This window comes from Flavobacterium gyeonganense, assembly GCF_029625295.1.
Classification (GTDB): domain Bacteria; phylum Bacteroidota; class Bacteroidia; order Flavobacteriales; family Flavobacteriaceae; genus Flavobacterium; species Flavobacterium gyeonganense.
The window spans coordinates 4,498,370-4,556,040 of the sequence record NZ_CP121112.1 but is presented as its reverse complement, the minus strand read 5'-3'; the positions used below and the strand labels follow the sequence as shown (position 1 = coordinate 4,556,040).

The 57,671-nt window shown below is 34.7% G+C and carries 40 protein-coding genes (2 of these 40 running past the window's edge); 9 read left to right on the top strand and 31 right to left on the bottom strand.

The genetic code is table 11. The annotated features are described in order from the left end of the window. From P5P89_RS19545 to P5P89_RS19470, 16 genes are all read right to left on the bottom strand, one after another. Positions 1-1,531, bottom strand: the start of a protein-coding gene (locus tag P5P89_RS19545) for a SusC/RagA family TonB-linked outer membrane protein (RefSeq protein WP_278009824.1). 2,060 nt of this gene lie to the left of the window's left edge; only the first 1,531 of its 3,591 coding nucleotides appear in the window; it begins with the start codon at positions 1,529-1,531; the stop codon falls past the left edge of the window. 93 nt (positions 1,532-1,624) lie between these two features. Continuing rightward, entirely contained in the window at positions 1,625-2,827 is a 1,203-nt protein-coding gene (locus P5P89_RS19540; RefSeq protein ID WP_278009823.1) for a FecR family protein, read from the bottom strand. Positions 2,828-2,926: 99 nt separating this feature from the next. Beyond that, entirely contained in the window at positions 2,927-3,406 is a 480-nt protein-coding gene (locus P5P89_RS19535) for an RNA polymerase sigma-70 factor (protein ID WP_278009822.1), read from the bottom strand. 254 nt (positions 3,407-3,660) lie between these two features. After that, a complete protein-coding gene (locus tag P5P89_RS19530; RefSeq protein ID WP_278009821.1) occupies positions 3,661-4,500 on the bottom strand; it encodes an HvfC/BufC N-terminal domain-containing protein in 840 nt (279 codons plus the stop codon). Between the two features lie 9 nt (positions 4,501-4,509). Continuing rightward, a complete protein-coding gene (bufB, locus tag P5P89_RS19525) occupies positions 4,510-5,424 on the bottom strand; it encodes an MNIO family bufferin maturase (protein ID WP_278009820.1) in 915 nt (304 codons plus the stop codon). Continuing rightward, positions 5,414-6,001 (bottom strand): hypothetical protein, encoded by a 588-nt coding sequence (locus tag P5P89_RS19520; RefSeq protein WP_278009819.1) that lies wholly within the window; start codon positions 5,999-6,001, stop codon positions 5,414-5,416. The genes bufB and P5P89_RS19520 overlap by 11 nt, the downstream gene beginning before the upstream one ends. Positions 6,002-6,017: 16 nt before the next feature. Beyond that, entirely contained in the window at positions 6,018-7,532 is a 1,515-nt protein-coding gene (locus P5P89_RS19515; protein WP_278009818.1) for a ferritin-like domain-containing protein, read from the bottom strand. 20 nt (positions 7,533-7,552) lie between these two features. After that, the gene (locus tag P5P89_RS19510) at positions 7,553-9,295 is read right to left on the bottom strand and encodes a flavin monoamine oxidase family protein (protein ID WP_278009817.1); all 1,743 of its coding nucleotides are present in this window, start codon (positions 9,293-9,295) and stop codon (positions 7,553-7,555) included. Between the two features lie 5 nt (positions 9,296-9,300). Continuing rightward, positions 9,301-9,546, bottom strand: a complete 246-nt coding sequence (locus tag P5P89_RS19505) for a hypothetical protein (RefSeq protein WP_278009816.1) — start codon at positions 9,544-9,546, stop codon at positions 9,301-9,303. Between the two features lie 43 nt (positions 9,547-9,589). Beyond that, entirely contained in the window at positions 9,590-11,308 is a 1,719-nt protein-coding gene (locus tag P5P89_RS19500) for an alpha-keto acid decarboxylase family protein (protein ID WP_278009815.1), read from the bottom strand. Between the two features lie 85 nt (positions 11,309-11,393). Next, entirely contained in the window at positions 11,394-12,773 is a 1,380-nt protein-coding gene (locus P5P89_RS19495) for a heme-binding protein (RefSeq protein WP_278009814.1), read from the bottom strand. Between the two features lie 1,018 nt (positions 12,774-13,791). Then, a complete protein-coding gene (locus tag P5P89_RS19490) occupies positions 13,792-15,528 on the bottom strand; it encodes a thiamine pyrophosphate-dependent enzyme (protein WP_278009813.1) in 1,737 nt (578 codons plus the stop codon). Between the two features lie 487 nt (positions 15,529-16,015). Continuing rightward, positions 16,016-16,396: a hypothetical protein gene (locus P5P89_RS19485; RefSeq protein WP_278009812.1), complete on the bottom strand. Its 381-nt coding sequence runs from the start codon at positions 16,394-16,396 to the stop codon at positions 16,016-16,018. A 4-nt stretch (positions 16,397-16,400) separates the two neighbouring features. Further along, a complete protein-coding gene (locus tag P5P89_RS19480) occupies positions 16,401-17,306 on the bottom strand; it encodes a hypothetical protein (protein WP_278009811.1) in 906 nt (301 codons plus the stop codon). 62 nt (positions 17,307-17,368) lie between these two features. Next, positions 17,369-25,930, bottom strand: coding sequence for a T9SS type A sorting domain-containing protein (locus P5P89_RS19475; protein WP_278009810.1), 8,562 nt, complete (start codon positions 25,928-25,930; stop codon positions 17,369-17,371). 10 nt (positions 25,931-25,940) lie between these two features. Continuing rightward, entirely contained in the window at positions 25,941-26,807 is an 867-nt protein-coding gene (locus P5P89_RS19470; RefSeq protein WP_278009809.1) for a phage tail protein, read from the bottom strand. A 471-nt stretch (positions 26,808-27,278) separates the two neighbouring features. Here P5P89_RS19470 and P5P89_RS19465 point away from each other — a divergent pair, with 471 nt between their 5' ends. Next, positions 27,279-28,031, top strand: a complete 753-nt coding sequence (locus P5P89_RS19465) for a hypothetical protein (RefSeq protein WP_278009808.1) — start codon at positions 27,279-27,281, stop codon at positions 28,029-28,031. A gap of 68 nt (positions 28,032-28,099) precedes the next feature. Beyond that, the gene (locus tag P5P89_RS19460; protein WP_278009807.1) at positions 28,100-28,993 is read left to right on the top strand and encodes a hypothetical protein; all 894 of its coding nucleotides are present in this window, start codon (positions 28,100-28,102) and stop codon (positions 28,991-28,993) included. Between the two features lie 165 nt (positions 28,994-29,158). On the opposite strand, the gene P5P89_RS19455 is transcribed toward P5P89_RS19460, so the two are convergent. From P5P89_RS19455 to mprF, 3 genes are read right to left on the bottom strand one after another with little or no spacing between them, the layout of a single operon-like run. Next, entirely contained in the window at positions 29,159-30,586 is a 1,428-nt protein-coding gene (locus P5P89_RS19455) for an AcvB/VirJ family lysyl-phosphatidylglycerol hydrolase (RefSeq protein WP_278009806.1), read from the bottom strand. 33 nt (positions 30,587-30,619) lie between these two features. Then, positions 30,620-31,267, bottom strand: a complete 648-nt coding sequence (locus tag P5P89_RS19450) for a DUF998 domain-containing protein (RefSeq protein WP_278009805.1) — start codon at positions 31,265-31,267, stop codon at positions 30,620-30,622. 12 nt (positions 31,268-31,279) lie between these two features. Further along, positions 31,280-33,907, bottom strand: coding sequence for a bifunctional lysylphosphatidylglycerol flippase/synthetase MprF (gene mprF / locus P5P89_RS19445; RefSeq protein ID WP_278009804.1), 2,628 nt, complete (start codon positions 33,905-33,907; stop codon positions 31,280-31,282). A gap of 184 nt (positions 33,908-34,091) precedes the next feature. Between mprF and P5P89_RS19440 the strand changes: the two genes are divergently transcribed. Further along, the gene (locus tag P5P89_RS19440; protein WP_278009803.1) at positions 34,092-34,874 is read left to right on the top strand and encodes a polysaccharide deacetylase family protein; all 783 of its coding nucleotides are present in this window, start codon (positions 34,092-34,094) and stop codon (positions 34,872-34,874) included. A 273-nt stretch (positions 34,875-35,147) separates the two neighbouring features. Here P5P89_RS19440 and P5P89_RS19435 read toward each other — a convergent pair whose 3' ends face one another. From P5P89_RS19435 to P5P89_RS19415, 5 genes are all read right to left on the bottom strand, one after another. Beyond that, entirely contained in the window at positions 35,148-35,414 is a 267-nt protein-coding gene (locus tag P5P89_RS19435; RefSeq protein ID WP_278009802.1) for a hypothetical protein, read from the bottom strand. A 20-nt stretch (positions 35,415-35,434) separates the two neighbouring features. After that, positions 35,435-36,169: an LLM class flavin-dependent oxidoreductase gene (locus tag P5P89_RS19430; RefSeq protein WP_278009801.1), complete on the bottom strand. Its 735-nt coding sequence runs from the start codon at positions 36,167-36,169 to the stop codon at positions 35,435-35,437. A 112-nt stretch (positions 36,170-36,281) separates the two neighbouring features. Then, positions 36,282-37,676, bottom strand: coding sequence for an aldehyde dehydrogenase family protein (locus P5P89_RS19425; protein ID WP_278009800.1), 1,395 nt, complete (start codon positions 37,674-37,676; stop codon positions 36,282-36,284). Between the two features lie 261 nt (positions 37,677-37,937). Beyond that, positions 37,938-38,921 carry an alpha/beta hydrolase family protein gene (locus P5P89_RS19420; RefSeq protein ID WP_278009799.1) on the bottom strand — a complete coding sequence of 328 codons (984 nt, stop codon included), beginning with the start codon at positions 38,919-38,921 and terminating at the stop codon, positions 37,938-37,940. Positions 38,922-39,231: 310 nt separating this feature from the next. Beyond that, positions 39,232-40,152: a helix-turn-helix domain-containing protein gene (locus tag P5P89_RS19415; protein ID WP_278009798.1), complete on the bottom strand. Its 921-nt coding sequence runs from the start codon at positions 40,150-40,152 to the stop codon at positions 39,232-39,234. 593 nt (positions 40,153-40,745) lie between these two features. Here P5P89_RS19415 and P5P89_RS19410 point away from each other — a divergent pair. Next, positions 40,746-42,593, top strand: coding sequence for a glycoside hydrolase family 97 protein (locus P5P89_RS19410; protein WP_278009797.1), 1,848 nt, complete (start codon positions 40,746-40,748; stop codon positions 42,591-42,593). Positions 42,594-42,675: 82 nt separating this feature from the next. Here the strand turns inward: P5P89_RS19410 and P5P89_RS19405 are convergent, their stop codons facing one another. Further along, positions 42,676-42,855, bottom strand: a complete 180-nt coding sequence (locus P5P89_RS19405; RefSeq protein WP_278009796.1) for a hypothetical protein — start codon at positions 42,853-42,855, stop codon at positions 42,676-42,678. 489 nt (positions 42,856-43,344) lie between these two features. On the opposite strand from P5P89_RS19405, the gene P5P89_RS19400 reads away from it, so the two are divergent. The 5 genes from P5P89_RS19400 to P5P89_RS19380 all read left to right on the top strand — a co-directional run bounded on the left by P5P89_RS19400 (position 43,345) and on the right by P5P89_RS19380 (position 48,156). Then, on the top strand, positions 43,345-44,100 hold the full coding sequence (locus tag P5P89_RS19400) for an MASE1 domain-containing protein (RefSeq protein WP_278009795.1): 756 nt from the start codon (positions 43,345-43,347) through the stop codon (positions 44,098-44,100). 260 nt (positions 44,101-44,360) lie between these two features. Beyond that, positions 44,361-46,211, top strand: coding sequence for a PAS domain-containing protein (locus P5P89_RS19395; RefSeq protein WP_278009794.1), 1,851 nt, complete (start codon positions 44,361-44,363; stop codon positions 46,209-46,211). A 52-nt stretch (positions 46,212-46,263) separates the two neighbouring features. Then, complete coding sequence (locus tag P5P89_RS19390; protein ID WP_278012042.1) at positions 46,264-47,238, top strand: PAS domain S-box protein; 975 nt, start codon at positions 46,264-46,266, stop codon at positions 47,236-47,238. 35 nt (positions 47,239-47,273) lie between these two features. After that, positions 47,274-47,675 (top strand): sensor histidine kinase, encoded by a 402-nt coding sequence (locus P5P89_RS19385; RefSeq protein ID WP_278009793.1) that lies wholly within the window; start codon positions 47,274-47,276, stop codon positions 47,673-47,675. A gap of 43 nt (positions 47,676-47,718) precedes the next feature. Beyond that, a complete protein-coding gene (locus tag P5P89_RS19380) occupies positions 47,719-48,156 on the top strand; it encodes a response regulator (protein WP_278009792.1) in 438 nt (145 codons plus the stop codon). A 65-nt stretch (positions 48,157-48,221) separates the two neighbouring features. Here P5P89_RS19380 and P5P89_RS19375 read toward each other — a convergent pair whose 3' ends face one another. The 6 genes from P5P89_RS19375 to P5P89_RS19350 form a co-directional block, all read right to left on the bottom strand. After that, the gene (locus P5P89_RS19375) at positions 48,222-48,920 is read right to left on the bottom strand and encodes a DUF1826 domain-containing protein (RefSeq protein WP_278009791.1); all 699 of its coding nucleotides are present in this window, start codon (positions 48,918-48,920) and stop codon (positions 48,222-48,224) included. 231 nt (positions 48,921-49,151) lie between these two features. Beyond that, positions 49,152-50,219 carry a DUF5627 domain-containing protein gene (locus tag P5P89_RS19370; RefSeq protein WP_278009790.1) on the bottom strand — a complete coding sequence of 356 codons (1,068 nt, stop codon included), beginning with the start codon at positions 50,217-50,219 and terminating at the stop codon, positions 49,152-49,154. A gap of 22 nt (positions 50,220-50,241) precedes the next feature. After that, on the bottom strand, positions 50,242-52,050 hold the full coding sequence (locus P5P89_RS19365) for a RagB/SusD family nutrient uptake outer membrane protein (protein ID WP_278009789.1): 1,809 nt from the start codon (positions 52,048-52,050) through the stop codon (positions 50,242-50,244). Positions 52,051-52,068: 18 nt separating this feature from the next. Continuing rightward, the gene (locus P5P89_RS19360) at positions 52,069-55,077 is read right to left on the bottom strand and encodes a SusC/RagA family TonB-linked outer membrane protein (protein WP_278009788.1); all 3,009 of its coding nucleotides are present in this window, start codon (positions 55,075-55,077) and stop codon (positions 52,069-52,071) included. Between the two features lie 90 nt (positions 55,078-55,167). Beyond that, positions 55,168-57,183, bottom strand: coding sequence for a RagB/SusD family nutrient uptake outer membrane protein (locus tag P5P89_RS19355; protein WP_278009787.1), 2,016 nt, complete (start codon positions 57,181-57,183; stop codon positions 55,168-55,170). An 11-nt stretch (positions 57,184-57,194) separates the two neighbouring features. Further along, positions 57,195-57,671, bottom strand: the 3' end of a protein-coding gene (locus tag P5P89_RS19350; protein WP_278009786.1) for a SusC/RagA family TonB-linked outer membrane protein. 2,718 nt of this gene lie beyond the right edge of the window; only the last 477 of its 3,195 coding nucleotides appear in the window; its start codon lies off the right edge, out of view; the stop codon is at positions 57,195-57,197.

The window sequence follows — 57,671 nt, the reverse complement described above, 5'->3', positions numbered from 1 at the left end:
TAAAAAGCTTAAAATCCTGATTAGACAATAAAGTCAAACGCTGTCCGTCTTTTCCTTTTGTCTGGGTTTCTTCTTTAGAATAAGAACCAGACATGAAATAAGAATAATCATTCTCTGCTCCACTAAAGGACAAATCATAATTTTGACTTGTTGAAGCTTGTAGTAAATATTTCTCTGTCTGACCATAGGTATTACGTTGACGCAAAATATCTAATCCAGCATCTCTTTGTGCTAAAGTAATATCACCTCTCCTGTATTGAAACATTAAGTCCATACCCTGACTAACAGGCGAAGTAAGCATATAAGTAATATTTTTTGGATCTGTAACCAGATTTTTATCTACAAATTCCTGCTCTAAATTTAAAACCTGAGATGAATTCATCAATGGCAATTTTGATAAAGAAGGTCTATTGGAGAAAGTGTAATTCTGAGAAAAATTGATTCTCGTTTGTCCTTGTTTCCCTTTTTTGGTATTAATAACTATAACTCCGTTTGCTGCTCTTGCCCCATAGATAGAAGCCGCAGCGGCATCTTTCAGAAAAGTAATTTTTTCAATATCATTTGGGTTTATCGTTCTAATATCTAATTCTGTAGGTGTTCCGTCAAGAACAAGTAAAGGCATTGCATTAGTTCCGCCAGCTTCAAAAGTAGATTTACCTCTAATAGCAACATTATAACTCCCTTTTCCTTGATTATTTCCAAATTTATTTTGATACACAAAAGTATTATCAGGATCCTGAACATCCAGCTGAAGACCAGCAACCTGACCTTCTAATCTGTGGAGTACGTTGTTAACAGGGATTTTTTCTAAATCTTTTGCCGTAATTACTGCATAAGATCCTGTTGAACGTTCTTTATCAATGTTTTGATAACCTGTAGAAACGATCTTTACTTCATCCAGTTTGTTGACATCTTCCAGCATAATTGGATTAATAATTAAACTATCCCCAACAGTTACTTCCAGCTTTTTGTAACCCATGTATTCAAAAACGAGCACGTCTCCCTTTTTAGCCATAATTTCATATGAACCGTCAAAATTGGTCGTGGCCATATCTCTGGTTCCTTTTAGCCAGATCGTGGCTCCAATTAAAAATTCTTTTTTAAAATTGGTTACAACTCCTTTTATTTTTACCTTCTCTGCTATTACTGAAGCAGTCACGGTTTTAACTTTGTCATTTATAGAAATGACAATCAATTTGTCATTAATAAATTCTGCTTTGTAGCCATCACCAATAAGTTCTTTGACAACAGCTATTACATCAGCATTATTCGCTTCTAAATTTACTTTTCCCTGAGCATTAAAGACATCATCACTATAAAAAAACTCTACGTTAGTTTTCCTTGTAATGTTTTTTAAAACAGTAGCTATAGATTGATTTTTTGCCTTTATTGTTACTTTTTGCGAGTAGGCAAAAACAACAATATGGCCTAAAAAAATGGATAATAGTAGGGATTTCTTCATAATGCTAAGAAATTTATCCCAAAGAGCGGATTTTACCCCACAATCTTTTGCGGATAGGTTTTTTTTCATACTTTTAAATGTTTTGGTTGGTTAATTGATTTCGAACTCTTTTTTCGACTGAACAATACTAGCCGGGAAATACTGCAATATTTTCCGGTTTTTTTACTTACTTACGGTTACTTCATAGGTTTGGTTTACTTTGGTTATTTTATATTTCACATTCGATACTTTACTGATAATATCAAGCAGACGGTCAATTGGTTCTTCCTTTAAAGCAATTCCGGTAAATCTAATCTGCTCCAGCGATTTGTTTTCAAATTTTGCAGTGAAGTTGTACCATCTTGACATTTTTGCTAGTATGCTTTTCAGGTTTTCATTTTCGAAATAAAATTTTCCGTCTTTCCAGGCTGTATATACTGTGGGATCAACTGCTGCAACAGTTACAGAACCATCATTTTTAATATTTACGCGTGATTGCTGCCCCGGATTTAAAACAATGGATTCTTTTTCTTCAGAAGCAAAATCAGAAACTTTTACTTTTCCTTCGGCAAGGGTAGTTGTGAATACATCGTCTTCCTTATAAGAACTTACATTAAAATGTGTTCCTAAAACCGTAATGTTTCCTGATTTCGTTTTAACAGTAAAAGGACTGTGCAAATTTTTGCTTACTTCAAAATAGGCTTCTCCTTCAAGGGTCACGGCTCGTTTATTACCAGAAAATTCAACAGGATATTTTAATGACGATTTTGAGTTCAGCCAGACCTTTGTCCCATCAGAAAGATTAACGGCGTAGATACCGCCAACAGGCACAATTAAGGTATTTTCTCCTGATGCAGCTCCTTTTAAATCTTTTGCATCATAAACCAAAACCTTATTTACATTGGAGATTACGCCATTTTTTGAAATTATCTTTTCCTTTTTGGCCTCTAACGCTATTACGGTTCCGTCTGCCAGGACCAAAGTTGGACTATTGTATTTGGGAGTAATACTGGTGACTATCGTTTTTGGTTTCTGATTTTCTCCATTATTTTTAAAAACAAAAACAGCAGTAACACTAAGTAAAACCAAAAAAACAGCAGCATATTTGAAAAGTTTTTTATAGTTGTAAAGAGGAACAGCATGCGTATTACTCTGACTGATCTTTTCTCTGATCCTTTCAAAAGCCATATCGGTATCAATGGCACTATAAAATGATTCTTTTGATTTTAAAGTTTCAAAATCAATAACCTTTTGATAATACACTTCATTTTCGGGTAACGAAAGCCATTCCTGCAAAAAAGCATTCTCTTCTGTGAACAATTTCCCTAAAAGCAACTCTTTTCTTATCAGGTCAGCGACTATAAATTCTTTCTTTCCTAAAGACATATTTTTAATATTAAGTATCGGTTATTAACAGTTTAAGTAAATGTTATATAACTAAGAGTACGAAACACCAAAAATGGGTGGAAAGATTTTTAAAAAATTTTAAAGAAATAATAAAATAAATAAAAGTTCTGAATGGTTTTTCAGTTTTACTTTTAATAATTCGATGGCCCGGGCACGTTGTGATTTAACTGTATTGACAGAAATATCAAGCTGTTCGGCGATATCTTTGTATTTCATTCCTTCTAAACAGGATAACTCAAAAACTTCTTTGCATTTTTCAGGCAATGAATTCAAAGCTTCTATTAAAACCGAATATACTTCTTCCTGCAGGATATTAAAATCAAATTCTGATGGTTCATCTGAAAATGTTTCATCGAGCTGGATACTTTTTTGCTGTTTTTTAAGAGCGGCAACAGAACCGTTTTTGACTATGGTATACAGATACGATTTGACATCGTTGACTTTTTCAAACCTTAAACGATTTTCCCAAAGCTGCAACATCACATTTTCGACCACTTCTTCAGCAATAAAAATATCTTTTACTAAACCAAAACTATAACTTACAAGCCTTGGATACAAAGAATAAAACAACTCTTTGTAGTACGTTTCGTCAATTTTGATATTTACTTTTAATGATTTAATCCCCTTTGAGTTTAAGTCAACAAATATATAAGATATATCAACAAAACTAATATTTTGCCAACTATTTAGAATTAAAAACTCTAAATAGCAACAAAAAAGTAAGAATTATTGATTGTTGAATTCGAATAACGAACGTAATGAAAATTAAAATCTTGTTTGATAAATTAGATTTGTTGAGATAAAAAATCTCGTTACACTCTAAAAAAATGAGCATCCAGCCAGCGTTCTTTCCAACTGGCCCATACCTGTTCGAACTGGACTGTATTCTCTTTATAATGGCTATTAAACCATTCTTTTGTTTCAATCATATTCTTATTACCTTTTAAAAAACACAAAAAATCATACTGCTCTTTGTGCAGATCGTAAATGGACAGTTTAAATTTATGCCTTAGCACTACACAATAACTTTCTTTTCCAAAAGGCAGATTGGGATTTTTGTCATTTTTGAATTCAGAATAGTACTTTCGAACAGGAAACTTAAACTTAAATAAGGCAAATACAGGTAACAATTTTAATTCATCTTCTGGGGTATCGATTGTTGCTAATTGGTAGTTTTCTTCCGCTTTTTCATCAAAAAGAACACCAATAGCATATTCAAATCGCGCGAGTTCAATCATAAAATCAATCCAGTCTTCTTTCACATCTTCATTGGCATCGGGTCTGTTATTTTCCAGATATTGTGCAAAATGAGCTCCCAAAAAAGATAAATTGTAATTATAAGAAGGTTTTGAAGCCAAATAATCATCTGCGAAAGCACAAAAAATAGGTTCGCCTAAAGCATATTCTAAAGCACTGAATTGCTGCGACATGCAATTTCGCAGTCGTGCAATATAACTCCTTTGGTAAATAGCTAAGTGTTCCTGAGCAGTAAGTTTTTCTGAATGACAAATTACATCTTCTATTGAAGTGGCATTTTCTGCATTCGAAAGCAAATCATTAGGGTTCACTCCTGTTTGCTGATAAGGATCGAGCAAAAGCTGCTGCATCCATTGCTGAAAGTCCTTTAAAGGTATTTTTACCGTTTTCTGCATCTTTGGAGTCTATAAAAATTTGTCAACAGCGAATAAATTCAATGGATTTGAAACTTGTTCTTCATCAGTAGAAAAAACTTCTTTTTCAACTCCAACAAATGCTGCATCCATATATTGTTTTGATTTCAGTAATTCAGAATGGTACACATCAAAAGCCGGAATGTTCCCATCCCACTCTAATAAAATTGATGCCTGATTGGCCAATTGATAAGCTTGTTGAAATAATTTCCAAACCTGATTATTTACTTCTCTATCGTGTGTATCAATAATATAATTACCGCAATTTTGATGACCTGCCAAATGCATTTGAACTATTTTATCATGTGGAATTCCGTTGATGTATTCTACAGGATCAAAATCATTATTAAAAGAAGATACATAAACGTTGTTTACATCCAAAAGTAATCCACAGCCTGTTTCTTCGGTCATGATTCGTAAAAACTCCCATTCCGGAAGTGTCGAATTATTGAAGGCTGCGTAGGTACTTGGGTTTTCTACAATTAGCGGTCGTTCTAAATAATCCTGAACTTGTCTGATTCGTTTACAAACATGTTTTAATGAATCTTCATTTAACGGAAGCGGCAATAAATCGTGCGAATTGGTGGTTAAAACTCCTGTCCAGCATAAGTGATCGCTGATCCAGCCTGGCTGAACCTCAGTTGCAAGTTGTTTTAAACTCTTTAGATAATCAAAATTTAACGGATCAGTGCTTCCTATAGAAAGCGATACCCCGTGCATTACCACGGGATATTTTTCTGCTATTTGTTGTAAAATATATCTTGGACGTCCATGTGAATCCATGAAATTCTCAGAAATTACCTCAAACCAGTCTACGGCAGGGTTTTTCTCCAGAATATGTTCAAAATGCTGGCTTCTGAGTCCTAATCCCAATCCTAAATTGGGTAATCCAAGTCTAGTGTCCATTATTTTTGGGTTGACAATTTGAAAGACTCTCCGGTAGTTTTTTAGCGCTTTCTTCTTCCATTTTCAAAACTCTTTCCGCTGCCGCAGCTTTTCTTTCAGCAGGGTTATTGATGTAGGAACAAAATCTTGAACCGCTTTGTCCGCAAGAAGAATAATCTACGCCTGAAGTCCCGCGAATGGAATTTACGTATTCATCGCTTGGTCCGTATTGCTGCGGAGCTTCACCAAAGGATTCTCCGTTTTTTATTCTTTTTTCTTCAAAGCGTATTCTTGCCAATTGCCAAACGCTAAGTCCTTTATTAGGGCCTTGTGCCATAAAACGGGAAGACAAAATAGGCACACCGCAACTGCCCTGATAACGACAATCATTTTCGCCGGGATGGCAAAGTTCTTCAGTCGTTCCAAAAATCCCGCAGCCTCCCTGCCCTTTACAGGCATTTAAGGTGTGGCAGGGATGGCCAACTGCTGTTGAGCAATCGCCTTGACCTGCACAATCATTATTTCCTGAATATCCCGCATTTTTGCATGAATTGAGCCCCATGCATACATGAAGTTCTTTAGTTACTAATTCTGACATGTTGTCTATTTTTATATTAATGATTATGTCTATAAGGTGTATCTGGTACTTTAGGAATATCGGCTTCAATGCTGTAATCCAATCCTACATCTGGTAAAGACGGGAAATAGTTTTCGCTTTTTATAGCCCAGCCCCAATTAACAGGATCGGCTTTCGCCAATTGATCCACCACACTCATGATTTGTGCTTTTGGTCTTAAGAAACTTTGCTCAAACGAAAAAGGTTCAAATGTTAAAGCGCCTTTATAAGCCTGATTGCCTTTAGTATAAGTGTATTGATTAATTTGGTTACCAACTCCACTCAAAAGCCAGATCATTGATTTATGAATACCAAAAATGAACAAATCATATTGTGTACTTTCGTCTTTATAGTAGCAGGCTTCAATCATTAAAAGGATATAAGCAAAAACTGCATTCCCTAATTGTGAACATAATGCCAGTGCCTGATTGCCCGAAGCTATGTAATCGGCTGTTTTAGGATTAGCATCAGTATCATATACAAAATAGCTGAAGAAATCATCTAATCCCTGAATGTTGCGAAACTTTTGCTGATAATGCCCGCCAAGTGTGTAGGCTTCAAGAAATTTGGCAAAATGAGCAGGTTCTTTCCCAGAATCATCATAATCACCTTCCCAAAAAACTACTTTCCCATCAACAATATCCATAGCAACCGGCATTTTATTTTCGCCCCAAATTAAGGTATGCTGCTTGTATTTACTTTTTCCTTCTCCCTGTTCAATGATGCGATGTATCGCTTCAATTGCCGATTGAGCGTCGTGTACCCCAACAAGTCCTTCACTATCATCTGTATTGGCAAATTGCGGATTGTGCTCTCTGTCATAATGAACCGTATTCATTGAATTTTGAGAATAATACGGTCTCGGACGATCCGGATTATCCGGAGGAAGCAATTGCGGTCTATAATTATAAGGTCCCGGGAAATCCTCATTTATACATTTGATAATCATTTCATACAAACGTCCTATCGTCTGATATTCAACCGTATTCAGCAATTGTTCATTTGCATACGGATCTTTAAACGGTTCAGGGCTTTCAATTTGTAAAAATGTAGTCAATTGCTTCAATGACAATTTTGCAGCATTAATTTGAAATTCAGGAATATGTCCATCTAGTTGTGTTGGAAATGTTAATGCTTTTCCAATTCCCATTAAATCAGGCGCTGCCTGACAAACTGCTTGTTTCACATTGCATGAAAGTGCCAGATGCAGCATTTCTTCGATCACAACGCTCATAATTAAGGCAGCCGATTTATTCGAATAAACTAATATATCGAGTTTCAGTTCTTGCGCCAATTCGTCGATTTCGGCAGCAGTACGCACGCCGGATTGTGAAAGCTGAGCATGAAGTTTAGCATACAGTTTATCCTGATCCTGTGCTCTGTTTATCGAATAATAGGTCGATAAATACGTTGGGATTGTAGCAAGCTCCAGCGCAATTGCCTGCTGCATTACCTCTTTGATATTCTCTTTTGTTACCGAAGTAGAAAAGTTAAATAGTTTTTTGGTTTTCATTTGTTTTTGGTTAAAATAGATTATTCCGGACTGATAAATGGATAGTATTTTTCGTCAATAATAGGTTCGATTCCAAAGAAATCATTCAGAACAGATTCGGCAGTACAAAATGCACCTTCTACCCAAGCCTGATCGTTTGAATAGGTTTCTCCAACAATAAAAATTTCGGAGTCTGTATTTGGAACGAGCTGAGATGGTTTTCTAATTTTTCTTTGCACATCACCTAAATTATAATGCGATTTATAGGCATGATATCCTGCATTAAAAGGAGGAAGTGACCAGTCCATATATCTCGTCTCTAAAGGTTCAGGCACATACGAATAATCAGCCTGCGGCCCAAAATGCAATGATGCCAGCTGTGAACGAAGCATTTTTACCATTACAGGAGTAGCTTCTCTTGGCCCTTCAAGCGGCTGACAGTCTCTGGATTCAGGAATTTCGCGCGTAGCATTTGGTCCAAGTTCTAAAGGTTTCCAGAATGTTGCATATTGAATATCATCGTAACTGGCCAAAATACCGTATACTTTTTTTCCTTTTCCGTCTCTGGCATTATCCCCAAAATAAACTACTTGTCGAATCGGCATATCGGTAATACTTGGGCCAATAGTATCTAGTTCTGCAATCTGCGCAATTTGTTTTTCTTCTTTAAAAGTTAAACGTTCCTGAATTGCGTTTTCTACAGCAGCTATAAAACTGGCTTTGTCATTAAAGGTATTTGCTATAATAACCGGATTTTTAGCCTTTTCTATTTCTTTAAGATATTTAGATGGAAAATTCTCTTTTTTTAATTTCTCTATTCCTTCCTGAGTTAAAAAATAACTTGTAATCTTAGCAGGATAAGTTGGGCTTCCGGCCTCGGTTACTCTCCACCAGGGTGTATCGAAAAACATTCCTATTTTGTATGAAGGTTCCATCAATACAGACTCTAAATACAGCTGTACTTTTTCATGATTTAATACATCTACACCTTCTGCATCGCTATATCTAGATGCCTGTGCTACTAATTCAATAGCTGCTCTTGGCATAGCAAGAAATGCTGCATCGCATTTTTTTCTTTCTGCAAGCGCATCAGGATCTTTACGCGTTGCAGTTGTAAAATGCACTCCAGATTTGGTATGCACAATAGAACGCAATCTAATGTTTGGATAATAATTGAATATGATTCCTTTTTGTTTTGCCAGTTTTTCAACTTCTTCAAATAAGGAATCAAATAAGCTCGAATATCCTTTTATTAAAGTTTTGTATTCCGTTCCCGGAAGAAACTCATCATTAACATTAAATGACTGAGCGCTATTACTGTTTACTACGTTTGAACTATAACCATTTCCATCAGATAGATAGCTAAATCCTTCCTGGTCAAGCATGTCATAACCCAGGTTCCAATATCCAATTTCTTTTAGCAAATCTCCTTTTTGGTAGATTGAACTATCAGGCATATCAATATTGATCCTTCCTTCTTCATAAAATTTGCACCATTCTCTTCGGGTAGTCGGCCCTGATGTTTGTGTAATTGCTACAGATTGTATCGTTGTAAACCCATCATCTGGCGGAGCATCCTGAGCGTAATTGTTTGCAAAATACGGAGCTGGCTGGTTAGAATTGATATCTGAGATATACATGTTTTTTGAACGCAAAGACATCAATGGGTCTGCTGACTCATTAAACGGAACTGAATCTTTCTTTAAATCCAGTTCTTCAATGGTTTTAGTTACTAAACGGTGTCCGGGTCCTTCAGGAGTTCCATCCCAATATAAATATCTCATACCTCCTAATTCAAGGTACGAATTGTCTTTGTCGTCTTTATAATGCCATGTACAAACACGTGCGCCCGGTTCTCTGGTTCCCGGATTTTTTTAGAAAAATCATATTTTCCCCAGTCGTAAAGTTCTAATACATCGCCCTTAACGAGCATTTTTTCGTTTTTGGCGAGTTTAGATTTTCCATCGAGTAACCTCCACGCCGTATAGAGTCCGGCTGCACCTGCTCCAAAAATAGAGTATGTTTTTTTGCTCATGATAGTATATTTTTAAATTTTTTAGTAGTTATAGATAGTGGTTTTATTCATTTCCCAGTCTTGCCATTTGCTGTGCCAGATCTTTTTGAGGAATTACAATTTCTACCAGAGTTGGAAGATTTGATTTTTTCTTAAGTTTTAGAAGCACTTCGTCTAGTTCTGAGACAGTTTCAGCACGATAACTGTTTGCACCAAAAGCTTTGGCAAGTGCCTGATAATCCCATTTTGGAAGAATATCAAATGCGTCAAACTTATGATCCGGGCCAGCTTTAAACGAGTCCATGTCAACATATACCTGCTCAATTGCATATACTCCATTGCTCATTACAAAAATTACAGAGTTGATGTTGTATTTTACAAGAGTTGAAAGTGATTGTGCAATCATAATAAAACCACCGTCACCGGCTACAGTCCAGGCTTGTTTACCGCTTCCCAACTGAGCTCCTGAAGCTGCACCGGTTTCAAAACCAATACACTGCCACGCAGCCGAAGAAATATAAGCGTTTTGAGACAATCCGTAAATATTGGTAGCCACGTACATTGATGAACTTACTCCAAAAGTCATTACAATATCGTCCAGCATTTTTTCTTTTTTTAGAAAAGATGTTGCATGTTCAAAAAAGCGGTTAAACGTTATTACTTCCGGAGTTAAATCGTATTTAGGATCTGAGTTAGATCGCCAAGGTTCAGGAAATTTTGGCTGAGCCGGAGCTATAGCTTTTAAAGGATATCCAGAAGCTTTTTTAAAGCGCTCTGTTAAGGCTTCGATAAAGTCTTTTAAAGTTACTCCCGAATAAGTAAAATAACCAACTCTAGTTTCCTGAGTAGTTACTTGAATCATATCCGAAAATTTATTTTCTACCAGCCATAAATAATCATCGGTAATAATAGTTCCTAAAGATAAAATACAGTCAGAAGCTTCGACTAATTTTATAACTTCCGGTATTGAAGCCTGATCAGAATAGGTACCGATAAATTTATCGCCTTTTTCATCGAGAACCGTTTTTCCAAGTGAAGTTGTAGTGTACAACATTCCGCTGGCTTTAATAAGTTCTTCTAATTGCTTTGTTAGTTTATGTCGCAAAAGCTCTACTCCTGCAAAAATCAAAGGATTTTTTGACTGACTAATTTGTGACCATGCCTGAGAAACAGCATTTTCAAGTGCTGCTGGTTCACTTTTTATTATTTCAGGTTCTAGTTTTTTACTGGAAGGTTTTGGGCAAGGTTCGCCCCACACCTCTTTATAACATGCTATATAAACAGGTCTTTGGTGTGTAAGTGCTGCGATAAGTAATTTGTCAATTTTTTCTGGAGCGCCTGCAGAAGTACTCAATGTCTCGGCAGCAACAGTTACTCTTTCATAAACTTCCTGATCTGCGTTAACATTGCCTGTAGAGTGATGGTAAAGTACATTATACATACTTCCAATTTGTCGTGCATCGGCTCCGGGTGTGGCACTAATTACAACAACTGGACTGCGTTCTACATAAGCTCCTGCAATAGCATTTAATGCGCTAAAAGTACTTACTCCGTATTGTAAAGATACAGCGGCTAAACCTCTGGTGCGCGCGTAAGCATCTGCCGCGTAAGAAGCATCTAATTCGTTTGAAGTCCCAATGGTTTCAATTCCGTCAAAGTATTCCAGAGCCTGTGTAAAATGCTTTACATAATCTCCCGGAATTTGAAAAACCTCGGTGACATTTAATTGTTTGAGTCGGGTTAGCAGATAATCTGCGACCGTAAATTCTTTGGTAGGTTTCATTTTTTGGTTATTAGAATTAGGAGTATTTTTGTTTTCAGTAATAAATCTCTTCAGCAATAAAACTGAAGAGATTTATATTAGTCTTTTAAATTTTGATACGCACTTGCAGACTGCCAATATTATCAGCTAATCCTGCTCCGTATTCAGCATTTAAATCATCGTTGATGCATAACTTCAATGGTCCGCTTTGAACTGCAGGAGTTGTAACGGGTCCATTTCCAATATAAAATGGAGCGTTATTTCCAACTTGTCCTATAAGTGATCCCATATTTACATTTTGAACAGGATATCCTGATTGCGTTATAATAATTCCCGGACATCCATTTGCGTCATACAGGTTACCGTAATTTGTTTGCGGATCTGCTGTCCATAGACCAGATTCGTAACTTATTGTTATTGTATTACCTGGCTGTACGGCGATTCCGGTATTTTGCCATGCTTGATTTGCATTAACCGGAACAAAGGTTTCTACCAGCTGTAAAGTATTGGCATCGATATGCAAAAACTGAGTTGGCATACCATTAATCAAAAATTGTAAAACAATATTTTGAATGTATTGTAACTGAGTCGTTCCGTTACTTAAATTTTCAACATACCAAGTGGTGGTCATGGAAAGCACTTTTCCAAAAGAAGTTTCAAAATTTATATTGCTTACTGCACCACCTTCATTATTTGTACTTACCGTAATACTTGAGTAGCTGTCAACCGTAATCCCCTGACTGTTCAATGCCTTTAATTGAGTTGTCAAATAGGTTGACGGATCAATTATCGTAGGATCTGTAAACGGTAATTTCGTTCTGTCTGCAGTTGGAAAAACCGGATTTCCTGTTCCCGAAGCAACTGGTCCTCCCGTCATTAAAACTGAAACACCATGAGGTACAGAAATTTGTTTGTTGTACTGAGTTGCCGGATTTTGTACAGGAATTGGATTTGAATCCGGAACAAAACCAGGACCATAAGGACCTTCAACCTGATTTTGTATTACGTGATAAAGCCACGTTCCGTTCTCAGCATGAATTAAAGTATTCTGAATTGGCTGTGCTCCGTTTGGATCGGCATTGTTGGCAATGTAAACTCTTTGTTCATAAAACAACACGCTGCTTGCCTGTGTATATTGCCCTTCCCTATTTGGTGCACCGCCAGCTATAGCCGAAAATGAGATTTCTTCGAAATAAGGAAAGTTTTTAGTGATATAACCACTTGGAGCATCTGTTTGCGGCAAAGGCATAACATTGTAACCTGTGGCATTTGCTCCCGTGGGACTATTCCAGGTGCCAATAAAACTATTTATAAGCCCAAGATTATTAGTACCAATAACCGGCGGCTGATTTGTTGTTGATACAAGCGGAGTTGTAATGTCTGGAATTACCGCTGGTGCTGCAGCTGGTGTTGTTATTGCTGTTCCAGATGTTTGTTGAGCCTGATAAGGGCATTTTTGCTGTTGTAAACCGTTTAAATTTTCCATTTTGTTATGTATTTTGTTCCTTTTCAGGTTAGTTACGTATCGTTTAGGAAAGTGATTCTAAGGCACATTAGCGCATGCATCTTATCTCATTTCTGTAATAAAATTAGTGTGAGGCCATAGTTCAAATTAAAAAAAAGGCATGAGTGCGGGATTTTTATCCATGAGAGGTCGAAATAAAAGCACAAGACTCTTTCGTTATATATTAATAATCGCTTCCCGATATCTAAATATGAAAAGAATAGATGTGCAAAAAAGACGGAGTGACAATTTAAATACACATGTTAAAACATTGTAATAATCGTCAACAAATTGAATGTTCAAAACCTCACAATTTTCATGTGGGAATCGTGGCACAGCGTCCAAAAAAAATTAGGAGTGTATTATGAACAGGTTGAGGCGATTTTGTTATGATCCCTCTTTGTCTAACTAACAGCTAAGTCAAATTAAGTAGAAAAATGTTGCGTAATAAGTTTCTTAGAAAATTAAAAAAGTCAATAAAATTTAAGTGTACCGAATTTTTAGATTCGAAAACAGTAAAACTTTTTAGAATGTAAAAGATTTAAATAGATATACTTAATTCTAGATGCAGAATCGATGCATCTATTTTAAGGAACATTTTAACTCTCTAATAAAATCATTTAAAGAGTGAAGTTCTAAATCATTACTACATCAAAAATGTTATAAAAATGATTAATCTGAGATTTGTTGCAAAATTGTGGCACATTGATTTTCGCGAAAGCAAAAACTAGCAAAAACAAGGTCTGTCGAGTTTAGGTTCGAATCGGATGTACCACAACAATATAAAATTTAACCCATATAAATAATATGTGTTTGTATTTTTGCCTCTGCTAGTAAAGATTTCAAGAAGTGTTGAACTTTTTGTTATATTATTCTTCGATGACTTTGCAAAAACAGATTACAGATTTACAGTAAGGCCTAATAGCTTATTAAATGCTGTAATAATGTGTTTAAACATTGTCAGAGAAATTTATAGTGATTCGTTTATTTTTAAATCAAATTATAAACCTTCTTTCAAATGTTTATAATTTGATTTAATGGTGTCAAGGACTTCCTCCATTTTGCCTCCAAGCATTAATCTTGTCATTGATTTTGCCATTCCCAGAACTTGTTTCCATTCGACTTTTGGCGGCATAGCAAGTGAATTTGGATTAGTAAAAATATTTAGTAAAACTGGCCCATCATGAAGAAATGCATCTTTGATAGCACCTTCAACCTCTTCCGGTCTATGAACGTTTACTCCTTGAAATCCCATTGCCTGAGCAATCATTCCAAAATCCGGATTTATCATATCCGTTTCGTTATCAGGCAATCCAATAACTTCCATTTCAAGCTTTACCATACCTAAAGCCCGATTATTAAACACAATGATTTTGATAGGTATTTTATATTGATTAACCGTTGCTAAATCTCCCATCAGCATAGATAAACCTCCGTCTCCGCACATTGCAATAACTTGTTTTTCAGGATGCGCCAAGGCCGCTCCAATAGCCATAGGCATTGCATTTGCCATAGAGCCATGGTTAAAAGAACCGAGCATTTTGCGCGCTCCCGTACCTTTAATAAAACGTGCTCCCCAAACACATGTCATTCCTGTGTCTACTGTAAAAATAGCATTTTGATCTGCCAATTTATCAATAATATGTGCTACATATTCGGGCTGAATATTATCTTCTCCCCCATTATCAGCAATGTAAGTATTCATATTTTCTTTTACTGTGCTGTACAGTTTTAGCTGAGCTTGTAAAAAACTATCGTCTGTCTTTGTTTCGACCAACGGCAACAGGGCTTCAATAGTATCTGAAACATCACCACACAAGCCCATATACAGATTGGCGCGTCTTCCCAAACGTTCAGAACTTGTATCTATCTGTATAATTTTATTGTCAACAGGCATAAATTTATCGTAAGGAAAATCAGTTCCCAACAACAATACAAGATCGGATTCGTGCATGCTGTGATAAGCTGAAGGCTGCCCTAACAGACCTGTCATTCCAATTTCATTTGGATTATCAGGCTGAATGCTCATTTTTCCACGGAATGAATATCCGACAGGAGCTTTAATATGTTTTGATAATTCGACAACCTGATCATGTGCTTTTTCGGCTCCAATCCCGCAGAACAAAGTTATTTTGAAGCTTTCATTAATTGTTTTTGCTAATAATTGTAATTCAGAATCTGAAGGCCTGATAACGGGATTGCAATAAAAATACTGGGTAGATATATTGCTTTGTACTGCTTCCAACTCTGAAACGTCACCTGGCAAACCAATAACAGCAACGCCTTTTTTACCTAATGCATGTTGTATAGCAGTTTGTATAATTCGGGGAGCCTGTTCGGCGGTCATGATCATTTGATTATAACAACTGCAATCATCAAAAAGTTTAATTGTATTTGTTTCCTGAAAATAATCCATTCCCATTTCGCTGGTGTTGATGGTCGAAGCAATAGCAAGTAAAGGAATATGAGAGCGGTGGGCATCATACAAACCATTTATTAAATGGACATGGCCAGGACCGCAGCTTCCTGCACAGACCGCGAAACCATCAAGCTCTGCTTCAGCCGCAGCGGCATAAGCTCCGACTTCTTCATGACGGACATGAATCCATTTTATCCTGCCGTCCCTTCTTATGGCATCATTAAAATAATTTAAACTATCGCCAGTTACTGCATATACACGTTTTACTCCGGCTTCTACCAACATTTCTACTAATTGTTCTGCAACTATTTTACTCATGGATTATGTTTTAGAATTGATAATTTTTGTATTATAAAATTGATTTAAAAAGTATTTTTAAATGAGGCATGCATGTTAAACATTAACACTGTGGCTGCCTTACTTAAATTTAGTGAATTAATTTTATAGAGAAAACCAATTCGTGTTAAATAAAAACTATCTTAATCCAATCTCCTTGTCATCAGAAAAAAAGATCAATTTAAAAAATCATTATTAGAGCTTTACAAGATAAACCGTCAAATAAGACTGGTAATTTTTAAATTTAAAACCTCCTCTTAAAAATTTCATTTATTATGTAAAAAGAGGCTATCCAAAAGTTCAGAATTTTTACTTTTTGGATAACCTCTTTGTTGTGGACTGTTGCGGAATGCAACAAAATACGTGATAGTAACCTTAACTTTTCCTGAGAACGTAAAGCAGGTTTTCGGAAATTTCGGAACCAATCATGCCTCTTTCACTTTCTACAGTTAATAAAAACTTTACCATTTTATTCTACCAGTTCAAAATCTCCCTGTTCAACATATTTAAGAACTGCTTTATGGTCAGTTCCTACTATTTGTGCAGCATTATTACCATTGATAAGGGTAATCGGATTGACCAGAGAAGTATTTTCTGTAAAAGTCATTGCATATACCACTCCGTTTACAGAATAATCTACTCTAAAAGGCCTGTTTATATCACTAAAATTAGTTTCAATTTTTATTCCGTATTTTACATTCGGACTGATACATTCATTTTCTGATAATTTTGAACCGTCAGCGTGAACAAAAGAAATGCTTTTCGCATAAATATTCCTTTCTTCATAATCTGAACAAGCTAAAAACAAAAACATGACGAATGCTAAAATATAGTATTGCTTAATTTTCATTTTATTAATATTTTTGATTTATTACTATTTCTTTTGTTGTACCGCCTATACTAACAGTATATTTTCCAGCTTCCAGGTTATTAAAAACGGCCTGTCCATTTTGAACATTCTGAGTCGCAATTTTCACACCGCCTTTTGTCAAATCAGCTATGGCTTCATTCTCATCGTATAAGACTTTTATAATTCCGCCGGCGTAACATACTGCATCTTTTTTATAAAATACAGCACTGCCCAATTTGACCGTAACAGTCCATTCTTTTAAAACTGACTGATCTTCTGAAAGTACCTGAAACTTTACAGGATTAGTAAAATCGATACTATTTGATCCTGAAATTTTATTGCTTGTCCCGATAAATAATCTGGCTCCTGCACTTAATTCAAATAAGGCATTCAATGCTGTAACATTAGTTCCTTTAGCAGCATAAAGTGTTATTAGCGAACCATTAATGATTTTAGTGGTCTTTAAATCTTTAATGCTAAAATTGGTAATTTCAGTAGTACTTTGCAATGCAGGACTTGCAAAACTATACGCCTGAAACAAATCTCCGTAATGCTTGTTGTTTTCAAATACTTTTGTTTTTTCTACATTTTTAACAACATTGTTTGCTGAATCATAAATCCTGAAACTAACAACTTCATTATCGGTATTCGAAAAAACGGTTAAATATACCATGTATTTTTTTTCATTTGGCACATAAATCGGGCTGGCGATTCCGCGGCATTCTCCATTAACAAAAGCAGCCACTTTATCGTTGCTGTTTGTTAAGTCTTTTCCATCAGCGTTTATGAAACCTTCAAAAGACATGGTGTACTGAAATTTATTTTCATTGACTGACCAGTCCGGCGATTGGCCAAATACAGTACTGCTTATTATAAAAACCAATAGCGTTATATGGATATAATTTCTCATTTTTAATTGATTAGAAACTCCTAAAACAGTCTCAAGAGATGTTTTAGGAGCTCAATTATTGTTTATTTATTTTTCACAACTTTGCTTCTTACCAGCTTTCCATCAACTTCAACTTCTGTGATGTAAACTCCTTCCGCTATGTTTGGGGAAATTGAAATTACATTGTTACCGCTTTCAATAAACGCCTTTTGGCTGAATACCAATTGACCGCTTACTGAATAAAGCTGAACGCTTACTTCCTGCTTTTTAGCTGCATTAAGTTCGATGTTCAGAACTGTTGCAAATGGGTTAGGATAAATATTGTTCCAGGTCTTTGAAACTTCTTCTAAAATAACCGGATTTGTAATTGTCCCCAGTACTTCATTTCCTTTAAATATAAATGATTTTGAAGTTTCTTTTTTCGAGAATCCGTCTCCAAGTGTAAAGGAAAGTTCTTCTGCATCTTCACCAAAAACAGTAATGAAACTCAGCTCTTTTCCGTTTATAATCTGATTTCTTGCAGATCCTTTTAAAACACCTTTTGAATCATAAACAAACAATTCGTCAAATCCTTTTGGAAGTAATACAACAGCATTCATGTTTTGTGAATACTTCGTAAACTCTGATTCAATAGATTCCTGTTCTTCAGCTTTAACCGTTTTTCCGGTTCTGCTTTTCTCTAAATTATCAGGATACTTAAAAGTCTGGTCTTTACTTGATTTAATCATGTAGCCTTTTCCGGCTTCTAAGTATTTCAAAGTTCCGTTCCATCCAATAATAGGATCATAGATCGCAAACAAATTTTGAGATTTAATAACATCTCCGTCAGCAGCATCAAAATATGCCAAAGCCTCGTTAGTGGTTTGGTTTGATGCTATCGGATAAGAAAGCCAGTTCCAGTTTTCTTTAATTGGGAAACTCCAGGTTGAAACATCTACATTTTTACCTTTAATTTTTAAAGTCTGTTCTTGCGTTACATTTACTTTATACATTTTAGAAGACGAAAGTCCTCCGTTTGCACTTATTGTACCGGACCATCCGCTGTTTGCAGGGTTTGAATTGTCTTTAAAATAAGTATCCAGTAATGCTGGAGAATGACTTAAAATACGGTTAGAAGTTTCTAACGTTAGATTTTTTGTTAATGCATTCAAGTCTGAAAAATTTGGATCATTTGTGTTTAAAGAAACCCAAGTCCATCCTTTGTTCAGTTTTATTTCTTGTTCTATAACACCCGAATTTACAAAAATGTACGGTTTGCTCATCGTTCCTAATACTTCATTGTTAATGAAAGTAACAGATGAATTAGACTCGATAGAAGCTTCTAAAATTTTACCCTGAGAAGCATCCCAGATTTTAAATTTCAGGTTCTCACCAGAATTTGCATTGCTGTAAATTGTTAAAAATGCGAAATATTCTTTGTAAGCTTCATTGTAAATCAGTTTTGCAGTTCCTCTTACCTCTTCATTATAGAAAGCAGCAATTTTATCATAAGAATCGGCAGATAATACTCCGTCAACTTTTACTTTTCCGATGATATTCATACTGTAATCAAAACGCGTTGGATCAACATTCCAGTTTGGTTCCGGAGCTAGTACTCTTAATTTTGTCTGCAATTTTTGGTCGTAGCCAAAATCAGTTTGTAAATATAAATTCTCCAGATATTCTCCAACTGCAACATTTTCATCAACAATTGCCTTAATGATTGTTTTAGTATTAGGATCAATACTTCCCGATGTTTTACTTAAACTTAACCAGCTTGGAACATTGTTAATGGTATAAGGCTGTTGTTTTCCTCCTTTGTTAACTAGTGTAATTTCGAAAGTTTTAGTTTCGCTGCTGTTTTTTGTAAGGTCAACAATTTCGTTGTAACCTTCGGCAAACCAGCTTACTTCATTACGACTTACATACGCTGTCCAGGTAACCGGGGATTCCTGCATATTATTGGCACTGTCAAACATTCTGTGAACCGTAATGTCTAAGATCTGTCCTTCTAATGATGCCCAATCCGTAATAACTGGTGCAATAATCATTTCACCATCTTTAATAACATTTGTGGTTACAAATTTAACCAACTGTCTTTCTGGTTTTATTGCCGGAGTATCATTAGAATAATTTACAGCTCCGCCACTTAAAACTGCGTTATTTACGACAACCGTTTGATTGGCGTCTGCATGATAATATCTTGGTCCGTTTGCTGTAACCGGATCAGGAACATTCATTCGGGAGTATAATAATAAGCCAATGCTCTCTACATCAACTTCATTATAACTGTCTCTGTTTATTTGCTCGACATTACGAAGTGTATTCCACAAACGGAATTCGTCTATCTTACCCGTAAAAACACGATCAACAGTTTCTTTTCCTGAAAGATCTTTTGCTCCCCTCGCTCCAAGCCAGATTTTATTTCCTGAGAAACCTCCAATGGCTGTCATCTGGTTTGAAGACACTAATTGTGTATCTACATACGTTCTTAACGATCCTTTTCTGTTGAACAATAAAGTGACATGATGCCATGCATTATCAGCTATGGTTCCTGTTGTTAAAACGTAGGTCTTACCTTCACTTTTCAGTAAAAGATTACCAGAATTATTCATGTCAACAGACCATTTGTTAGATAAACCATTGCTTTGAACAATATCTGAACCATCGCCTTTTCCGTTTGAGAAAACAGTAGCTTCCTGAGAAGTTCCTGTTTTAATCCAAAACTCCATAGTGGCGTCCATTTCTTTAGTGATCTGAACAAAGTTCACATTGTCCATTGCTAAATATTGTCCGTTAGCAAAGTCATACGAATTCCCTTTTGGCTTGATATCCCATGAAGTGTTTACAGTTGCATGCTTAAATCTTGCTAAATCTTTAGCTAAAGCATCCCTGCCTTCATTCATTGGCCAAAACCCAACCAGATTAGCTTCGTTACCTATTAATTTAGAATACATTTTTGAATAAGAATCTTCTCTGCTTAATGCTTTATTCCATAAACGAAGATCATGTACGTTACCTGTAAAGGTATTCCCTCCTACTAACAAAGTATTATTGTTGGCAAATTGCATGTTAGCTTTACCACTTTTCGAACCAATTTCAGTATCATCTTCAAAAATTCTATAATCACCATTGCTGCTGTTGTATGTAAAAGCATAATGATGGAATAGATTGTCGTTTTTCAATCCACCTTGAACAGTAATATCCCCTAATGTGAAGGAAATATTTCCGTTGCTTAAGCCGATATTTAAACCACCATCCTGAGAAACGATAGAAGCATTTGAAGTTTTGGTTTCATTATTCAACCAAAATTCAAGACTTAAATTCCCCGAACTAATTTTAGGACTATTGATTACTGCCGTATTGTTACTTCCCTCGAAACGTAAACTTACATTATGATCAATTTTTAATTGATTTGTCTGCCCTTTTATTTCAATGGTACTTACTGCGGAATTATAGAAAATATTTTCATTAAAACTTACTTTCAAATCATCACCGGCACTTAAGATACCGTTTGTAGGCAAAGGTGTACCAAATAATTGAGGCGCACTCAGGTCTACTGTTCCTGAGATAATCTCAGCAATAAATTCGGTGTCATTTGTACAGGTACTTCTAGCTCTAATTTGATATTTACCATTTGCTAATTTTAAGCCTGCAATATCAAAATTATAACTTAAGGTCGTAGCCGCGCCAATCGATGAAATCTCAGTTTCTTTATTATTTACCGCTTCATTATAAAATTCAGGAGTTCCATAATACGTGTGAAGACGAATCCAGTTTGGACTTGTCTCTAATTTATATTCCAGGTCAATTTTCCTGAAACTTTTAAATTTGGTATTATAACCTGTTAAATTTATAGCTAACGGCTTAGTTGATCCATCTGTATTAAATGCTTTTTCTCTATTGTGCACCCAGTTGTTCAGCGGCGCGCTTACCGCTACGCTTGAGCATGATGGAACGAAACTTGCCGAAACAAGCACTTCTGAACTTACATCTGCACCGTCACATAATGACTGCAGTCTGATTTTTATGTCCTTATAATCATAAATATCTGAAATAGATTTACCTAAAGTCAGTTTATAAATAACTTCTTTTCCATAAGGAACATTTACAATTGTACCGTTTGGCTCAATATTAATTACAGCATTATTTGGATTAGTGGTATTGTCTACAACTAATAAGAAATCAGCATCAGAACCGGATGCACTGTTATTTTGAAGTTTTAATTCAAATTCAGCTTTTCTGGTTTCTACAACGTTACTAACATCGTTGTTGGTTACCATAAGTACAGGTACTTCTACTTTTTGTGTAGCAAAGTTTAACTTTTCACGTTTATCACCAACCAGCTCATTAATTACAGTGGCCGTCTCGCTGTAGTCCGTTTTATTATAAAAATGAGTTAATTCTTCACCTTCATACGGACATGAGGTTCTTCCTCCTTGTGTAATAAATACTGGACCGTTACCATCAAAAGAGTTTACTACATCTACACTTAAAAAGTTCGCTTTATCATTGTCTTTAAAAGTATAATTTATATTGGTAGTCGTTGTTTTTTCTGTAGATAATGATGAATTAAAATCTTGTTGAAAAAATGCTTTTGTATTAAATTCCAGACCAACTTTATTTACTGAAGTACCAAGTATCGCTGCTACTGACTGATCAAGAACGACATTATAAGAAGTAGTTGAAGCAGATACTACACTTGTTTCTACACTACGGGAATATGTACCCAAACCTGAATCAAAAGAAATATTTTTCTCAAATTCAGACTCAAGCATATTTTTAATTTCATTAGACTGATTAAGCTGATTCGATAATTTTTCTTTAGATGCCGGAAAGCTGATGTCATCATAGGCTTCTTTAACTCCTTTAGCAAAGTTTGCTATAATGCCTGTCAAACCTGTTTTATAGGCAGCACGATCACTTTTAGCGGCAAATTTAACTTTTTCGTTGTCCTGAATCACTTTTCGCCACAATCTGATTTTCTCTTCATATTCTGCTCTTTTTTGTACGTTCGCAGCAGAGTTAGGATCCGGTCCGTTCAAATTATTTGTTATAAACAACTCATACTCCGGAATCAAAGTGCTTAAAATATGCTTTTGCGAGTAAACAAAAAATGTTTCAGTAGGTTTATCAACAAAAGTTAATGCCTTTTGCTTACTGATGTAAATTGGGTCGCTTGTAGTACCTAAGTTTACATATTCTGCCGGAGTCAAAGGTATAGCGGCGCCATTTACAAATTTTTGTGGTATTGTTTTAGACGTTTTAATTTCATCGTACGAACCGTAAAATATATTTTTTGAGTTTCCAATGTATAAATCCCCGTCAGAACCTACATAATCCGGGGAATCACTGGTTGAAATTGCTTTACTAAAGGTATAGGTGCTTGTTACACTTTTACCATCCTGAGAAGTTTTGGAAATACCAACACCAGTAACTGCTGAATTTTGCTGCTCAATTGATACTTTTGGTGTAGGCACTAAACCTCCCTGAAGTTCAAAGTACATTCCGCCTGCAATGGTAAGCTCTTCTGAAACTCCTTCCTGATGAGCAAAAGAAGCTTCGGATGTAAATGAAACACTTTCGCCTGCTTCAAGTGTAGCAAAACTATTCGAACCGGGCGGATCTCTTAAAATAATAGCAGGAACGTCTGGTGCTGCTGTAACAAAAGTCTGGCTTCCATCTGATTTTCCTCCCAAAACAATTCCGGTATCTTTAAAATTTTCAACTTGATAATCTACTTCGTTTAAACGGTATTTTAAAGTACTTTTTATTTCAAATGGAGGCGTAATTGAAGGAATTCCTCCTTTAAATGAGTACGTTAAAGTACTTCCATCTGCTGTAATGGTCTCTGAATCTGGTAAAGCAAGATTGTTTGTTTTTATCAATTCTCCATCAGTTACAGGAACTTTTACTTCGATAGCTGTACCTGAATCATTATTGGTATAACGTTCAAAACGATTCATTACAATTTTATACAGACTAAATTGGGAGTAAATTGGTGTTGCAAAGTTTTCTGTAGATAAATAGTTTTCTCCAACTTTGATGGTCTTATCAGAAGTTTGTTCCGTTACCTGCAATACAGGGGTTGACCTGTACGTAAAACTTTTCTCGTAATGGTAAGGTGTTCCTGTTAAGCTTTTATCTACATTGCTCTCTTTATACTTAAACTCAGGTGTTTTGACAACTGGAATTCCCGAAAAATCAAATGTTTCTGTAGTCCCTGCTTTTAATAATGAAATACCCGAATTGCTTTTAATAACCAAATCATTTGCTTCCAAATTATATTTTAAAGGCAATACCACAACCCTGTATTCTCCTGAAGCTGTATTAGTTGTAAAATTAAACTTCGTATAATTGGTAACCGTGGCCCCAACTGGTGCATAGCCTAATGTAAAATCAGCTTTACCAATATTATTTTTTGCACTGACTTCAAGATTTTTTGTTATTCCTGAATCGATAATCGTTTTTGTTACCAGACCTGTGCCACCAAAACCAATAGCTTTTTCAGCCTCTACAGCACCTCCAACTACTTTACCTACTATGGTAACTTTGGTGTTGTCTACAAAATAAACCGGCTCGTTCGAGTCTTCGAAAAACTCTTTAAATTCAGTTGTCGCAGCAGGGAAACGTCCGTTATACACAAACTGATGGCCGTCTTTTTTGATGGTGATATAGTGTTTTCCAATAGGAACGCTGATGTCAAAATAACCGTTATCATCTGTAACTACTGGAATGTTATTAGCATCCAGTACAATATTCCCGTCAATATATACATTTGCTCCAGCTGTATAGATTGAAGCATAACGCTCTAAGTAATCGTCTGACTTATCTGTTGGTGTTCCTCCATCATTTTTCCAATATTTTGCTTTAGGAAACTTTTCACCATTTATTTCATAATAGTTATATCCTTCATCAAGAATATTGGCTCCTCCATCAATCCATGCATCATTTTTATTTTCAGTTTTTTTTCCGTCTACTTTCACATAAGAAGGAAAAACTCCACGAGTATCATAAGCAACTACACCTTTAAAGCTAAATGATGACTGATCAACAAAATCAATTTTATTTACTACTTCAGAACCTAATCCTAAATAAACCAACTGTTGATTTGGTTCGAATTTATGCTGACCATACATTGGGGTAATGTTGTAAGATTCTCCCGTACCCGAATATTGAATGGCACTGATTTGATAATTTCCTTTACTGTCTGTAACCCCTAAAATACCTAATTGAGATGTTGTTGGATAATTATCTGCATCTGCTGCCCATAAAACCTTACTGCTTTCTGCTGTATTAGCATCCCAGAGTTTACCGTGATTTTGGTTAAAATTAAATCCGCTGCGGGACAAATCATAAGCATATCTTCCTGCTTTTTCATTAGCTCTCAGGTAAGTTATCATTCTGGAATCGTTTCCGCTTATAAATCTGGAATAATCAGTTCTGATTACCGAGGATTCTAATGCTGCCTTCCAAATTCTTATTTCATCAACGTAGCTTGATCTTCCTCCACCCACTTTAGCATTATCCCAGGTAACACCCGAAAGTTTCATGGTCCCGACAGGGATTGTTGCTTTAAAATAAGGAGCTGTATAAGAGGGATCAACCCCTTTCAGTTTACTGTCTGCTTCCGTTACATAAGCTTGTGTAATCTGCCTTCCGTTAATATATAATAAAGGCGTCTGATTATCATTTAGTACAACAGAAAAATGCACAAAAGATTTATTAAAATCTGAGACAGGTACAAGCAGATCATTCCCTCTCGAGTTTAAATTACCAGAAGGAAAATAATTCATTATTGTATATTTATTTCCGCCAATAGTAACGTCTATTGATTTACTAACTGCATTCAGTTTTACTGCAACATCAATTTTATCACTGCTTGTCGAGCTGGAAATACTAAACAGTCGAATCTCAGCTTCTGAATCGCTTGCATAAGCTCCATTTGGTTTTACCCAGGCCTGAAAAGTTGCTGAATTTGAAATTACTGTTTTTAAATCTTTAAGATCTACAAAACCAGAAGCAGGAATATTCAAAGCACTGCCTTTGGCAACAGCACTGCCGCTTGGAGTTGCTGTAACCACAACATCACTAACAGGATTTCCGCCTTTATAACTAATATTACCCGTTACTACAGCTGTAGGATTTCTGTATCCTATACCGGTAATATAAGTACTATACAACCCCGGTGTTCCACTAATTCCCTGGGCTTCTACCTTATATTCATACAAAACTCCTCCCTCTACATATTTATCTTCATAAGTAGTTTCTGAAGAAGAAAGGCCTACTACTAAATTATAAGGAAGATTTCCTGCCTCTGTGTAGACTCTTCTGTAGATCTTGATACTTTTTACCAAATTTTCATTGGCTCTTAAATTCCATGAAATCAAAACCTTATCTCCATAAAAACCTTTCGAAACATCAAAAGATTCTTCTGCAAATGTGTTGTATAAATACAGCGTATTCCATGGAAAACGAATATCCGCAGGATTCGTACGCCTTGGCCCTGTTTTATTTTGTCCTAAAAATGGAAGTCCAACCTGTATGCTGAAACCATTTTTTTGAATTGCCTGCGAAACGGGTACTATTTTAGCTCCATTCGTATTTTGAGCATAAAGTCCCGCCCCCAGAACAAACATTCCGAGAACTGCAATTATTTTCTTCATAATTACAGCTTTACAATTTGATGATATAGTTTACACCATAGTTAACAGGCCTTGTTTCAGAATCTCCTGAATTTGCTGTGGTTACAGATATATTTGCATATCCAGTATCACTAGTTCTCCTAATTTCATATCCCGCATTATCATAATCAGTATTACCATTAAGTCCTCTCCTTTCTGATACGGCGATATTACCACCACCCTCAGAATAGTAAATATCCCCATATCCATGAGTATGCCCGGAATCACTTGCCGATGCACTGTGGTTATGGCTTTTAAAACTATCGTTTTGTGTTCCTTTTAAAGCCGGTCCTGGCTGATTGTTTACAGGACTGTTACCCGTACCTCTTAAAAACATACCCTGCAGATTAGGTGCATTATTTCCAACCAGAGCAATTAAGGCCTTCGCTGTTGTTGGCAAAGCAGCTCCGTTGCAAAGTACCCAGCCTTCCGGGGCAACAGTACCGATAAAAGGCATAATGGATCCTGTTGGAACACCATTGTTAGCAGAAATAGCATACGGTACATGGCGTAATTTTTCATCAGAGATAATCTCTGTTCCTTTCTCAATTCTAAGATAAGCAGGATTATTAGCAAATAAGCTGTTATTAACCGCTGTTGGATCTATTACATCAGAGAATACCCCAAATGCATCAGTTGTTACATTTTTAGTGATTTTATAAATAGTCTGTTCAATACTGGAAGCATCCAGGTAATATAGCGTAAATGTAAGATTAATAGTCTGATTTAATAAAGCAGTATTATTAGCATCTCTGGCAATACCCTGCACTGCTATTCCTGACTGAGAAGCTGAACTTTGCGCATAACTTGACATTGTTGCACAAAAAAGACACAACATTAATAGTAATTTTGTTTTCATAGATATTATTTAAAAATTAAAAATTCGACATAAATAAGATGTTTCACATCTCATAAATAAAGCCCAAAATTATTTCAAAAAAAATGACTATTTAAATAATAAGCAGAGACAAAAGGGGGACAAATCACGTTACTAAAAAACATAAACCATTAAATTATAAACACTTAAAAAAAACACTTTTTGTGAGGATTTAGAAATTGCAGTAAAAGTGAATTTTTTCATTGCAGGTCACATATTTCAAAGCAATTGCTTTCAACTTCATTGCATTGGGAATATCTTTAAAAAGAATTTACCTGATATTAAACATCTTTTTCTGTTTATACTGAAATGAAATTTAAAGAGTATAAGAAAAATTTTATAATTAAGATTTTCAAGCCATTAGTTTAAAAAAAAATACTATTGTGCTACTTTTTTATTTAAAAAAGACATTTATTTTTATAGTTTAGCCACTTCTAATAAGCCCTATTCAAAATGATTTTCTGTACAAAAAAAAACAGACTCTTTTTTGTGTTATTCGCCATTTTTCTATCTCAAAATTTACATGCTCGAGAACTATCCCAATATTCTTCTACAGATTTAATCAGTACTATCGAATCGATAATTATAAAAGAAAATAAGCCTAAAAAAGATACTGTCGAACTCAAAAAACGGTTGGCTTATTTAGAAAAATCTTCCAGCAAAGCATCATCTATTTTATATCACGCATTGCTGGCAAATGGCTTTTCGGTATACTTTGACAAAATAAATAAGAGAAGTGAGTTTTATTATTTAAAATCAATTGAAGAATCCAAAAAACTAAATGACCCCAGTCTTATTATCTGGACCCAATTGAATTATTCAAAATATTTATATTTCTATTGCCAGATTGATAAACTAATTCCAATTGTACTCAAAACAATGGAAGAAAGTAATAAAATAGAAGCCTCAGAAATGATTTTACCCGAAGAAACCTTTAAATTCTTTGGCTGGATCATGTCTACCGTAGAAGATAATTCTGCCATTGTCTATTATAAAAAATCCATGCAGTATATGGAAAAACCATCTTCCGAATATGCCGGGGTTTTAAATGCAATTGGCAACTGTTATTTCAGAAATAAGGATTTAACAAATGCAATGCGTTATTTTAACCAATCTGAAGCCATCGCATTAAAAATAGGTGACAGCGTCAGATATGCAAAAATATTGGGAGACAAAGCACTTGTTTATGAAAAAAAAGAAATCTGAAAGATGCTGTAAGTTTCTTAAAACAAGATATCTCCTATTCTCAAAAATTTAAGATTGACAAGAATGAGATGTATGCTTCGATACTATTAGCCAAAATTCTTTTAAAGCTGAAAAACACATTTGAAACTGAAAAAATTTTGGAAAGAGCCGGAAAAATCGCTAGTTCAAAATCCTACTACAGAAGCTCATTGAAAGAAATCATTGAATTAAAACTTAGTATTCTGAACGGTGAAAATCCCGGAAAAGAGCTGCTGCTAAGACGTCAGCTGAAACAAATTGAGGAATATCTGCTTAAGACAAACGGTAATACCGTACTGCAAAGATCGTACTGGCTTATTCAGAAAAAGAAGTATGAAAATGATACTAACAAAATTCGATTAGAATTAGAACAGGGTGAAAAAATCAAAATCATCTTAATTCTAATTTCAGTCTTAACGATAGTATTAAGTCTGATTACCTATAGTTATTTGAATAAAAAATTACACACAAAAAAAATAAAACTTGAAAATGACAGGCTGCTTTTTGAAAAGAAGCTCAACGATGCCAGTTCTGACATAAACACCTATGCCGAGTATCTTAAAAATAAAAATAAGCAGATCTCAATTTTAGAAAATGAACTTGAAGAAATTAAAAACTCTTCTTCAATATATCAGGAAGAAGAAAAAATCAAACTTCTTGAAATATTAAACTCTCATCTGATGACAGATGAAAACTGGAATGCCTTTAAAAGAGAGTTCATAAAACAGCATGGCGATTTTTATAATACGGTAATGGAAAATTTTCCGGAATTAAAAGAGTCTAACCTTAAAATAATAATGCTCCAAAAATTAGATTATAATAATTACGAAATATCCAGTTTATTAGGTGTTACAGTTGATGCAATCAAAAAAAGCAAACAACGATTAAAGAAAAAATTAGGAGACAGGTATGAGCTTTTATTTGAAATTATAGATTATAAATAGTTGAAATCAATTGTAGTTTCCCTCAAGTTCAGCAATATCTTACTATGTTAAAAAAATCTTAGCTTCCAATCCGAATTAAGATTATCTGGTTTACAAAAGTTTTGGTAAATTCTCCATTGAGGTTAATCAATATCTTAGTTCAAAGCCTATTTATATTTTAAACAATCACCTAATTTCTTTTAAAATACTTTCAGCAATTTTATTATAATCATTGTTGTAATGATGCGAACCCGGTAACTCAATAACTTTAATTTCAGATTCTGAAAATCGTTTACGGGTTTCAGAATCTTCTTCATTTCCAAAATAACAAATTGGGTTGTACGGTTTTATTTTCTTCATTTCAGCAATCACATTATAATTGTCATTCGAACTTCCCATACTCAGCATATCGGCAATATGAATTTCAAAATCTGCTTTTATATCTGGCGATAAAGAGTAAACCCTTTTTAACTTTTCTTTTAAAGGCTCTGTAAAATTTGCTGCTACAAATGGCACTATGGAGGCTCCAAATGAATAACCGACAAGAATAAATGTTTTTTTATTCCATTGCTGTAAATAATGCTCAACAGCTTTCGATATAGAATTTGAAGTTTCAAGCGGAGTTTTAGCATTCCAAAAATATTTTTGGGCATCTAATCCTACTACAGCAATTCCTTTCTCTGCCAAAGCTTCACCAACTGACTGATCAAAACTTGTCCATCCGCCATCGCCTGAAATCAAAAAAGCAATAGGTAAATCTTCGTTCTTACCTTTTGCAGGAATTATAGTTAAAGGCATTTCAAAAGGCAAAGGAGTGAGATGTTGTTCTTTTTCTAAAAGATTCTGTTCTGATTTTTGTTTGGTATAAGACAGGTTTAAAATCTCTTTATAAGCCCCAATAAACTGTGGTAACCAATTTTTGGTAACCGAAAAACCATGACCAACTTTAGAAAGCGAAATTAATTTTCCCTGCTTCAGCCCATCCATATATTTCTTAGTATCAGCATAATTACAAACCTGATCAGTAGTTCCCTGAAGCACAATAAAGGGAGCTGTTAACTTTTCTGTTTTATCCAGATAATAGGCTTTTCCTTCCTTTAAAACATGAGAAGTTAGTCCGGAACCGTCACATAATGATCTGTCTGTTTCTATATCGGGACAAAATCCCAGTGCAAGGGCACCGCTAAATGTATTGGCTGGAGCTTGTGCCAGCATACCATAAACCAAAGTTGCTCCTGAGGAATATCCAACTAATATAGGTTTTAAGTACTGTTTCATTTGTACCTTTTTTTGCAAAATCATACTCAGCTCTTCAAAATCACCTGCAGGATAATAACATTTTGATTTTTCTTTTTTAATCTCTTTAAAATAATGCTGAATATCGATCCCGGCAACTAAAGCGCCCTGATTTACTATATTTTTAGCCATTTCAACGACACCGCTGTTCCATCCTCCGTCTCCTGAAACAAACAGAACAACTGCATTAGGCGTTATCTTGGGTCTATAAATCGTAATTTTTCCAAATGCTCCAACCTTTATAGTATCTGATTCAGAAGCAAAAGTACTGGTACTAAAAACAGCAATTAACAGAATGAGTGCTATAATTTTATTCATCTTACTTATTATTTAGCATTATAAAATTGAAAACTATATTTTCTTATGATACATAATAGCTGAAATTACAATAAAATACACATAAAGATTCAACATGAAAATCCTCTGCCACAATCCTTTATAAAAAACAATAAAATTATTTTCATCAGAAGAAAACCGAATTGTAAAAAGCAGCATCGTAATAAATCCTACCGTAAAAATAATCTGTGACAATAAAGTCAAACCGGGTTTATTTTCCTTTGTCATCACCTCCTTCATTACTAAAGGTAAAATCAATGCTGCAATAACACCAATACCTCCTGCTATATCATGCATTACAAACGAATCGGTCATTTTTCCGGCTATTCTGTCTGCTTTAAATACACCGGAACCTATTCCTTCTCCTAATCCGTAAAGGATAAGCAGCAGGGAAGCCAGTCTTACATTTTTATGATTGCTTCCGAATGCTTTTCTAAAAACGATTCCGAAGAAAATAAATGCAACTCCAATAAATATCCACCATGCCGAAATGAATTCTGACACTGGACTTTCTGAAGCCCCTAAAGAACTCATAGTCATTTTTAACTGACTGTATCCCGGATAATAAAGCCCTGCCAGAAACAATACAATAATATCCAAAATACAAATAGTAATGCAGATTATAGCTGTAATTTTTACCAAATATAAACGTGCTACTTCCATAATCCGTATCTCCTATGGTTTTACCACTTTATTTAAAACTATCGGAGCCTGGAGTAAATCATAATCATGAGAATAAACTAAGTATTTATTGTACCAAACCGGAGAAAATTTCTCCTTAAAATCGCGTAATCCTTTATAATGCGAAAAGAATTTTATTCGTTCATAAGCAAACTTCATTGATTTTTCAGGAAAAGTATTTGCCTCTTCTAATCCGCTCATTGCTGCTAACCCGAGATTTACAGATGTGCAGCCCTGAGATTTTAAATATGCAAAAAGTTCTAAAAGGATGAAATCTATGATTCCGTTTGGAGCATCATTCGTTTTACGGATTAAATCATATGTTCCTTCCCCTTTTGCATAATCTGGAATTACATTTAAAAAGGCCACAATTTTTTCTTCGGAATTTTCAACTGTAATAATTGTCTGCTGCTTAAGTTCCTCCCAGTCAAATCTCCCCTGCGAAAAAATAATTTCGGCTCTTCCGGTGCTTGCGAGCCATTCATCACTTACTGCTTTTATTTTTTGCAATAATCCATCTTTTACTGGTGCCGTATGAATTGTAGTTTTAAAACCTTTCTCTTTTACTTTACTTATCGCATTACGAAGGGATTTTTTAGCACTGCCTTCCAAAGTAAATGACGATAAATCTACTACTCCTTCCTGACCGATAAATAAACTCTTTTTGCGGAGCGAATAATATAAATCCAAATTTTCTTCGGGTACACGATAATAAAGGCTTCTTAACCCATTGTCATAACAATAAGCATCAAATTCGAGGATGCATTGTTTCATTGCTGTTACTGATACTGCAACGGGATTTTCAAGTACTACGGCAAAATTATCGGTCACACGATAAGCTAAAAAGGCTTTATTAGAACGGGCAATAAAAATAACTTTATCATCATAGGTTTTAAAATAATCCAAAGAAGAATTTCCATACTGATTCAGGATTTCAATAGCTTTTGCAAAATCATTTTCTAACGCTTCCTTTTTTATGGTATACGGACGAACTAAAGTATAAATCAAAAATCCGAGTGATAAAAATCCACAGCTATTAATCGACAGTAAAAAACGTCTCGCAAAACGATCCAAAGGCACCAAATCTGAGCTCCCTATTAAAAAGTAATTCTGAAGGCCGTATTTGACAGACTCGGCCCAGTTAAAATCAATATTGAAATGTTTCTTATCCAGAAAATAAAACCCCAGAATGCTGTATACCAAAACAGCCGCAATACTCATTAAAACGGTCTTTAAGCCTATACTCTGCAAATGCGAACTGCTTTTTACATAATATTCTTTTCTGGTAACAATTAAACTAATCAAAACGATCAGCGCAACAATCGCTTCTTCATAATCAATCGCTTTTGTAAGGTGTCCAATAACTGAAATACCGGTAAGAAAAACAGCAAACCACCAGGCATTTCTTAGCCCTTTGAGCATAAAAGCCGCGTTAACAAGCATAAATAATCCGGCTGTTATAACAAAATAATTTGAGGCTTTAATAGCCGAAACCGGAATGATATTTTCCAGAGTATGAAGACGTTCAGAAATAGCCGGAGTTAAGACCGATATTATATTGATTAATCCTAATACAAAAAGTAGAAAAGATGGCACGATGCGCATCAACAACTTATTGATATTAAACAGAAATAGTGATGCTCCGGCAAGCAACGGAATCCAGAATTCAAAAAAACGATACAAAAAAGTAATGGCTATAGCATTGACATTTGAAAAGCCAAATTGTATCAGTATAAAACTCATTGAAATTTCGATAGCGCCAAGCCCGCGCAGAAAGGGAGAAACAATCAGGAATATCACCGAAATAATGTACCCCATTATGGCTGCAGATAATGATGGTGTAAAGCCTAAAGCAATCATAGCGATATACAAATGCGCAATTCCGACAAACTCAATTAACACCGAAAAAAAGACAACCAGCCAGAATTTTTGTTTATTGATCCGATTGTTCTGCAAATCATCCATAAATACTTCAGCAGACGGAAAAAACTTTACAATAAGGCGGTATACATTGCTTTTCTTTAAAATTGATTTATAACTATAAAAAATTAAGATTCCCAATACCGCAACAGCTCCAAATGCATACCATTCTCCTGCCCCTAAAGTGCCCTGAAATAAAGAATACAATAAAGCAGGGATTGCTACAATAATTACAGAAAGGATTCCGACAAAACCATATAGTATTGAGGCAAAATGAATTTGAGTCTGCTTTACCCCTTTTTTTTCAATGGATTTTGTAAAAAATGCCAAAGAAGAAATTCCGCCTGCCGGTAAAAAAACACTCACAAAATTTCGTTTAAGAAATAAAACAACGGATTGCCTGAATGAAATCTTACTTTGTATCGCTTTAAAAGAAGCAAAATACATCAGTGCCTGAAGGAGGATATAGATTCCGGATAAGGTAATGCCGAATAAAACCCAAAAAATGCCCGCATCTGCAATTACATTTTTTACTTCTTTAAGCTCTGAATTTTCATGTTTGATAAACCAGATTCCAACTCCAATAAAGAAAAGAGTGAATACAAACTGCCTTATAATTTTATCATTTTCCCGTAAAAAAGAAATACCTTTTGTTTCTTTAAAATAATCTGAAAACATATTGAAAATGGTTGGTACTTTCATATTTATCTTATTGATAATTTAGTTATGAAAATCAAATTTAGGCGTACATAAATGTACAATAAATATCTATTTGTAAAAGAGTTGTCTCTTTATTTTTCAATACAGGGACGATATAATATTCAGACTATTTTTTATATTTGAATAAATTCCGTTTACAATTTTAATTTAATAAGAGCAAAAATCTATGAAGCTATTTTTTACTAAAACACTCTTACTTTTAATGTTGTTAAGTTTATTTTCCTGTGAAACTAAGAATTCAAAACCAAAACCAAAGCCTTATAAAGCGGGCGTAATTTTATCTTTTGATGATGCTTATGTTGATGAATGGTACGAAGCTGATCAGGCTTTAAAAAAATATTCATGGAAAGCCACTTTTAATGTCTGCCGAATAGATTCTATAGGAGCTCCACAAATCAAAAAACTGCTGGAAATGCAAAAATACGGACACGAGATTGCCGGACACGGTTATCACCATTATAATGCTGTTAAATTTACACAGGAATACGGAATTTCCCAGTATATGAATCAGGAAATAAACCCTATGATCACCTCTCTGAAAAATAAATCCTTTAAGACTACTTCATTTGCTTATCCATATGGAGAAAGATCGGAGTCTCTTGACAGGGCATTATCACCTAAATTTAAGATCATAAGAGGCCGTGCATTTGGAGGAGAGATTCCTGAAAAGCAGGACAGCTATTTCAACAATTCGAAAATTGTATTTGCTTTTGATATTGATAACAGCCATATTCATTTTAGTATTCCTTATCTTCTCGAACTATTACATTACGCTAAAGAAAATAATAAAATTTTAATACTGTGCGGCCACAAACCTGTTAAAGAAATAACTGAAAATTATCAGACCAAAATAGAAACACTCGAATTTATCTGCAAATACATGAAACTAAATGATCTTAAGTTTTACAAACTTTCTGATTTGGATAATTTGCTTCCTCAGAAACAATAATTAATTTTTGGGTTTGGTTAGAAAATTTTGGGTTGTGTCACATCTGTCAGAATAAAATATAAGTTTTTAAATAATTTAAAAGTTAAACTGCCAATTTACAAAATGCCATCGAAGTCACTTAAGGAAACAACTAATGTCACTTTTTTTAATACCCATTTCAAGTCTTTAAAACCTAAAATTTTAAGGTTTAATTTCTCAGAAAGGAATTTTTAGTCTCTTTAAAAAAAAGCCCTCCATTTTAAAATGAGAGGGCTTCCGTTTGTTTTCTACAATTTATCGCCAACCTAATTCTGGTGCAACGTGCTCCAAAATTGATGATAAAATATGTATATTGTACTCGACTCCTAAAGTGTTCGGAATAGTCAGAAGAATGGTATCTGCTTCCTGTATAGCTTCATCCTGAGCCAGCTCTGCTATTAACTTATCCGGCTCCGCAGCATAACTTTTTCCAAATACTGCTCTTTTATCACGTTCAATATAGCCAAAACTATCAGCTCCTTTTCCTTGCGAACCAAAATAATAGTTATCCTGATCATTCATTAATGCAAAAATCGAACGACTTACAGAAATCCTTGGTTCACGTTCATGTCCTGCTTTTTCCAGGATTCCTTGTACAATCGTATCTGGTCTGCCTGCTGAATATGAAAAGGTTTGCCATTCTCATCATACTTAAGTGTAGAACTTTGCAGATGCATGCCGTTTTCTGCAGCCCACACAGCAGTTGCGTTAGATGCAGCGCCCCACCATATCCTTTCTCTCAATCCTTCTGAATGTGGTTCGATACGCAATAATCCCGGTGGATTTGGAAACATTGGATACGGATTTGGTTCTGCAAATCCTTCCCCTTTTAATCCTTCTAAAAATTGTAATGCTTTTTGTCGTCCCATGTCTGCATCTGTTTCATTTTCATTAGGTTCATAACCAAAATAACGCCAGCCGTCTATAACCTGCTCTGGTGATCCTCTGCTTATTCCTAATTGTAAACGCCCTCCCGATATTAAATCGGCAGCACTGGCATCCTCCAGCATGTATAACGGATTTTCATACCTCATATCGATTACACCTGTTCCTATCTCAATTTTATTGGTTTTGGCACCAATCGCAGAAAGTAAAGGAAAAGGTGAAGCTAGCTGCTGTGCAAAATGATGTACCCGAAAATAAGCTCCGTCTATACCTAATTCTTCTGCTGCTACAGCTAAATCGATTGATTGGAGAAGTGTATCTCCCGCTGTACGAGACCCGTAGGATGGATTATTTGACCAATGTCCAAATGATAAAAATCCTATACTCTTCATAATCACTTATTTTTTTACTATTTCAAATATACGCATCAAAACTTAGTAATTTATACAATATGAAATTTTGTGTATTACTGGTCAATTCATATACTCTTTTATATCCTCATAATTAGAGAGATTTACTTTTAAATACCATTAGCTTTTCTCTTGTCATTTCATTTATCGTATACGATATTCCGCCCATTCCAAGACCAGAAGCGTCTCTTCCGCCAAACGGCATCCAATCCACTCTAAAGGCGGTATTGTCATTTATCATAACAGCTGTAGCGTTTAGTTTTTTTGTCGCATCTAATGCAACATCAATATTTTTTGTAAAAACAGCGGCCTGAAAATGAACTTCTAAAGCATTTGCTTTTTTTATGGCCTCTTCCCTACTTGCGAAAGCATATATACAGACAACAGGACCAAAAATCTCGTACTTTGATACTTTAGAATCTTCTGATGGATTTAGCAAAACTGTTGGCTGAAACGTGGTGTCAGAAATACGTTTTCCGCCAGCTATTAATTTAGCGCCTTCTTCAATTGCTTCATTAACCCATTCCTCGACACGATTAACTTCTTTGGGTGTTATAAGCGAACCTACATCTGTATTTTCATCAAAAGGATTTCCAACAATTAATTTTTGCACTGCCTCAGAAAACTGGTCCACAAAAAGGTCCACAATTTCCTGATTTACATAAATCTTCTGAACTGAAACACAAACCTGACCTGCATGATAAAAGCCACCTTTTACCAAATCGGGAATCATTTCGCTAAAATCAGCATCACTTTCTACAATTACAGGAGCGGCGCCACCATGTTCTAATGCAGCACGTGTTCCCGGAGACAATTTGCTTTTTAACGACCAGCCTACTTTTGCAGAACCAATAAAAGTCAGGAAATTTATTCTCGGATCTGTCACTAACAATTCTGCGGTTTCATTGTCACATAAAACTACTTGCAGCCATCCTTCGGGTAAACCAGCTTCTTTTAAAATATCGGCCAAAGCAATACCTGATAATGGCGTACTGCTTGCTGGTTTAAATATGACCGGACAACCCGCCGCAACAGCGGTAGCAATTTGATGTACTGCTAAATTTAATGGATGATTAAATGCACTGACAGCTGCCACAACTCCAATAGGTTCTTTTGATGTAAAAGCAATTCTGTTTACAGAAGCTTCTGTAAGCCCCATCGGAATTTGTTCTCCTTTGATGTGCAATATATGTTCCGCTGCTAATTTCACGCCTTTTATAGCTCTCAGAATTTCTGCTTTTGAGTCTTTATAAGGTTTTCCGCCTTCACTGATAGCAATATGAATTAGTTCTTCACTTCTGTCCTTCATTATTAAAGCTGCTTTTTCTAATATTTCAATTCTTTTAAAAGCAGAAATCCAATTTTGCTGATCAATAAATAAGTTGTAAGCAGTAGTCAATATCCTTTCAACGCTACCTTTATCAATTAAGGGCAATTCTTTTACAACACTTTGATCGTATGGGAAAATTATTTTAGTGGTATTTTTCATAAATGTTTTTTTAATAGGTAAATCTAAAAATCCTGCTCTTACTATCTAAAATTAATGTAACAGGGGTTTGTTACTTAAATTTAGTCAAATTGTTGATAAAAACAATGTGTTTTCTTATTTAAAAATCCTCTATTATAATTCTGAATTTATTGCTCCTGCTTCAATTCTTGAGGTAATAGAAAAAGAAGCCGAATCAACTAAATCGGCTTCTTTTTCTTTTAAAAACATTTACAAACTATTTCCTGTAGTTCAAATCTTCCCTTATTTGTTATCAATACGGCCTTTTGCGCCTGGAATATTATTGAGTTGCTTTTGTGCATCAGCCCAACTTGCATCTTTTGGGTTTAAGGCACTACGCAGGTAAGCAAGAATACATTGGTTTACGAATTCAACCCTTTCCGGACTTTCATCGGTCGTTTCATTAGAATCGTATCCTGAGATTCCGCCAAAAATATGTTCTGCATCATATACTGTCAGCAGGCTATTATGTCCGGGGCTTAAATAATATCCGTCAGCGCGCCAGTTGTCAACTTCCGAGAAGTTCGGATTTATATCTTTATCACCATTTACTACAAGCACTGGGTGGATCATGGTCGAAAAGTCAGCATTATTTAGCACAGGATAATGTTCTTTGGCTGATTGGACAAGGCCCGCAGGAGCACCGGGTGCCCCTATCATCACAAAAGCCTTCAAACGCTTTTCAATGGCATTTACTTTTTTAGCTGTGACCGGATCAGTAACCTGCATTCCGGCCAGCATACTGACCGTATGTCCTCCCATGGAATGTCCAACCACGCTTATCTCATCTTTGTTGACACGATTGCTCAGTCCTGGAACTTTAGAGAGAATCTGATCCAGGCTGTCAATGATAAATGTAATGTCGTTGGGGCGTGAACTCCAAAACAGCGGAGCTTCAGGAAGGTTGGCGTCGAGTGCCAGTAATTTTGAATTTTGGTGCGTTGGCTGAATAACCACAAATCCATTTTTTGAAAAGAAGTCGGTCATTGGTCCATATCCATACATTGAAGAAAGGAAGTTTGATCTACCATGACCATGGGAAAGAATAAGAACAGGCAGGTTACCACCTGTTGCGGGTGCAGTTACTTTCATCTGAAGGTCAATGTGACGGTTCGCTACAGGCATTACAATTGGACCGTAAGACATTACGGGAGTTTCGGAATTTTTCATTTTATTATAAATTTTTATTTTAATTGTTGGATGCGGAACAAACCTTTTCCTGAGCAAATAAGCCAAAAGATATTAGGCACGAAGCAGCGATCCAGATAACTGCTTTAGATTTTAGTATTGAAGTTGTCATGAAATATTTATTTTTAATTACATGACAAAGTTCCATAAGTAATCATGCTGAATAATAACCGAACCGGGGGAATGCTTAACCGAAATGAATCTCGTCTTATTACAGCAAAATACAGGTAATGCGGCCGGAAACACGCACTGGTTTAAACTGGACACAAGCAGACAAAAAAAATACGGCGTTTAGCCGTATTTGGTAATCATGTATACCCTGTGAAACATAATCAAATGTGCATTATGGTCAATTAAACATTTGTCTAAATTCAACCGGTGATACTTTTGCTTTCATCTTGAAAAAACGACTGAAAGACTGCGGATGCTCAAAGCCAAGGTCAAAAGCGATTTCCGCTATAGTTAATGAGGTTAGAGACAGCTTTTCTTTAGCCTTTTCTACGAGTTTGTTGTGAATGTGTTGCTGGGCATTCATACCTGTCAATGATCGAAGCATGTCGCTAAGGTAGCTTGATGAAACATTAAGCTGTTCTGATAGGAATTGTACTGTCGGAATACCCTGGCTCGCTGTCTTTTCATTGTCAAAGTAATCGTCCAGCAAAGCTTCAAGACGCTCCAGTGTATTATTGCTGACCATTTTACGTGTAATGAACTGACGTTTATAGAACCTGTTGGCATAATTCAAGAGCAGTTCAATTTGTGATAACACGACTTCCTGACTGAATTCATCAACACGACTATTGAGTTCTTGTTCGATGATATGAAAGACCGACAGAATAATTGTCTTTTCGCTTTCAGACAGATGTAGTGCTTCATTGGTGCCGTAGCTGAAATAGCCATACTGCTTGATTTTACGTGCCAGCGGAAAACCGTGAAGAAAATCAGGGTGGATCAGCATTGTATAAAAGGATAAGTCTTCTGTATCTGCATCACCATCACTTCCGATGACCTGGTTAGGTGAAGCGAACAATAAACCTCCTTCATCAAAATCATAAAAGCTCTGTCCATAACGCACCTTCCCACTCATTGCTGTCTTGAATGAAATTTTGTAAAAATGCAATACATGAGCACCTGAGGGCCGATTTGAAGCTCTCAGATCTTGTGCATTCAAAATACTTATAAGCGGATGTTGCGGAGCTGGCAGCCCAAAAGCCCTGTGTATATTGGTAATCGATTCGAAATCTTCATTATTTCTGTTTTCTTTTTTCATAATGATACATTATAATACTGGTCAACATTGGAGACAAAGCAAAGTTATATATAGAGCAATAAATTTCCGTAACTTAAATGAGTACTTTTGTAACCAAAATGAAAAAAGTTCTTTTCTTACATAATCAGGAATTACATTTAAAAAAGCGATAATTTTTGTCATGATTTGTGTTAAATACTGGCAAGGTATTACTTCTGTAAATTACAGTGGGTTTACAATAAATCTGTTGTCAATATTGTCTCTTGAATTGCCAATTAAATAAGAGCAACTCATTATAAATAGTTCAAATATTACGTCAAATCCTCCTCTTTCGAATTAATTTAGTACATCAACCTTTTCCAGCAGATTTAGTTTAGAATGCAGATGATAGTTATTTTTTCATCAACAGACCAGAATCTGTTTAGATATTTAGAATAAGCCAGAAAAAACATTTTTTATAGAATTCGCGATTGAAATTAAATTGTTTTTTATTACCGAGATTGATTAGTTTTGTTATTTAGGTTAAACGGCAGAATATATTTTTAAATTCATAGCTTAATTCTTTCGTTACCACAAATAAGATTGGATCTTTTGTTGACAATAAAAAAAATAAAATGAGGTTTAAAAACAAATTAATTGTAATTATATTTATTTGCATTCAATTGCCGGCAATTCTATTAGCACAATCACAGAAACATTCCGTAACTGTAACTTCTCCGGATAAAAAAATCGTAGTTCAAATTGAACAAACCAGCTTAAATACAATTGAATACAGTTTTCGGGCTGATAATCATTTATTGATAAAACAATCTAAGCTTGGGTTAGAATCACCAAACAATATTCATTGGAATAAAGTCATTAATTCATCTGTAAAAAGTGTCTGGAAACCTGTTTGGGGAAAAAGGAAAAATGTACCTGATCATTACAATCAGGTCATAATAGATTTCACTTCTTATCAAATAAAAGTAAGAGTGTACAATGACGGAATGGCTTTCAGATATGAAGGGTTAACTTCTGAGAAAGAATTCACAGAATTTAATTTTGCAGACAACTACTCTGCCTGGTATTATAATGGAGAAAGACATAATATAGGTCCTGAAAAGTTATCTGAAGCAGATAATGTCCGTGAACCTGTTATGGTTGTCAAAGCTGCAGAAAATAGTTATATGGCAGTGCATGAAGCCAATCTTGAAAGTGGTGAGCCCTTACTTTTACAGCCAAAAAAGGAAACAACTTTGTTTTCTGTACCTTCTAAAAATGCCAAAGCATGGAGAGTTATAATATACGGAAGAACTCCTGGAGATTTAATTGATTCACACCTGATCGAATTACTCAATCCTGAACCAGCGAAAGCAGCAGATTTTTCTTGGGTTAAACCCGGGGTTGCTGTATGGGATTGGCGTATTGACGGTGCAGTAGCCGATGGATTTAAATATGAAATGTCATTGGAATCATGGAAACGAATGGTTGATTTAGCTTCTACAAATAAAATGAAATCTTTGGTATTAGACGCCAACTGGTATGGTGAAGAATTTAGTAAAGAATCGGATCCTTTAAAAGGAGGCAAAGTTGAACAAGTACATCAGATAATTGCTTATGGAAAACAAAAAAATGTTGGCATTTGGCTGTATCTGAATGATGTTGGAGGAAAAAATTATCCTTTAGAAAAAACATTAAAACAATACGGAGACTGGGGAGCTGCCGGTGTAAAATATGGTTTTATGCAAGGCAGTCCGGAGGAAAAAAATATACACACACAACATATAACAAAAATTTGTGCGGAAAACCATTTAATGGTCGATTTTCATGATGGGCCTGTTCATCCATACGGACAAATGAGAACCTGGCCTAACGCAGTGACACGTGAGTTTTGTCAGGCACAGTCGGATGCACGAAGAGTATTTCAACCGAAAACCTTTGTTACATCTGTATTTGTGAACATGATAGCAGGCCCGATTGATATGAACAACGGCACTTTTGATATGGAGCAAAAAGGAAGAGTTGACAATCCAATGCCGGTACCTTCTACAATTACGGCAGAGGCAGCACGCACGCTTATAACATTTTCAGGAGCAACTATTATTCCTGATATTCCTGAAAACTACAATAAGTATCCGGAATTATTAAAGTTTATTAGTGCACAACAACAGCCTTGGCAGGAAAGTAAAACAATTAGCGGAGAAATCGCTCAATATATTGTTATGGCGCGTCAGGCAGCAGATGGAAACTGGCTGATAGCTGCTGCTACCAACGAAGATGCCCGTTCACTTCGTATCCCACTTTCGGTATTAGGAATAGGAAAAGGCAATTACAAAGCAATGATCATACAGGACGGAAAAGATGCCGATTTCAGAACTAATAAAGTAAGCCATGAAACTATTTCTAAAAAAGTTACCAGCAGCGATTTTATCGATATTAAACTAGCTCCTGGCGGAGGGGCTTGTATTTTATTTGAAAAATAAATTACTTTTAACATTCAGCAATAAAAACCGTCTTAACAGACGGTTTTTATTTATACTTACAGAAATACGGCAACAGATTGACCTACTTTTTTAATTTATCTGAGGTGTCTTTAAGTACTTTTGTACTATCTCGATTCGTTGTAATAGAATCAAGGTTTTTTCCGTCACTGCCAACTCCTCCACTTATATTATTTTTACATGAAAAAAGTAATCCGGTAAATACAGCGATTAATATCAATTTTGAATTAAAGTGTATCTTCATAATCTTAAATCATTTTTAGAATTTGTACGATTAATTTTTTTTCTAAACCAAAATTTGAATTCGAATATTTTAAAGTTATTAAGCATTCATGTTTTTTCCTTATAATATTTGCTGGTTGATTTTCAAAATTTTAATTGATTTTAACTTTATTCTACAATAAATTGATTTCCAATTGTTCTAATCTAAAACAAAGAGATAAACTATTGCAGCCTATTTTTTTGTACATTCTGTGTCACAAATTATTTTTTTTTCGTAAATTAATAAAGAAATATTACAAAGTTCAATTCTAAAAAGGAAAACTAAAAGCAACTTTTTAAAGGAAAATAAAACACTAAAAATCAATGTTTTATATTTTAAAAAAAATAAAATATAAAAATTCGATATTAAGTTTGTAGCCGCAAAATGCAATTTAACCGTAATGATACAGAAATCATTGAAAATACTATCTGGTAATTAATTAAAAACAGCGAATTTTCAAAAATAGCAAAGATGAATGTACACGTAAATGAAGGCGAATATCATAAATTATCTTTTTTGAATTCGAAAACAAAAACCACGATTTTCATTGCAATTTTATATGTTATAATAGCAAAAACCTCCAGTTTTGCTTTTATACCTGAAACAAAAATTGCCCCATTTTTTCCAGCTGTTGGTTTTAGCATAGCTGCGGCCATCATTTTAGGAAGAAATGCAATTTTTGGTGTTCTTCTGGGAAGCTTCTTATTTACTGTATGGTTATTTGAGCCTAACATTAGAAGTGCCACTACTTTTGAAAAATTATTAGAGATATTTTCATTTTGTATTTTGAGACCTATACTTATTGGGCTTAATGCCTTTACTGTATCCTATTTAATACAGGTTTGGTGCAAAAGCAAATATCCGTTTGACAAAGGTATTAATGTATTATATTTCACTTTTGCCTGCCTGGTTGGCAGTATTCTTAGTATATCTTTGGGTATCATTTTTCTTACTGTAACTCCATTTGTTAATATTAATAATTTCATTTCAATCTGGCATACCCTTATTAGGTCAAATATTTTGGGAGCTGTTTTATTTACTCCGTTTGTACTGTCCTGGCTATACAAAACTACAGAAGATACGCACTGGACTTTTAATAAAAAAATAGAAGTAATAGCTCTTACTTTACTTACAATAACAGCCTCTGTGTTTGTATTTACCAACAATGCGCACAATGAGTCTATTATTCTTTTTTTCTCGTTTGGGCGGCATACCGCTTTAACCTAAAAGTTATAACTCTTATAGTTGTATTAGTAACTATTATTTCTTTATATGGAACATCGCTCTATGCTGAATCTCATAATTATAAATGGTCATACAGCTTTTTCATGCTACAGCTTTTTCTGTTTGTTAATTTTGTTTCGATACTTTTTTTGCATGGCATACTCGAAGAAAAGCGTAATAAAACAAATAAATTAAGTGAAAGTGAATATAAACTTAATATTGAAAAAAACATTTTAGAAGCAACTATGCAAAGCCCAAACGGCATGAGTATATTTACACTAGACACTAACTTTAAGTACATCAATTTTAATTTAACTCATAAAAATAATATGAGGGATCTGTACGGATCTGATATTAAAACGGGTGACAATATGTTTGAATACATTAATAATACGAAAGCAAGAAAACAGATACAGAAAATTTACCAGTCTGTACTAAACGGAAATATTCATATAGAAGAAGACAAGGAGAAAAACCATTTAGGAAATTACTGGAACAACTTCATATCTCCAATAATAGACAAAGATAATAGTATCATTGGTATAAGTACTATTTCTATCAATGTAACCAAACAGAAATTAAACGAAACAGAATTAGAAAAAAGCAATCAGATTTTAAATAGACGTATTAAAGAAATTACATGTTTACAGAATATTTTTGAAATCAATAGTGATGATTCGCTCTCAATAACAGATATGATTGCCAGTTGTGTAAAAATTATTCCAAATGCATTTCAATTTCCCGAAAGTACCAATTGCAGAATTATTGTTCCTGAATACGAGTATACGGCTAAAGACAAAGAAACTCACTGGTCTATCCGGAAAGCAATAATATTAAACGGAGAAGAATATGGCAGATTAGAAATAGGCTCCTTGAAGCAAAGTGACGGTTCTGTCAGTTATATAAAGGAGCAAATCGATCTGATAGGAGCTATAACTAATATTTTGTCCAAATCATTTGAAAATCATTTTGCAAAAGAAAACCTAAAAATAAGTGAAGAAAAATTCCGATCATTTTTTGAAAACGTGATGGATGTTTATTTTATATCTTCTCCGGAAGGTAATTTATATGAAGTTAGCCCATCCATCATTAATTACCTTGGTTATACAAGGGAAGAAATGCTAACTATAAATATGAGTGACCTATATGTTAACCCGGATGAAAGAAAAAAACTCAAGAAGGAACTGATTGCAAATGGTGAAGTAAAAGATTATGAAATTGAATTGATTAAGAAAAATGGCCAGGTTAGCTCCTTTTCTATGACTGCAAAACTAATTTACAATAAAAAACTGAATGTGTCAAATTTTGAGGGTACAGTACGCTCTTTGGATGAATGGAAACAGAACCAGTTATTAATCAGTCAACAACATCAGAAAATAGAAAAAAGCGAACAGGACTTCCGTATTTTATTTGAAAATGTTCAGGATGTCTTCTTCAAAACAGATCTTAAAACCAACACCATATTAGATGTAAGTCCGTCATGCAGCTATTTCAATGGTATAACAAGAGAAGAACTTATTGGGCAATCCATTTATAACATATACCCTGACATAGACCAATTAAATCAAATGACAGAAATAATAACTATAAATGATGAGATTATTGATTTTAACAACGAAATTATTATAAAGAACCAGCATTATTACGTTTCAATCAATGCTAAAGTAGTTCGTGATGCAAAGGGGAAGCCAGAATTCTTAGTTGGTGCTTTACGAAACATTACGGAGCGAAGAGTAGCTGAAGAAAATTTAAAGATAAGCGAAGAAAACTTCCGTTACATCTATGAAAGTTTTGAAGATATATATTTCAGAAGAGATTTGTACGGTACTGTAATGGAAATCAGTCCATCCGTAGAAAAACACTTTTATTTGAGTCGGGAATCTGTTATAGGAAGCAATTTTAAAAATTTTTATTATAATCCTGATGATGCTGATAAATTTATCAAAACCCTTATTGCAGAAAAAGAAGTTAATGATTTTGAAAAGCGCCTGCTAAACAATCATGGAGAAATTTTGTACTTTTCTGTAAATGCAAAGCTCCGTTATGTCGATGAAATGCCCTCCTATATTGAGGGAACTATGAGAAATATTAGTGAAAGAAAAAAACTGAATTAGAAATAGAATTAGCTAATGAGAAAATTAAGGAAAGTGAAAAAAATACCGTACTATTTTTGAAAGCGTACGAGATGTTTTCTTTAGAGCATCGGTAAAAGATCAAAAAATAATAGATATTAGTCCTTCCTGCTCCTATTTTAACATTCAGCAGGAGGAAGTCATAGGCAGCAACTTTGCCGATTTTTATTATGATCCAGAAGACAGAAAGTATATACTTGAGGAATTAAAAAGTGTGGGGGAAATAAAAAACTATGATGTACAAATAAAAGTCAATACCATACTATATACAGTTTCTGTCAATGCCAGAATAATCGTTGATGAAAATAATGAGCCAGACTATATTGTAGGTTCAGTACGTGATATAAGTGATAAAATAGAAACTGAAAAAAATCTAAAAGTAAGTGAGGAAAAATTTAGATCAATCTATGAAAACTTTCAGGATATATATATGAAAATTACTATGGAAGGAATCCTCCTGGATGTAAGCCCGTCGTTTGAAAAGAATTTCCAGATTCCAAGTTCAGATATTATAGGAAAATCAGTGTTCGATTATTATCACAACAAAAAAAACAAGGCCCTTTTCTTAAAAAAGTTAAAAACAAATGGCCATATTTCTGATTTTGATGTTCAGCTATATGATCCGCAAGGGAAACCTTTATATTTTTCTATAAATGCTCATGTTTTATATGACAAAAAAGGAATGCCTGTAAATATTGAAGGAACAATGAGAAATATCAATGAACGAAGACATATGCAGGATGAGATGCTTTCTAAAAACAGGAGACTTGAATTTCAAAACACCGAGCTGGAACAATTTGCTTACATTGCATCCCATGATTTACAAGAGCCATTAATCACTGTGAGTCATTGCTCTCAATTACTTGAAGAAGAATTGACTGGTAAATTAGATGAAGATCAGCAGCATTATTTAGGTTTCATTCGTAGTTCCACTTTAAGGATGCAGTTATTAGTCAAAGGACTTTTAGATTATTCCAGAATTGGGAAAGAAAGAAAAAAACAATTATAGATTTCAACACTATTGTTGCAGATGTAATCCTGGATATGAAAAGCAGCATTGACGAGAGTAATGCTATAATAGAATATGAAAATCTGCCAACAATTGAAGCTAATGCCACCGAAATGAGACAGTTATTTCAAAATTTGATTAGTAACAGCATCAAATTCAGAAAAAAAGATGTAAATCCAAAAATAAAAATAGCAGCAGTAATAGAAGACAAGAAATGGGTGTTCTCAGTTACTGACAATGGAATTGGAATAAAAAAAGAAGATACAGATAAAGTTTTTGTTATTTTTAAACGTTTACATAATCGTAATGAATATCATGGAACCGGAATAGGATTGTCTCACTGTAAAAAAATCATTGAGCATCATAACGGAAGGATTTGGGTCGAATCTAAATATAATGAGGGAAGCACTTTCAAATGGACATTGCCAGTTAACTAAGACAATAAGCGTAACGTAAAGTGAGAACAAAAAGTTATATAAAATGGAAAAGAAATTAAACTGTGTTTTATTAATAGATGATGATTTTGCTACCAATTTTATCAATAAAAAAATCGTACAGAAATCAAATATTGCAGAACACATTCAGGTGGCTCTAAATGGAAAAGAAGCGATTGATTACCTATGCAGTAAAGGAGAATTTGAATCTCAGCATGAAATAAACCTACAGCCAGATTTAATTTTTTTGGACATAAACATGCCTGTTATGGACGGTTGGGAATTTATAAAAAAATATAAAAATCTGATATCTGAAGAACGAAAGAAAAAAATCAGTATTATAATGCTCACGAGTTCTTTCAACCCTGCAGATAAAGCAAAAGCTGATACTATAAAAGAGATAGCTGATTACAGACAAAAAACTTTAAGTGGTACAATGCTCGAGGAAATTGTAAAAAAGCATTTCGAAAAATATTCAGAATAAAGTTTATAATTCTTTTTGCTAAGAAAAAAGGTTCTATCCATACATCGATTACTGCCTCATTTCATCTAACAAATTAATAATAAACGATATTCACCATCATTTTCTTTTGGTGCCCTGTGAATACAAGGAAGTACGAGTTGGTTTGGGTGATCTACAGCCAGACGCCAAAGGTTCCTTAATCCCAAATTAACTGGTTCTGTATCTTCATGCATTCTATAATGCAAATCAAAGTAGTTCTCTGTTAAAAAGTTTTCGAACTCATCCTCTGCTCCATCATGTAACTCTTTTAGCTTTGAGCGGATTTCCGGAATTAGGACTTTTTGCTCTGCTTCTGAATTAGGTATTATATCTCCTGAAGCTCCATGATAGGTACACAAAAAAGTATCTGTTGCAATGGGTGAACGATCAACGTGAAAGGAATACACATCAGTAGATATAAAATCAAATTCATCATCTCGTTCATAACATTTTATTAAGTTAAGAGAAGGTGAAGCTCCAAAATCAGATAATAATTGGAAATCATGTAAAATTATTTTTCTTGCAATGTTCCCTTTTTCTGATAGCTCTATTGTAATTAAATCTTCAGGATAAACTTCTGTTATATTTTCTTTTAAAGTCAATTTAGCTACAATCTCATTAAAATCGCCATCTAAATTTCTATACCAGCATAGCGCATTCATTTCTCCTTTGAAATCTGTTTGTACGAGCTCAGAAAAACTAGATACGATACCTATTTGTCTGCTGGCAGAAAATGTTTTATTCATAGTATAATATTAAAAAGACGAACCAGATATTACAAAATTATGCAATATTAGATACTTGTGATATTTTATAGCTTTAAAACTTTTATTAGTAAATGTTAATAGTTTTAAATAATCGATTACTATATAGCTGCCAATAATAAAATTATAAATTATCATAAAAAAATAGCAGCAGAAAAACTGCTGCTATTTGCGTTATTTTGTTTCTTTACTGTTATAGATACTAAAACTTTTTTATTGTGCTACAACACCAAAAGTTTCCATAACTACACCCCTATTTCTCATTAAAAGTGTATCTTTTGTTTGTGTTGTAATACCCTTTCCTGGGTGATTAATTGTATAATCCAGATAAAGAACATCCCTATCCACATTGCCAAAACTATTCTTCTCTCCTTTTTTTACAAATTTACCCGTTCCTGTAGCAGTAAAAGTAGATGGATCGGATGAAGAAATTGAACAATTGCCATTATCATCAAAGGTAATGTTTAAATTACAAGTATAATCTGCGTTAGCAGCATCTTTTAAAACAACAGGAAATTTCAATCCCTTGAGAGATGTAGAATTTAAATTAACAAGCCATTTTGAAACATTTTCGATTCCAGAATCATAAGTCTGAATGTCTTTTGGACGTCTGACAATTGTAGTATTTACAGCCCCTGTCACTACATCTTTACCCCTTCTAAGATAAAAACCATGCCAGGTATTAATATATTTTACAGCATATAGTATATAATCTTTTGAAACTATATCCCATTGTTTGAGTCTTAATCTCCTTGGTGATGTACCTGCAATAAGTGGCTTCCCTTTTAAAATGGTATCTGCATTAGTAACAGTAGTCATTAGTAATGGTATCACATAATTTGCCTGTAAAGATTGAGGGTCATTAAAAAAGGCATCTGTTAGTTGTACTTCAACCCCTCCTGAAATATCACCTTTTTTAATTACAATTTGATCTGATGCCAAAGTGTAATAATTACGTGGCATAGGAAGGATTGCTCTTACAGGATTTGTTTGCGGGGAAAAAACAAAATTAAACTTATTAGGTATAGTATCTGCAACAACAAAATTAATGGTTACATCTTTTTTATTGTCATACACACCTGATAGTGTAGCCATAATTTTGCATTTATGCTGAAGATCCAAACTATTATCGAATATATCTTCTCCTAAAGTAATAGTCCTGATTGGATACTGATAAGGGAAATATACAGCCGAAAAATCATAATCGTCATATGTGATGGGTTCATTCTCGCATCCTAATATAGATGTTAGTACCAATAAAGCTAAAATTAATTTTTTCATTTTTTGTATCATTAAGTTGTTTCTAATTATTCCAGCCATCATTTTGAAATAGATTATTAAATTTTAGGGTTTCACTGTAAGGAATAGGTCCGTAATACATATAATCCTGAAATACTCTTTCCTCTACGACAGCTGGTGTACTATAAACCGGGCTGACTGTTGTTCCGGAAACCGTAATGCCCATAGCCGCTTCATTTAACTTTGGAAGAGAAACTTTCCATCGACGCAAATCCCAAAAACGAAATCCTTCAAAACTTAATTCTAAACGACGTTCATTGCGAATTAATTCACGCATAGCAACCTTATCTGCTTTTATAGATTCCAAATAGGGATCATTACTGATACCTAACGCTCTTCTGCGGATAGCCTTAATTATATCATAAGCTGTAAAGCCATATGATCTGGGATCAGCAACTGATCCCCACGCTTCGTTAGCAGCCTCAGCATAATTAAGATATATCTCAGTATAACGAATACGCGGTCTGTAATGAAGCTGTGTATTTCTGCCAGTAGGATTGTAATTAACATCCTGTCTTAATAATTTTTTTAAGTAATATCCTGTACGGGTAGAAGTTGTTACTGCATTCACAGCATCCTGATTAACAGGATTGGTAGCAGGTATCAAATTCACTTGTGCATTAGTTACACCAGCTCTTCCACCCTGAAAAAGAATAAATTCATTCAATCTCGGATCTCTGTTAGCATAAGGATTAGACAGACTATAATTAGAAAGAGGATTAGAAATAGGATAACCATTGCTGGCTGGAAAGGCATCTACTAAATTTTGAGTAGGATTTACAATTCCGTTACCAAATAAGCTAGGCGGAAAATGATCGCGTTCTAAATCATTATTGTTAGAAGTACCACCTCTCCATAAACTTTCCGGTGAATTGGATCCTGCAGATAATGCACTAATCTCCGATGCATTTCTATACCAGGATACACCACTATTAAAAGTTGATGGCAACCCTGCAAGTCCTCCCTTAAGAGCAATAATCTGTGCAGCATATCCGGCAGCATCTTCCCATGTACCATTAGAACCACCGGCATAAGCAGGACTAGCGGCTAGTAAAGATGTCTGAGAACGAATTGCCATCGCAACGCGTCCACTAACAAGCCCAACAAATCTTACTCCCATTGCACGGTTGAAGCTTGCTGTAGTCATTCCAGGTGTATTGTATCTGGATGGTATACTGCTAGTGCTGGCTACATCAACATAATCTACAGGCAAAAGCTCGATTGCATTATTGATATCACTGTAAATTTGTGCAGTACAGGTATTAAAACTTTCACGAGGTACATTATAATTTGAATTTATATCTAATTCTGTCAAGTAAATTGGTATACCTAACAAGGTTCCATTAACCCAGCCTGCATGAGCCTGCAAAAGATGGTACATAAAAAGGGCTCGCAGTCCATATGCTTCTCCTTTAATTCTGCTTTTAAAAAGATTATCTACAAGAGGATCTTCTGCAAATTTCATTTTATCTACCTCATTTAGAACTATATTCATGTATTGAATACCTGAAAGACATGATGTCCAACGCTCTGTTGGATTATTTGAGGCACTCCACTGGCCAGTAGCTAATCTTAAATATCCATTAGTAGGTACATTAGTCACAGCATCATCAGTAGCTACTTCGCTAAAGGACCATCCGTTTGTTGGAATCCTTGCATAACCCTGAGTTAAAAGTCCTAATCCAAAGTTTGGATCATCATATGTAGTATTCTTATCCCGAATATTTTCCTGTGCCGGATCTATAAGATCTGTACAGCTTACAAATAAGACGGATAGAATTAAAATTACAAATATGTTTTTATTCTTTATCATTATTCTAAATTTTTAAAATTAAAATGCAGCCGTTAGTCCTAAACTGTAATATCTCATTTGAGGCGTAGTACCAATATTGGTTTCTAAATGCTGCCTTTCTTTTGAAATGGTCAACAAATCACTTCCATTAACATAAAGCCCTAAATCACTAATAAAGGTCTTCGCTAATAATCTCTTAGGAATATCATAAGATAATTGTACTCTGGCTAAATTAATCCTGTCATTTTTAAACAACCAAAAATCTGAATTTCGGAAATTATTATCACCATTATTACCCGTGGACAAACTTGGATAAGTTGCTGTTTCAGCGGTTGCTTCTGTCCAACGACCTCTCATAGCAGCTGTATATTTCGCATTTATCCCTGATGCCCAATAATAAGAGCTGTTTTTAAAACCATAAGAACCACTAGTACTGTTAGCCAATACGAATAAAGAAAAATTGTTCCATTTTACCGTTGTATTAAGACCTAATGTTAGAGGTGAACCGGCATATCCCCCTCTGCCTAAATAAATCTGATCGTTATTGTCAACAACCCCATCATTATTAACATCAACATATTTTATCGAACCTGGTTTTACAGTACCAAATGATTGCGGGACAGGAGCTCCCGGAGATTTGTTAGCCATAGCTTCAATGTCTGCTACGCTAAAAAAACCATCACTTTTTAATCCAAATAATGCGTCAATAGGTTTTCCCTGACGTTTTTGATATTCATCAACATATAAAACATCATTTCTGGTATAGGCTTTAGTATCATAATAAGTGGCCACAAATCCTATATTTAAATCTACTTTTTGAATTCGCTTGTTCAAAGAGATTCCTAAATCATATCCTTCCCTTTGATCTGCCTGATAATTAGAATAAGGAATAAATGATGAAGGAGATGGGTTGTTAACTGATAAAAAATTAGGATACGAATTTACATCCTGACCAGGAATGCCAAGCAGTCTGCTATAAAAATAAGATGCACTTACCTGAACCATATTATTAAATAATGAAGCATCTAATCCTAAGCTAATTTCTTTTCTTCTTTCAAATCCCAAAGCATAATTTTCTCCACGCAGAACATCTGTGGTTCTAAGCTGACGGCCTTCCTGCCAGGAAAAATAGGCACCATTGTTAGTACTATAAGAACTCCTGAATAAATTAAAGCCTGTATTGGCATCATAGTCTAAGTCTGTATTTATGATGCCCGCACTAGCCGTCAATTTTAAATCATCAATAAATTTAGCTTCTGATAAGAATTTTTCCTTACTTATTCTCCATCCTACTGAAACTGTTGGAGAAAATGCATCACGCTGTTTTGGTGCAAATCTTACAGAATGAACCATGTTCTGGGTAAAATCTGCATAGTATTTGTTCTTATAGTTATAATTGAACTGAAACCCTAAGTTTGCATTTCCAATGGCGTGATACACTTCTGACTCAGCAAGAGTATAACCATGAGCAACCAACATTGTTGAGAAGTTATGTATTTTGTCATAATCAAACTTGTATTTAAGTGCTCCTGAAAAAAACTTGGTCTGACGCTGATAAGCATTATCCAGAGATCGTGAATTATTATTTAAATCAGCACCTACCCTGGTTAACTTTGAAATGTAATCACCATCAGCATCAGTGGCCCATGTAGGTGTATAGACAGCGTAACTATTATTATCAATGTTTTGAGAATACTGCGTATTATAATCAATAGCAAATTGGGTATCAAAAGTCAATCCTTTTAGAATACTTGCTAAATTAAAATTCAATGAAGCATCAAATTGATATTTACGATAAGTCCCTTTAATAATTCCTTTAGTATAAATATCCGCAAAAGGATTGGTAGTCTGTGTGGCAGTACCCGCTAAAAAATACTGGCCATTTATTATAAAAGGACTGCTTTCTATATAAGCCAAAGATGTTGCATCTGCTTTATCTAAATAACTAATTGGAATTAGAGGGGATATTAAATTTGGTTTAAGAGTAGCAGCATTTGCCCAAAAGTTTCCCTGCGCAGAATTACCATCATAAAAAGTAACACTGGTATTAATTTTACTGCTAATCATACTACTTAACTTAATATCCAGATTTCCCCTGATATTAAAACGATTTTCTCCTTCTTTTTTCCCATTTCCTATGTCAAGTAAAGTAGTGGTATTATAATTTCCTACATTGACATAAAACATAGCTTTTTCATTTCCACCAGTATATTCAGTTACTATTTCAGAACGTCTGGAGAATTTTTTTAGATAGTCAGATGAATAAAAGTCAACATTAGGATAACGATACGGATTTGTACCAGACGCATAATTTGCTAAATCTGTGTCAGAAGTGTATGCCCCATTGTTAACAATTGAAATCTTATCATTTACAAGTGCTTCGTTATATAAGCTTAAATATTCAGCTGAACCTAAATACTCTGCATAACGTTTTGGAGCCATTATTCCAGTGTTTAAACGCACATCGAACCTATTCTTCTTTTCTGCACCCCTTTTTGTTGTAATAGAAATTACTCCTTTAGCGGCACGACTTCCATATAATGCAACAGCGGCAGCGCTTTTTAATACTGTAATTTCTTCCATTTCAGAAGGAATAACGTTAAATTCATCACGTGGAACCCCGTCAACTAATACTATTCTACCGTTCATACCCCAAATGTTTCCACCATGATACCCGGGGATATAACTGGATAAGTTGTCTAAACTATTCGTTGTATAATTACTTCCTAACATATTAGCTATGTTTACAGTTGAAACTCCACCAAGAATATCAGCTTTATCAACAGTATTAAACGCAACTTGTACGATTTCAGCAGATTCTAAAACTATTGTTTGCAAGTCCGTTTTTGCTTCGACAGAAGTGGTTTTGTATCCTGACGCATTTATAGTCAAGAAAGTATTTTTATCAACTGTTAAACCAAACTCACCAGTTTCATTAGCAACACTTGTCTGGTTATTTTCTCCGGTAATTGTTGCTCCTGAAACGGGGTTTCCTTTACTGTTAACTACCACACCAGATACTATTATTTTGCTATCTTGAGCACTCACTTTTAATGAAAAAAGAGTGTGTATTGCGCATATAAAAAAAACTATTTTGATATATTTCATTATGATTTATTTTTCGATTATATATTGCAATTACCAGCCAGGATTTTGATCAAATTCTAAATAGATACTAGCATCTGCCTGCTTTAATGGAAGCCAGTAATGCTTATCTGAATAGAGACGTTCAAAAACTACATATTCCTTCAAATTATTTATTTTATTATTCTCAGGATTAACTTTATCAAGGAAAACATTTGTTGGAGTTACATCATTTGTTTCCGGAATATCGCGATCAAAACTAATTCCTGTTTTAATATTATAAGGATACTTAGTTAATAGAAGCCAACGACGTAAATCATTAAAACGGTGTCCTTCATAGGCAAGTTCTACGGCACGCTCGCGTCTTACTTCTGACATAAAAATTTCAGGAGATGTCAAAAAAGCTGCGTTTACACCTGGTAAAGGATTCCCATTAGGTAATAATACACGGTTACGTACTTTATTTATAGCGGCGACAGCATCCAGACTGCAAGTTGTTGCAGTAGCATGGATATTGTTATGCCCCATAGCAATTGATTCAGAATACATTAGATAAACATCTGATAATCGCATCCACGGAATATGGATTTGGTGATTATTATAGGCATTATCATACTTATTGAATCCTAGAGGATTAAATTTCATTAATAAATAACCCGTATTGCTGCCTTTATTTCTTTCTGATCTGTAGTTTCCTACTTTGGCCCCATCATATAAATTAGCATAGGTAAATTTTTTGGCATCAGCTGTACTGGTAGAATTCACCATTTTTCTTGTATCAAAACCAAAATTAAGGTAAAATCTAGGGTCTCTGTTTTTCCACGGATAATGTGTATTATAACCTGAAACTGCATCATCAACATCTGCCTTGTTTACACTATTTATTGGCATCCCATTATTCATACCAAAATAATTAACATAATTTGCTGTAGGATATTGCGACCAGCTTCTATCTTGTAAAACCCCTGCACATAAATATTCTTTGTCGAGAGACTGACCTGTGCCACCATAATTAGGCCCTCTAAAAATGGCTTCTAAATAAGTTACTCCTCCGGTATTTAATGATCCTGGCATTCTTCCTCCCTGACCATTGGTACGATATACCTGCTCATAAGAAGTACCGTTAGTACCCCAAGGAAGAAGTCTGTACTGGCATGAACCATTTTCTGCAGCATTCAATAAAATTCCAAAAGCCTCTGCCGCTTTTTTACAATACTCAGCATTATATTGTTCCCCTCCACCTGACGCTTTATTCATCAGCGGGCTTCCGGCATATAAATAATTTTTGCCTAAATAAGCAATAGCCATCCATTTATTGATTCTAAGTTCATTCTTACCCTTAGTTGCATCTCCTGCCGCTATATCATCCCAGTTTCCAGGCAGCAAATCATACGCTTTTTTAAAATCTTCACCAATCTTATCTGCAGTTTGCTGATAAGTAAGGCGCGGTAATCGTAAAGGCTGATCAGAAGGCAATACCTGATCAATATAAGGCATACCTCCCCAATAACTTATAATTTGCATATGAAACCAGGCTCTAAAGAAATACAATTGACCGGCTATTAGATCTTTTTCTTCCTGGGTGGCATCTACCATTTTATCAAGATTGGCAAGACCAATATTGGCTTTTCGTATCCCATACCAGGAACCTCCCCATAAAGCTTTTGTTTTTTTATTATTATCCGTACTTAAACCAGACGGAGCTCCTAGCTGATCCGTATGCGTTGCGTCAAGAAAAGAGCCTCCAAGGCCATAACCAGGTCCTATCCATGCCCTAAAATTTCCCAAATCAACATTCCAAATCCAGGCATTTTGAGTCGTTGCATTTTGTTGCCACATTTCCTCCTCACCGTTGTTAAAGAAATTATTGTCATCCCTATTACAAAAACTTGGAATACAATTGTACAATTCTTCAGTAAAACCCTGGAAATTACGAAAATTAGCATATGAATCGTCAGGATCTCCCGTAGCTCCAGATTTTATATCTAAATAATCTGTACATGAAGTGATACTTCCTGCCAAGAAAAAGAAAAGTCCAAAATACAGTACTATTTTATTATATTTTTTCATTTTATACTATTTTATAATGTTAATCTAAAACCTAAATTTATACGTCTTACTGAAGGATAAGCAGTATTTCCATTTACTTCTCGGTCATCAGGTGTTTTAGTCCATAAAAAAAGATTATTACCGTTTGCATAAATACGCAATGATTCCAGTCCAATTGTTTTGGTCCAATTTGAAGTGAAGGTGTAAGCTATTTCTGCATTTTTTAAACGAACATACGAACCATCATACAAAAAGCGTGTACCATTACTTGCAGAATTTAAAGTACTATTTAATCTAGGCATTGGGGCATCTGCATTTTGATTGTCCTTAGACCAATAACTTCCTTGTTCATAAACTGTATTAAAATAAGCCTTAGGAAAACTTTCTGTAGCTATGAAACGAGAAACATTACTAACTCCATAAAACTGAACCATTGCACTAAAACCTTTCCAGTCAAAACCAATAGTAGCATTATAGGTATTTTGAGGATTTGTTGGATAACCAAAAGG

Bases quoted from the DNA above. Each gene is read 5' to 3' on its own strand.
- P5P89_RS19540 (WP_278009823.1), bottom strand. From the start codon at position 2,827: ATGTCTTTAGGAAAGAAAGAATTTATAGTCGCTGACCTGATAAGAAAA.
- P5P89_RS19530 (WP_278009821.1), bottom strand. From the start codon at position 4,500: ATGCAGAAAACGGTAAAAATACCTTTAAAGGACTTTCAGCAATGGATG.
- bufB (WP_278009820.1), bottom strand. From the start codon at position 5,424: ATGGACACTAGACTTGGATTACCCAATTTAGGATTGGGATTAGGACTC.
- P5P89_RS19520 (WP_278009819.1), bottom strand. From the start codon at position 6,001: ATGTCAGAATTAGTAACTAAAGAACTTCATGTATGCATGGGGCTCAAT.
- P5P89_RS19515 (WP_278009818.1), bottom strand. From the start codon at position 7,532: ATGAAAACCAAAAAACTATTTAACTTTTCTACTTCGGTAACAAAAGAG.
- P5P89_RS19510 (WP_278009817.1), bottom strand. From the start codon at position 9,295: ATGAGATATTTATATTGGGATGGAACTCCTGAAGGACCCGGACACCGT.
- P5P89_RS19505 (WP_278009816.1), bottom strand. From the start codon at position 9,546: ATGAGCAAAAAAACATACTCTATTTTTGGAGCAGGTGCAGCCGGACTC.
- P5P89_RS19500 (WP_278009815.1), bottom strand. From the start codon at position 11,308: ATGAAACCTACCAAAGAATTTACGGTCGCAGATTATCTGCTAACCCGA.
- P5P89_RS19495 (WP_278009814.1), bottom strand. From the start codon at position 12,773: ATGGAAAATTTAAACGGTTTACAACAGCAAAAATGCCCTTATCAGGCT.
- P5P89_RS19490 (WP_278009813.1), bottom strand. From the start codon at position 15,528: ATGAGTAAAATAGTTGCAGAACAATTAGTAGAAATGTTGGTAGAAGCC.
- P5P89_RS19485 (WP_278009812.1), bottom strand. From the start codon at position 16,396: ATGAAAATTAAGCAATACTATATTTTAGCATTCGTCATGTTTTTGTTT.
- P5P89_RS19480 (WP_278009811.1), bottom strand. From the start codon at position 17,306: ATGAGAAATTATATCCATATAACGCTATTGGTTTTTATAATAAGCAGT.
- P5P89_RS19475 (WP_278009810.1), bottom strand. From the start codon at position 25,930: ATGAAGAAAATAATTGCAGTTCTCGGAATGTTTGTTCTGGGGGCGGGA.
- P5P89_RS19470 (WP_278009809.1), bottom strand. From the start codon at position 26,807: ATGAAAACAAAATTACTATTAATGTTGTGTCTTTTTTGTGCAACAATG.
- P5P89_RS19465 (WP_278009808.1), top strand. From the start codon at position 27,279: ATGATTTTCTGTACAAAAAAAAACAGACTCTTTTTTGTGTTATTCGCC.
- P5P89_RS19460 (WP_278009807.1), top strand. From the start codon at position 28,100: ATGTATGCTTCGATACTATTAGCCAAAATTCTTTTAAAGCTGAAAAAC.
- P5P89_RS19455 (WP_278009806.1), bottom strand. From the start codon at position 30,586: ATGAATAAAATTATAGCACTCATTCTGTTAATTGCTGTTTTTAGTACC.
- P5P89_RS19450 (WP_278009805.1), bottom strand. From the start codon at position 31,267: ATGGAAGTAGCACGTTTATATTTGGTAAAAATTACAGCTATAATCTGC.
- mprF (WP_278009804.1), bottom strand. From the start codon at position 33,907: ATGAAAGTACCAACCATTTTCAATATGTTTTCAGATTATTTTAAAGAA.
- P5P89_RS19440 (WP_278009803.1), top strand. From the start codon at position 34,092: ATGAAGCTATTTTTTACTAAAACACTCTTACTTTTAATGTTGTTAAGT.
- P5P89_RS19435 (WP_278009802.1), bottom strand. From the start codon at position 35,414: ATGAATGATCAGGATAACTATTATTTTGGTTCGCAAGGAAAAGGAGCT.
- P5P89_RS19430 (WP_278009801.1), bottom strand. From the start codon at position 36,169: ATGAAGAGTATAGGATTTTTATCATTTGGACATTGGTCAAATAATCCA.
- P5P89_RS19425 (WP_278009800.1), bottom strand. From the start codon at position 37,676: ATGAAAAATACCACTAAAATAATTTTCCCATACGATCAAAGTGTTGTA.
- P5P89_RS19415 (WP_278009798.1), bottom strand. From the start codon at position 40,152: ATGAAAAAAGAAAACAGAAATAATGAAGATTTCGAATCGATTACCAAT.
- P5P89_RS19410 (WP_278009797.1), top strand. From the start codon at position 40,746: ATGAGGTTTAAAAACAAATTAATTGTAATTATATTTATTTGCATTCAA.
- P5P89_RS19405 (WP_278009796.1), bottom strand. From the start codon at position 42,855: ATGAAGATACACTTTAATTCAAAATTGATATTAATCGCTGTATTTACC.
- P5P89_RS19400 (WP_278009795.1), top strand. From the start codon at position 43,345: ATGAATGTACACGTAAATGAAGGCGAATATCATAAATTATCTTTTTTG.
- P5P89_RS19395 (WP_278009794.1), top strand. From the start codon at position 44,361: ATGAGTATATTTACACTAGACACTAACTTTAAGTACATCAATTTTAAT.
- P5P89_RS19385 (WP_278009793.1), top strand. From the start codon at position 47,274: ATGAAAAGCAGCATTGACGAGAGTAATGCTATAATAGAATATGAAAAT.
- P5P89_RS19380 (WP_278009792.1), top strand. From the start codon at position 47,719: ATGGAAAAGAAATTAAACTGTGTTTTATTAATAGATGATGATTTTGCT.
- P5P89_RS19375 (WP_278009791.1), bottom strand. From the start codon at position 48,920: ATGAATAAAACATTTTCTGCCAGCAGACAAATAGGTATCGTATCTAGT.
- P5P89_RS19370 (WP_278009790.1), bottom strand. From the start codon at position 50,219: ATGAAAAAATTAATTTTAGCTTTATTGGTACTAACATCTATATTAGGA.
- P5P89_RS19365 (WP_278009789.1), bottom strand. From the start codon at position 52,050: ATGATAAAGAATAAAAACATATTTGTAATTTTAATTCTATCCGTCTTA.
- P5P89_RS19355 (WP_278009787.1), bottom strand. From the start codon at position 57,183: ATGAAAAAATATAATAAAATAGTACTGTATTTTGGACTTTTCTTTTTC.